This is a genomic window from Bacillus sp. SA1-12, assembly GCF_000981385.1.
Lineage (GTDB): Bacteria > Bacillota > Bacilli > Bacillales > Bacillaceae > Metabacillus.
The window spans coordinates 1-57,671 of sequence record NZ_LATZ01000012.1; the positions used below are offsets into that span (position 1 = coordinate 1).

Sequence of the window (57,671 nt, forward strand, 5' to 3'; positions counted from 1 at the left end):
GAGTTTGTGAATCGCAGACTGCACTCATTGCTAGGAGTAATTCCTGTAGGCCTCTTTTTAGTTCAGCATCTTGTTGTCAATCACTTTGCAACAAGAGGTGCAGAGGCATTTAACGAGGCAGCTCATTTTATGGAGATGCTTCCTTTTAGGTATCTTTTGGAAACTTTTATCATTTTCCTTCCGCTTTTATACCATGCTATTTACGGAGTTTACATTGCTTTCACAGCTAAGAACAACGTAAGCAACTATGGTTATCTGCGCAACTGGCTATTCATGCTTCAGCGTGTAACAGGCATTATTACATTTATTTTTGTTGCATGGCATGTTTGGGAAACGAGAATAGCTGCTGCATTCGGAGCGGAAGTAAATTATGATATGATGGCTTCCATTTTAAGCAGTCCATTTATGCTAGCATTCTACTTAATTGGAGTTATTTCAACCATATTCCACTTTGCTAACGGATTATGGTCATTTGCTGTTAGCTGGGGAATTACTGTTACTCCTCGCTCACAAGTTATTTCCACTTACGTTACGCTGGCGATCTTTTTAGCGCTATCAATCGTGGGAGTTCGAGCAATATTCGCATTCGTGTAATTTTTAGCAACAGCTATTAAAAGGAGTGGGCTTAATGAGCAAAAATAAAATAATCGTTGTCGGAGGCGGATTAGCCGGTTTAATGGCTACTATTAAGGCCGCTGAACACGGCGTTCAAGTAGATTTATTTTCATTAGTACCAGTGAAACGATCTCACTCTGTGTGTGCACAGGGCGGAATTAACGGTGCAGTAAATACGAAGGGTGAGGGAGATTCACCTTGGGAGCATTTTGATGATACGGTATACGGGGGAGATTTCTTGGCGAATCAGCCGCCAGTAAAAGCTATGACCGAAGCTGCTCCCGCTATTATTCACCTATTAGACCGAATGGGTGTTATGTTCAACCGTACTCCTGAGGGATTACTAGATTTTAGACGTTTTGGCGGAACGCAGCACCACCGTACAGCATTTGCCGGTGCTACAACCGGTCAACAGCTGCTTTATGCATTGGATGAACAGGTTCGGCGTTATGAGGTTGCCGGTCTTGTAACCAAGTATGAAGGCTGGGAGTTTTTAGGTGCGATCATTGATGATGAAGGTGTTTGCCGCGGAGTTACCGCTCAAAACCTTACTTCAATGAAAATTGAATCATTCCGTTCTGATGCCGTAATTATGGCAACAGGAGGCCCTGGGATCATCTTTGGTAAATCAACTAATTCAGTCATTAACACAGGCTCTGCTGCTTCAATTGTTTACCAGCAAGGTGTTTACTATGCTAACGGCGAATTTATTCAAATCCATCCAACTGCTATCCCGGGAGATGATAAGCTTCGTCTTATGAGTGAGTCTGCGCGTGGAGAAGGTGGACGTGTTTGGACGTATAAAGATGGTAAACCATGGTATTTCCTTGAAGAAAAATATCCTGCATATGGAAACCTTGTTCCTCGTGATATCGCTACACGTGAAATCTTTGATGTTTGTGTAGAACAGAAGCTTGGAATCAATGGCGAAAATATGGTGTACTTAGACTTATCCCATAAAGATCCTAAAGAACTTGATATTAAATTGGGCGGAATTATTGAAATTTATGAGAAATTCATGGGTGATGATCCACGTAAAGTTCCGATGAAGATTTTCCCTGCTGTTCACTATTCAATGGGCGGACTATGGGTTGATTATGATCAAATGACAAACGTTCCTGGCTTGTTTGCAGCTGGTGAATGTGATTACTCTATGCATGGAGCGAATCGTTTAGGAGCGAACTCTTTATTATCTGCCATTTATGGCGGTATGGTTGCCGGTCCAAATGCTGTCAAGTATATTAATGGCCTTGAAAAGAGTGCTGAGGATCTATCATCTACGGTATTTGAAGGTTTTGTAAAACAGGAAGAAGAAAAATGGAATACTATCATGAGCTTAGATGGCAGCGAAAATGCCTACGTTCTTCATAAAGAGTTAGGAGAATGGATGACTGATAACGTTACGGTTGTTAGACATAATGATAAGCTTCTAAAAACGGATGAGAAAATTCAAGAACTGATCGAACGTTTCGATCACATTAATATTAACGATACGGCTAAATGGAGCAATCAAGGGGCAACATTTACCCGCCAATTGAAAAATATGCTTCAATTATCACGCGTTGTAACCCTTGGTGCTTACAATCGTAATGAAAGTCGCGGAGCCCATTACAAACCGGAATTCCCGGATCGTAATGACGAAGAATGGTTAAAAACCACAATGGCCAGCTACAAAGGAGACCGTACAGCACCTGAGTTTAAATACGAAGATGTAGATGTATCACTCATAGAGCCGCGTAAACGTGACTATTCTAAAAGTAAAAAGGGGGATAAATAATGAGTGAGAATAAGGTTGTTCAATTTATTATTACTCGTCAAGAATCACCTGATGCTGCCCCTTATCAAGAAAAATTTGAAATTCCATATCGCCCGAATATGAACGTTATTTCGGCGCTAATGGAAATTCGCCGTAATCCTGTTAATGCTGAAGGGAAGAAGACAACACCTATTAACTGGGATATGAACTGCTTGGAAGAGGTATGTGGTGCATGCTCAATGGTCATCAACGGGAAGCCCCGTCAATCATGTACGGCTCTTGTTGATCAGCTTGAGCAGCCAATCCGTCTTGAGCCAATGCGTACATTCCCTGTTGTACGTGATTTGCAGGTGGATCGTAAGCGTATGTTTGATTCACTTAAAAAGGTTAAAGCATGGATCCCAATTGATGGTACGTACGATTTAGGTCCTGGACCGCGTATGCCTGAGAAAAAACGACAATGGGCTTATGAACTTTCAAAATGTATGACTTGCGGTGTGTGTTTAGAGGCATGTCCAAATGTAAACAGCAAATCTAATTTCATTGGACCAGCTCCATTATCACAAGTACGTTTATTTAATGCCCACCCGACAGGTGAAATGAATAGATCAGAGCGTCTTGAAGCTATTATGGGTGATGGCGGTTTAGCAAACTGCGGAAACTCACAAAACTGTGTACAGTCTTGTCCAAAGGGTATTCCTTTAACGACATCAATCGCAGCATTAAACCGTGATACTGCAATCCAATCATTCCGTAATTTCTTTGGCAGTGACCAAGGCTAACAGTTTTAGGAAGGGCTGACTTTTGAAGTCAGCCTTTTTCTTCGTTTTGAATAGTAAATTCCAAAAAATGTGGGTAAGTGCTCATGTCTCCGCTCTGATGCACAGGACGTGCCAGTACAATCATGGCGATTGACGTCGAGTTTTTAATTGCCAGCTCATAGAGATCATTCAGAATTGAAAGTAAAGAACGTCTTCTGTTCTAAATGGTCTTATTGCTCGAGGGTGACCATGGCGTTGTTTTTTGTTGCTGTCATTATTAAAAGTGGAAAGGGCTGAACATTTTGAAAAACATTTCATATATTGATAGTTTTGATGCTTCTTATCTAAACAGCTTTTCTTTTTATCACAAAATAAAAATTAGATTTTCAGAAACAGATATGTTTGGACATATGAACAATACTGCTCCTTTTACATATTTTGAAATAGGAAGGATTGAATTCTTTAAAAGAATAGGCTTAATGGAGCAGTGGATAGATGTAAATGGGGAGAAAATACCTGTCGTGGCGGATTTGCAATGCGATTTCTTAAATCAAGCCTTTTTTGATGATGAAATCAAATTATACGTAAAAGTAAACAATATTGGCACATCATCGATTGACTTGCACTATTTAGGGATCAATCAAACTGGCAAGAGCCTTTTTGTCGGCCGAGGAACGATTGTCCAAATCTCGAAGCAGACTGGAAAAGCTATTCCATGGACTGATGAGGATAAAAAACGAATAGGTCAGGCTAAATTGGCGAATCTGTAAAAAATAGACGGTTTTTAACATCTTTTCCTTCATCTTTCTGTCACAGTGACTTGCGGAAACACATAGTATATGTTGACTAAATATATACCCATCCGTTTGATCAGCTCTCACCTTAGCAAGGAGGGTTACAATACTTGAAAGAGAAAGAGTTTCAATCAAAGCCATTACTCACGAAAAGAGAGAGAGAAGTATTCGAATTGTTAGTTCAAGATAAGACAACAAAGGAGATTGCTAGCGAGCTCTTCATAAGCGAAAAAACGGTTCGAAACCATATCTCGAATGCGATGCAAAAGCTTGGTGTTAAGGGACGTTCTCAAGCGGTTGTTGAGCTCCTTCGAATGGGTGAACTAGAGCTCTAACCAATACCGGCTAACCTTTTCAGTAAGGAAGCCGGTTATTATTTATAAAGCAAATAGTGGTTTTAAAAAAAGGGAAGATTGACTGCCGCCGTCTAAGCAACTAACGAACACTACATAATGTAACTGTTCGTAAAGGTCCGATAAGTCGCACTTTATCCCATGTATTAGATGGTGGAGGCGAATGTATATCCTTAGAAGCTTAAGACAAATCAGGAATAGAAAATGTTTTACCTTCATTTCTTGATTGGCTAGACTTATGGAAATTGGAGCAGCAACCAGATTGGTTTTTAAGTCCCTGAGCAAGGCCCTTGGGCTTTTCTTCTGGATCATCATGATCATACCTCATGCAGCTTGCATTTTTTGTAGAAAACATGGAAAATATGAAATGAGGATGACTCAGATCGTATAAAAAACCTTGTGTAAGAGTCATCCTCACTATTTCATTAGTGAGGGTTTTGAATGTAATGACAAAACATGCAAGTGTGAATGAACAAACCGTAGCCGATCTAGAAAAAGCGCTGCGTCATATATCAGGCATCATTAAGCAAAAGGGCAGGGAAATATTAAGTGATTATGCCATTACACCCCCTCAATTTGTTGCTTTGCAATGGCTTTGGGAAAATGGGGACTTAACAATTGGTGAACTTTCTAATAAAATGTATCTTGCTTGCAGTACAACTACAGATCTAGTTGATCGTATGGAAAAAAATCAATTGGTTATTAGAGTAAAAGACCCAAAAGATCGTAGAGTTGTACGAATTCATTTATTAGAAGAAGGTGAACGAATCATTGAAGAGGTAATTCATAAACGTCAGAATTACTTAAAAGATATACTTGTTCATTTCAAAGACGATGAAGTGATCTTACTAGAAAAATCGTTAATTAAATTACAACAAGAAATGAGAGAAGAATGAGGCGATTATTTGAAAAGTCCTATTGGTGTTATTGACTCTGGAGTTGGCGGATTAACAGTCGCGAAAGAAATTATGAGACAATTACCTAAAGAAGAAATCATTTATTTAGGTGATACAGCACGTTGTCCATATGGCCCCAGACCAGCTGAAGAGGTACGTCGTTTCACATGGGAAATGACAAATTACTTATTAGAGAATCATCATATAAAAATGCTTATCATTGCGTGCAACACTGCAACTGCAATTGCCTTACAGGAAATTCAGGAAAATGTCAATATACCTGTTATAGGCGTTATTTTCCCAGGAGCTAGAACAGCTGTAAAAGTAACGAAAAACAATCATATCGGTGTTATTGGTACTTTGAATACCATTAAAAGTGCTGCCTATGAAACAGCGCTTAAAACGTTAAATAGTAGATTAACAGTTGAAAGCTTAGCATGTCCGAAATTTGTCCCGCTTGTTGAAAGCGGAGAGTATGAAGGAGAAGAAGCGGATATCATCATTGAAGAAACGCTAGCTCCGCTTAAAGGTTCTAAAATAGATTCGTTAATTCTCGGTTGTACACATTACCCAATTCTCCAGCCGCAAATTGAAAGATTTATGGGACGAGCAGTAAAAATAATATGCTCTGGAGATGAAACAGCTAGAGAAGTTAGTACAATCTTGTCCTTTAAAAAGGCATTAAACCAGTCTTCAGGTAAAAAACAGCATTTATTTTTAACAACCGGTCCCAGAGAGTTATTTGAAAAAATTGCAACAAAATGGTTTGAACACGAAATAGAGTGTGTCAATTCAATCACGTTGGATGGGCAACCGAAATTTTACTAATACGAAACAGTGAGGCTGTCTCTAATTGAGTAGCCTCTTTCCTTTTTATGTATATTTTATATCCCCTAAGGAAAGCAATAGCAAATCTTTTTGCTATGTAAACTTAAAATACCCCTTTCCATTGGTTAAGGGTTTTGACATACAGATAGCTCCAAACCATAGGATGTGAGCTTTGTCTAAAGTTTGTACAAAAAATCGGTCTAAAACAGATAATAGCTCGTATACATAGTAGTACAAACTGCCTTTGGAGGGATTAGAATGTCTATGTCTAAATACAACAAACAGATAGCAATTACGGTTATTGCATCATCTATGCTACTTTCTGGTTGTGGTTTATTCAATGCTGATCAAGCAGCAAAAGAAATTGATCCACCCCAGGATGTAACGTTAACAGATGACGTTGAACAGTTAAATTCAGATGGTAAAGCAGAAAATGTTTCAGATGAAGCAGCAGAGGAAAGTGTAACAAGTCAATTATACTTAATCGATAAAAACGGATTTGTTGTTCCCTATTCAATGAATCTACCAAAAACGAAAAGTGTCGCGAAACAAGCATTAGAATATTTAGTAGAAGGCGGACCTATATCAAATATGCTTCCAAATGGTTTCCGCGCCGTACTTCCACAAGATACTCAAGTTTTAGGAGTTGATATTAAAGACGGAGTTGCCATTGCAGATTTTTCTAAGGAATTCAATGAATATAAAAAAGAGGATGAAGCAAAAATTTTACAAGCCATTACTTGGACATTAACTCAATTTGATAAAGTGGAAAAGGTGAAGATTTGGGTAAACGGCCATGAGCAGAAGGAAATGCCGGTTAATGGAACACCAATTCAGGATGGTGTAAGCAGAGAAAGCGGCATTAATCTTGATTCGACAGATGTCGTTGATATTACAAATACCCATCCGTTAACTGTTTACTACACGGCTGAAGCTGATGGACAGCAATACTATGTCCCGGTCACAAAGCGGGTAAACAATACTGAAACAGATCCAATTGCTGCCGCAGTTAATGAGCTAATTGAAGGACCATCACCATCAACAGGATTAATTAGCGGTTTCCAAAATGATGTTGAATTATTAAGCGCACCTAAATATGAAGATGGAAAGGTAACTTTAGATTTTAATGAGTCCATTTTTGGAAGCTTTGATGAAGAACAAAAAATTATTTCTTCTGAGGTTCTCCAATCATTGGTATTAACGTTAACTGAGCAGGAAGGTATTGAAAGTGTTGCTGTAACAGTAAATGGAAAAGCAGAATTACTCAAAGAAAACGGAGAAAAGCTAACCGAACCTGTTACAAGACCAGCTAAAGTGAACACAGGTAGTTTTTAATAGCACGTTTTTGATATACTATAAAAAGGGTAAAAAGAGGTATGCTTATAAGAAAGCAGCCTCTTCTTTCTTGTGCATACATAGTGATACATTTTTTAGAATTTAATGGACTTTCATTGGAGGGAAATACAGAATGAGACATGATGGCCGCACTAAGGATCAATTGAGGAAAGTAGATATAGTAAAAGATTTTGTTATTCATCCAGAGGGATCCGTCTTAATCTCCTTCGGTAATACTAAGGTCATTTGCAATGCTAGTATTGAGGACAGAGTACCGCCGTTTATGCGCGGTGAAGGAAAGGGCTGGATTACAGCAGAGTATTCAATGCTGCCAAGAGCAACTGAACAGCGTACAATTCGAGAGTCTTCAAAAGGGAAAATCAGTGGTCGAACAATGGAAATACAACGTTTAATAGGGCGAGCATTGCGAGCTGTTGTTGATCTCAAAGAACTGGGTGAACGAACAATTTGGATTGATTGTGATGTCATTCAAGCAGATGGCGGAACAAGGACTGCCTCGATCACTGGTGCTTTTGTTGCGATGACGATTGCGCTTGGAAAATTAGTGGCAGATGGAAAAATAAAAGCACTGCCAATTACAGATTACCTGGCTGCTGTTTCAGTAGGGGTTGACAATGAGCATGGAGAAATCTTAGATTTAGATTATGTTGAAGATTCCCGTGCAGAAGTCGATATGAATGTCATCATGACATCAAAAGGTCAATTTGTTGAATTACAAGGTACAGGAGAAGAAGCAACATTTTCAAGACAGCAATTAAATAGATTGCTTGATCTGGCAGAACAAGGGATATTAGCTCTGATTGAACATCAGAAAGAAGCGCTTGGCGATCTCTCACTTATCGTAACGGAAAATATTAAAAAGCAGGTTGGTACAAAGTGAAGGAGATCATTATTGCAACAAAAAATCAAGGGAAAGTAAAGGAATTTGAAGCATTATTATCCCCATTGGGGTTCCATATTCAATCTCTATTAGATTACCCTGATTCTATTGATGTTGAAGAGACTGGAACTACTTTTGAGGAAAATGCCATATTAAAAGCAGAAGCGATTTCAAAGTCCTATCAGCGCATGACGATTGCTGATGATTCTGGCTTAGCCATTGATTATTTAGGAGGCAGACCGGGGATTTTTTCCGCACGATATGCTGGACCAGCAAAAGATGATCAAGACAATATCAACAAAGTACTTGAGGAATTATCAGGTGTTAAAAGCCTGGAGGACCGTTCTGCTAGATTTATTTGTGCGCTGGCATTATCAATACCTGGACAGCAAACGAAAACGGTAGTCGGGACTTGTGAAGGGTATATCTCAATGGAACGGCAAGGAGAAAATGGTTTTGGTTATGACCCAATCTTTATTGTGGAAGGGTTAAATAAAACAATGGCAAGCATATCGAAAGAGGAAAAAAATCGGATTAGTCATCGGGCAGAGGCTATAAAAAAGATCGTTGAAGTGATTAAACAATTTTAAAATGGGGCGCGTATGTATGAATGTTTTAATAATAAGTGATAGCCATGGCTTAACAACAGAAATCGAGGACATAAAAAATCGCCATAAAACAGAAGTGGACTTATTGCTGCATTGTGGAGATTCTGAACTCCCAGCAGACAGTAAAGAATTAAGCTCTTTTAAGGGTGTTAAAGGAAATTGTGATTTCGGGTCAGAATTGCCAAATGAAATTATAGAAGAAATCGATGGTTACACCTTGTATATGACGCATGGCCACCTCTATAATGTGAAAGCTACGTTAATGAATTTAAAATACCGTGCGTTAGAGAAAAAGGCGAAAATTGCTTGTTTTGGACATTCACACATCGCGGGTGCTGAGCTTATCGATGGCATTTTATTTATAAATCCAGGTAGCATCAGGCTTCCTGCGATGCGTAGACAAAAGACATATGCTATACTTAATATTGCAAATGATACAGCAAAAGTTACATTTTATGAAGTGAACGGTCAGGAAGTTGACGAACTTTCACAGCAAGTAACCTTAAATTAAATACTTGAGAGGGAGAGACCTCCCTCTTTATAAAAAAATAAATAAAAATATTGACTTTTAAATTAAATGTCAATATAATAAAAAATGTCGCTGGTGATATTTACGAGTAAAACCTGTATATTTATTTTATATCCCAGTAGCTCAGCTGGATAGAGCACGAACGAATATGCTTCCTTGAATTCACATCAGCGTACCGATTGAGCTGCATCTTGAATTATCTTTCTGAAATCGGGACGACTACAATTTAGTTATTAAAACTTCATAGTTAACTTATTATAAGTCCCAGTAGCTCAGCTGGATAGAGCAACGGCCTTCTAAGCCGTCGGTCGGGAGTTCGAATCTCTCCTGGGACGCCACTAAATGATACATACTATAACCTTTCATCTTGCATGAGAGGTTTTTTTGTATTTGTAAATGCAAATAAATTCATAATATTAATATCATTTTTTGAACTCTTCTGATTTTGCTTCTTTACGGACTGACTGGATACGTGAGACTCCTGCGGGAACAAAGGGACAAGGGAGACAAGCAGGCGCAAAGTTTGCCCCTGAAATCGCTAAAGAGATCGCGTGTAGTGGGCATTAACAGGCGAATGTAGCCTAAATAAAAAATAATGGGAGATAACCTAACAACTTTGTGTTTTTTCTTGTGTGTTCCTTGTAATATCATCTTTAACAAAAGATCAAATTGATTCCTATCAAGATCTCCTCCTTAACATAATTCCTGCCATTCATTCATTTAACCGATTTATGCATCTGCGGATTTTAAAAATTCTCCAAAAATTTTTTTGAAAAATCCATTCCAATCATATCAATAATGAAAGCGGATACAACTAATCCAATAAATCTAAATTATCAAATAATTCATAAAACACTGTTGACACTTGCTTTTCTAGAGCGTAATATAAGTTCAAATAAAGTTACACGAACATTTAAAAAAGTGTAGAAAATTCTTTAAATAAAATAAGAATTTCCTCTTTTCGTTCAAATGTTCTGATGCTAACTAATACATTTCTCTTTTAGTGGATTTACTCTTGCTAGAAGGGATTTAATTCAATACTAAAACAAATGGTGAGAACTGGGTGACTTTTCACCCTTGGATATTATAAGCACTTGAAGGATTATAACCTTCATGTCGGCTAATAAACTGCATATAGGAAAACGGTGAAGAGGATAAGTAGTCTTTGGTAGAGAATCTACAGAGAACCGGGGTAGCTGGAAGCCGGTGATGCTCCCAAATGATGAACTCGCCTCTGAGTGTTAATCTGAAACTATAGTAGGATTAACCGAGTCCCATTCTTCGGTACTCGTTATCAAAGTGAACAGTAATCTGTTCGTAAGGTGGTCATTTTTGGCCATGAAGAAGGGTGGTACCGCGAAAAGTTTATTAACCTTTTTGCCCCTTTGGCACACAAATTGTTGTGGAGTCTTATGAGGGGTGGGAAGGTTTTTTATATGCTGTTTTTAGTCAAGCAAGAACATAAAAAAACTAAAACATAGGGCTAAAAGTAGCCTGCTAAGGGAGGAAAGAAAATGAGTACAAATGTACAGTTGAACAGCTCAACTGCCAAATGTACAAACACAATGTCGGGATCTTTAATGCTAATTGAAGCATTAAAGCAGGAAAAAGTAGAAGTAATTTTCGGATATCCTGGCGGAGCAGTCTTACCAATTTATGATAGTCTCTATAATTCTGGCATGTTCCATGTATTAACCCGACATGAACAAGGCGGTATACATGCAGCTGAAGGTTACGCTCGTGTCTCTGGAAAACCGGGTGTGGTCATTGCAACATCAGGACCAGGTGCAACCAACTTAGTTACGGGTTTAACAGATGCGATGATTGACTCATTACCATTAGTAGTCTTTACAGGGCAGGTTGCTTCTAGTGTCATCGGATCAGACGCTTTCCAAGAAGCAGATATATTAGGAATTACAACTCCTATAACAAAGCATAACTATCAAGTTCGTGAGGTAAGCGAGCTTCCGAGAATTATTAAAGAAGCGTTCCATATTGCAACAACAGGTAGACCAGGTCCAGTTTTAATTGACATTCCTAAAGATATCGCAACAATTGAAGGGAATTTCAGCTATGACATGCCTGTCAACTTGCCAGGGTATCAACCAACTTGTGAACCCAATTATTTGCAGATTCGAAAATTAGTTGAAGCAGTAAGCCGTGCAAAAAAACCAGTGATCTTGGCTGGAGCAGGTGTTTTACATGCAAATGCTTCAAAAGAATTGACAGAATATGCTGAACAACAGCAAATCCCTGTTACTAACACGCTGCTAGGATTGGGCGGCTTCCCCGCTGATCATCCTCTTTTCCTAGGGATGGCTGGAATGCATGGCACATATACCGCGAACATGGCGCTTTATGATTGTGATTTACTAATAAGTGTTGGTGCAAGATTTGATGACCGGGTAACAGGCAACTTAGAGCATTTTGCTAAAAAAGCTACAGTAGCACATATTGATATTGACCCAGCAGAGATTGGAAAAAATGTTCCAACACAAATTCCAATCGTCGGTGATGCAAAGCTGGTATTAGAACAGCTAATTAAACAAGATGGCAAACAAGGTGATCAAAAGGAATGGAATGAACAGCTTGCTAAAAATAAGCAGGAATATCCTCTTGTTTATAATGAGGAAGACACTGAGTTAAAGCCGCAGAAGGTTCTGGAACTAATCCATGAATGGACTAATGGAGAAGCGATTGTAACAACGGATGTAGGTCAGCATCAAATGTGGGCAGCACAATATTATAATTTTAAAAATCCAAATAAATGGGTAACATCCGGCGGACTTGGTACAATGGGCTTCGGCTTGCCAGCTGCAATCGGTGCCCAATTAGCTGATAGAGATTCTACAGTTATTGCTGTTTTAGGTGATGGCGGCTTCCAAATGACGCTTCAAGAATTATCGGTTATCCATGAATTGAACTTACCAATTAAAGTAGTCATTTTAAACAATGTTGCTTTAGGAATGGTAAGACAATGGCAGCAGCTATTCTATGAAGAACGTTATTCAGAATCAAAATTTGTATCACAGCCTGATTTTGTTAAATTATCAGAAGCCTATGGTATTAAAGGAGTTCGCATTGAAAGAACTGAGGGCTGGGAAGAAAAATTGAAGGTAGCCATTACTTCTGACGGTCCGATCTTATTAGATATACGTGTATGCAAAGATGAAAACGTCTATCCAATGGTAGCTTCAGGAAAAGGGTTGCATGAAATGGTAGGTGTAAAGCTTTGAAAAGGATAATTTCATTAACAGTACTAAACCAAACTGGTGTTTTAAATAGAATTACAGGATTATTTTCTAAAAGACATTTTAATATCGAAAGCATTACAGTAGGTCATGCAGAAACTGAAGGGGTTTCGCGAATGACACTTGTTGTAAATGTGCAAGAAGAAAAAGAAGTAGAGCAAATCACAAAGCAATTAAATAAACAAATTGATGTAATTAAGGTTGTTGATATTACCACACAATCAATTGTAGCTAGAGAGCTTGCATTAATAAAAGTGATGTCAACTCCTGCTACAAGAATGGAGATTCAAGGACTCATTCAGCCTTTCCGTGCCACAGTGATCGATGTCAGCCGTGAAAGTGTTGTTGTGCAAGTAACCGGTGAGCCATCGAAAATCGAAGTTTTAATTGATTTATTAAAGCCATATGGCATAAAAGAAATTGCTAGAACAGGAACTACTGCATTCACTCGCGGCACACAAAGAGCTGCCAAGGAAGTTCCAATATCTATCGTCTAATAAAGGTAAAAATCTTACCTGATGCACAGGTTTTAAGATTTATATATAAGCAAAAGATCTACTATTAAACTTAATTAATTTTTGAAGGAGAGATTATACATGACAAAAGTATATTATAACGGAGACGTAAACGAAGCAGCATTACAAGGTAAAAAGGTAGCAATCATTGGATATGGTTCTCAAGGTCATGCACATGCACTTAACTTAAAAGAAAGCGGCGTTGACGTAGTTGTAGGTGTTCGCCAAGGCGGATCTTTTAACAAAGCTGTTGAAGATGGTCATCATGTTGTATCAGTAGCAGAAGCTGCACAGCTTGGAGATATAGTAATGGTTTTACTTCCAGATGAGCAGCAAGCAAAAGTATATGAAGAAGAAATCAAGCCAGGTTTAGAAGCAGGTAATTCATTAGTATTTGCACATGGTTTTAACGTACATTTCAGCCAAATCGTTCCTCCTGCAGATGTTGATGTATTCCTGGTTGCACCAAAAGGTCCAGGACACTTAGTAAGAAGAACATATGAAGAAGGTGCTGGTGTTCCTGCATTATTCGCTATCTATCAAGATGTTACTGGTACTGCAAAAGAAAATGCGTTAGCATATGCAAAAGGTGTTGGATCAGCTCGTGCGGGTGTATTAGAAACAACATTTAAAGAAGAAACTGAAACTGATTTATTCGGAGAGCAAGCAGTACTTTGCGGTGGTTTAACTTCATTAGTAAAAGCTGGATTCGAAACATTAGTAGAAGCGGGATATCAGCCTGAAGTTGCTTACTTCGAATGTTTACATGAATTAAAATTAATCGTTGACTTAATGTATGAAGATGGAATGGCTGGAATGAGATATTCAATCTCAGATACTGCACAATGGGGTGATTTCGTTTCAGGACCACGTGTTGTAGATGGCCGATCTAAAGAAGCTATGAAAGAAGTATTAAAAGATATTCAAACAGGTAAATTTGCAAAAGAGTGGATCTTAGAAAACCAAGCAAACCGCCCACAATTCAACGCTATCAATAACAACGAAACTGAACATCAAATCGAAGTTGTAGGTAAGAAGCTTCGCGCAATGATGCCTTTCGTTAAATCTAAACAAAACAAGAAAGAAGCGGTGAGTGTGAGTGCGAAAAATTAACCTATTTGATACAACGCTCCGTGATGGCGAGCAATCTCCAGGCGTCAACCTTAATGTGAGAGAAAAGCTGGAGATTGCTAAACAGCTAGAAAGACTCGGAATGGACGTTATTGAAGCAGGGTTTCCTGCTACATCAAAAGGTGATTTATTAGCAGTTCAAGAGATTGCAAAGACAATTAAAACCAGCTCTGTTACCGGACTTGCAAGGTCTGTAAAAAGCGATATCGATGCAGCGTGGGAAGCATTAAAATTTGCCGAGGAACCAAGATTGCATGTGTTCTTGGCAACTTCCCCGATTCATCGGGAATATAAGCTTAAAAAATCGAAAGAACAAGTTATTGAAACAGCTGTAGATGCTGTGAAATATGCTGCTAAGTTTTTCCCGATCATTCAATGGTCTGCAGAAGATGCTTGCCGTACAGAACTTCCATACTTAGCTGAAATTGTTGAAAAAGTGATTGAAGCAGGTGCAAATGTTATTAACATTCCTGATACTGTAGGATATATTACACCGAAAGAGTATGGAGAAATTTTTACGTATCTGCGTGAGAACGTAAAAGGAATTGATAAAATTATCTTATCCGCACATTGCCATGATGATTTAGGCATGGCAGTTGCGAATTCTCTGTCAGCAATTGAACATGGTGCCGGACAAATTGAAGGAACCATAAATGGAATTGGTGAAAGAGCAGGTAATGCTGCGCTAGAGGAAGTGGCAGTTGCCCTTCATATACGCAGCGATTATTACAAAGCAAAAACAGGCTTGACTTTAACTGAAATTAAGCGATCTAGTGAACTTATCAGTAATCTTACAGGAATGGTTGTTCCAGGAAATAAAGCTGTCGTTGGCCGCAATGCCTTTGCCCATGAATCAGGCATCCATCAGGACGGCGTATTGAAGGAAAAAACAACGTATGAAATCATTTCACCTGAGCTTGTAGGTGTCTCAACAAATTCAATGGTGCTTGGTAAGCATTCAGGACGACATGCATTTAAAAATAGATTACATGAATTAGGATATGACATTTCAGATGAAGAAGTTAATAAATTATTCATGGCATTTAAAGAGCTTACAGAGAAGAAAAAGGAAATCTCTGATGATGATTTAAAAGCCCTTCTTATAGAAGAAAAGGTTGCGAGCAAAGAAGCTGCATATGAGTTAAGTGCATTGCAGGTTCAATATGGAACCTCTCAAGTTCCAACAGCAACAATAACGTTAATCAATCCCGAAAATGAGATCATTCAGGAAGCTGCAACAGGAGCTGGAAGTGTTGAAGCCATCTACAATACATTAGAACGCTGTATCGGTACTTCAATTAATCTAGTTGACTACCGCATTCAGTCTAATAGTGGAGGTCGAGATGCACTTGCACAAGTGTATGTCAAAATTAAAATAGGCGAAGCAGAAGCAAGCGGAAGAGGCATGGCACAAGATGTATTAGAGGCATCAGCTAAAGCTTATATCAATGCAGTTAACCGGATGACATTACTTTCTAAATTACCTAAACAAACTCTAGAAGCAAGTCTGCTAATTTAAAATCACTCGAAGGGGGAAGGGAATATGAAAAAAACAATTGCATTATTACCGGGTGATGGAATAGGTAAAGAAGTAGTTGATGTCACAGTTGATATCTTAAAAGCTATTGCAGAACATTTTCATCATCAATTTCAATTTAATTATGGACTTATTGGTGGAGACGCAATTGATCAAAAAGGCAACCCACTGCCTGAGGAAACAATTCGTATTTGTAAGGAATCTGACGCTATTATTTTAGGTGCTGTCGGCGGTCCGAAATGGGATCAAAATCCTGTTGAATTAAGACCTGAGCGCGGACTATTAGCTTTACGTAAAGAACTGGACTTATATGCAAACCTGCGTCCGATTAAAACATTTGAAAGCTTGCTAGACTCTTCCCCTTTAAAGAAAGAGTATGTAAATGGAGTAGATTTTGTTATCGTTCGTGAGCTAACAGGCGGATTATATTTCGGGAAGCCAAGTGAGCGCATTGTTCATGAAGGTGAGGATGCGGTTGTCGATACATTGCTTTATAAACGTTATGAAATCGAACGAATCCTTGTTTCGGCATTTGAAATTGCTGCAAAACGCCGTAAACATGTTACTTCAGTTGATAAAGCAAATGTTTTAGAATCTAGCCGTGTATGGAGAGAAGTGGCAGAAGAGGTAGCAGCTAGATATCCTGAAGTTACACTTGAACATATGCTGGTGGATAATGCTGCTATGCAAATCATCCGTTCACCTAAACAATTTGATGTTATCGTTACGGAAAATATGTTTGGTGACATTTTAAGTGATGAAGCATCAATGATCACGGGTTCACTAGGAATGCTATCCTCAGCAAGTTTATCTTCAGGCGGCTTACATTTATATGAACCGGTACACGGATCAGCCCCTGACATTGCTGGGAAAAATATTGCAAATCCTGTAGCGACAATTCTTTCAGCGGCGATGATGCTTCGTCAATCCTTCGGTTTGGAAGAAGAAGCAAAAGCAATTGAAAAAGCTGTTGATAATGTATTAAATGCTGGGAACCGTACAGCTGATCTAGCTGAAGGTGGAAAGTTTCTAACTACTAAGCAAATTGGGGAAGAAATTAAGAATGCTCTTGCAGATGACCATGCTATTTTAAACATTATGGAAGCTTATTCTTAATAAAAACGGAACTGGCTGGTTTGGGGACAGTCGAAATAAATAGAGACCAATATATAGTAAGAAAGTTTTTTAGGACTTATTATTTATATTGAGTTTGAGGGGTCTGACATTTGCTTTTGTCAGCCCCTCATTTTCCATCTATAAAAGGAGGTTATGACTATGAAGCCAAGAACGATAATTGAAAAGATATATGACGAGCATATAGTTCAACAAGAACAGGGGAAACCGGACTTATTATATATCGATTTACATCTAATCCATGAAGTTACATCACCACAGGCTTTTGAAGGCTTACGTGAAAAAAATCGTAAAGTAAGAAGACCTGACAGAACGTTTGCGACAATGGATCACAATGTTCCAACGGTAAACCGATTTGTCATCAATGATGAGGTTGCAAAAAATCAAATTAGTGCTCTAGAACGAAACTGTAAGGAATTTGGTATTCGTTTGGCTGACCTTGAGAGTGAGGACCAAGGAATTGTCCATGTTATTGGTCCTGAATTAGGGTTGACTCTACCAGGAAAAACAATCGTTTGTGGAGATAGCCATACGTCAACACATGGAGCATTTGGAGCAATTGCCTTTGGAATTGGAACAAGTGAGGTAGAGCACGTTCTAGCAACGCAAACGATATGGAGACAACGCCCTAAAACGTTAAATATCCATATTCCAGGCAAGCTTCAAAAAGGAGTAACAGCGAAGGATGTTATTTTAGCTGTCATTGGTAAGTATGGCGTTCGTTTTGGTACTGGGTATATTATTGAATATACAGGCGAAGTTATTGAAAGCTTATCAATGGATGAGCGTATGACCATCTGTAATATGTCAATTGAAGCAGGAGCAAGAGCAGGGCTAATAGCACCTGATGAAACAACTTTCTCTTATATTAAAGGCAGAAAATATTCACCTAAAGGAGAAGAGTTCGAAAAAGCTGTAGAATATTGGAAAACATTGAAAACAGACGAAGGCGCTGGGTATGACAAAGTCATCACATTACAAGGTGAGGATATTGCACCAATGGTTACATGGGGAACAAACCCGGGAATGGCTGTTGGTGTTGATGAAAAAACACCTGATTTAAATAGCTTCAACAACGAGGAAGAAATCGACGAAGCTAAGCGTGCATTTGGCTATATGGGATTACAGCCAAATATGAATATTGAAGATATTACAATTGACCATGTCTTTATCGGATCCTGTACGAATTCACGTTTAACTGACTTGAGACAAGCTGCAGAAGTTATTAAAAGTTTACAAGGCCAAAGAGTTGCTCCTACTGTAAGAGCAATTGTTGTACCTGGATCTCAAACTGTTAAAAAAGTTGCTGAAGAGGAAGGCTTGGATGAAATTTTTAAAGAAGCTGGTTTTGAATGGAGAGAATCTGGCTGCAGCATGTGCTTAAGCATGAACGATGACGTTGTTCCTGAAGGTGAACGCTGTGCTTCAACCTCAAATCGTAACTTCGAAGGAAGACAAGGTAAGGGAGCAAGAACACATCTAGTCAGCCCGGCCATGGCAGCGGCAGCAGCTATTCATGGCAGATTTGTAGATATACGCCATATTCAGGAGAAAATTCACGCTTAATAGGAGGGGCAAAATGAAACCTTTTACAACACTTCAAGGAAAAGTAGCTGTTTTAAACAGAGCTAATGTTGATACTGACCAAATTATTCCAAAACAATTTCTTAAAAGAATCGAAAAAACAGGCTACGGCCGCTTTGCCTTTTTCGATTGGAGATATCTTCCTGATGGTTCTGAAAACCCTGATTTTGAACTAAACCAAGAAAAAAGCAAGGGAGCCACCATTTTATTAGCAGGTGAAAACTTTGGTTGTGGTTCTTCACGCGAGCATGCTCCATGGGCCCTTTCCGATTATGGATTTAAAGTCATTTTAGCACCATCGTATGCAGATATTTTTCATCAAAACTGTTTAAAAAATGGTTTACTTCCAATCACTCTAGATCAAGCTGTTTTGGATGTGATTCGCCAAAAGGCAAATGCTGAAGGCTACGAATTAGAAGTAAATCTAGAAGAGCAAAAGCTTACAGACAATGATAATCTATCGGAGTCTTTTGCCGTAGATCCTTATTGGAAGGATATGCTTCTACACGGGAAAGATGAAATCGACTTAACATTAAATTATGGTGAGAAAATCCAGAAATATGAAGTGGAAAGAAGAGCTACATTTTTATAATGCAGCTCTTTTTTTCTATATAAAAAGGAACTGCTTGTTTTCCAAGAGTTGGATTGATAAACTTGAAAGCAAAGAAAGGTTGCTGGAGTTGACCAACATTATGGAAAAGAAAAAGCACTCAAAAGTCATTCCCTTTCCTAATTTAAAGGATCGTTATATTGATAAGGGAATGGATTTATTAAAAGAGAAAAAATATCATGAAGCCCTGACCATGTTTTCTGAAGCAAAGAAATTAAATGAAGATAAAGCAGAGCTTCACTTAGGTATGGCTATATGCTTTATGGAGCTGGGTGAGCTAACAGAGGCAAAGGACATATGCAAAAAAATGCTCCTGGAAGATATCGGCCACTACTTCACAGTTTTGCAAATTTATTTAACGATTTTGATTCAGCTTCGAGAATACCAGGAAGTTCAATCGACAATTGAAGCGGTGTTAGAGGAAAATCAACTTCCCGCTGAAAGTGCAGAGCATTTTTATAAATTGTTAGAATTTAGCAGAAAGATGACGCAAAATGATGCAGAAATTATTGAAACGGATGATGATGATGAGCAGCCATTATATATTGAAGACATTTTAGAAAATACAAACAAGCAAATGGCTTATATCCAATCATTGCGGGATCGAAATATTAGCAAGCATTTTTCTTCGCTTAAGATGCTTTTAGAAAATCCGAATAGTCATCCCATGATTAAATCAATGGTTCTGCACTTAATGATCGAGAATGAAATAGAAAGGGAAGTAACAGTTTATAAATTCGGGGAAACAGTATCCGTTATACCTGCAAAGCTTGATGACCTATCTGAATTGCCTTTTACCAAAAAAGTGCTAACGATTTTAGATGATACACTTGGCAACGAAAATCCAACCTTGTTTGAGGCGGTAAAGGAGCTTTGGATCCGTCATTTATATGTTCTTTACCCTTTACTTCCCAAGCCCACAGATGCTAATTTATGGGCAGCAGCGCTGCATATGGTCGGGTATGAAATGCATGGAATAACATTGGATCCTAAAGAAATAAAGGATTTATATAATCTCTCATTGCCATTATTACATGAAGCATGTAAAAAAATTTATCAAATAGAAGAAATTTCTTATATGCAAATATGAGGCAACATGTTGAAAGGAATCTTTTCTATGTTATAATAAAATGGTTGCAAAATAGTGATCATCGTATGTAAGGTCATTTTAGTGTAGGCAAAATGGGCCTTCTTTTTATCCCGTTCTAACCTGTCTGGTAAGCTAATGACAGTAGGAACTGAGGTAAGTGAAACTAACAATTGCCTGGGATGAGGAGAATCTCACAATGGAAGTTTCAATTATGCGAAATCCTTTAGCAAGGTTAGTAATCGGTTATTTCTACCGTACATAAACAGGTATATCGATGTGGATGATTGTTTAAACTGGACAAGCAGCCACATCGATATACCTATCACTTATTCGCACAATCATTATAGATTTTTGGAGGGAACAACATATGTCAGTAAAATGGGAAAAATTAGAGGGGAACGATGGCGTTCTAACGGTTGAAGTTCCAGCTGAGGAATTCAATAAAGCACTTGATGAAGCATTTAAAAAGGTTGTTAAGCAGGTTTCTATTCCTGGTTTCCGTAAAGGGAAGATTCCACGCGGCATGTTCGAGCAGCGCTTTGGCGTAGAATCTCTATACCAAGATGCTTTAGATGTTATCTTACCTACAGCATATCCAAATGCAGTGGATGAAGCTGGAATCGAACCTGTTGATCGTCCTGAAATAGATGTTGAACAAATTGAAAAAGGTAAGAATTTAATCTTCACTGCAAAAGTTACTGTTAAGCCTGAAGTAAAATTGGGTGAATATAAGGGTCTAGAAGTTGAAAAATTAGACGATACTGTAACAGATGAAGATGTTGAAAATGAATTAAAACAACTTCAAGAGCGTCAAGCAGAGCTTGTTGTGAAAGAAGAAGGTGCAATTGAAAACGGAGATACTGCTGTTATCGACTTTGATGGATATGTTGATGGCGAAGCTTTTGAAGGCGGAGCAGCTGAAAACTATTCATTAGAAATTGGTTCAGGTTCTTTCATTCCAGGATTTGAAGAGCAGCTTATCGGTTTAGAAGCAGGCGCAGAAAAGGATGTTGAAGTAACATTCCCAGAAGAATATCACGCAGAAAACCTTGCTGGTAAACCAGCTGTTTTCAAAGTGAAAGTTCATGAGATCAAATCAAAACAGCTTCCAGCTTTAGATGATGAATTTGCTAAAGATGTTAACGATGAAGTTGAAACTCTTGATGAGCTAAAAGCTCAAACAAGAACTCGTCTTGAAGAAGCGAAAAAGACTGAGGCTGAAAATAAATTACGTGACACATTAGTTGAGAAAGCAGCGGAAGGCGTAGAAGTTGACATTCCAAATGCTTTAATTGAAAATGAAATTTCCCGCATGATGCAAGAGTTTGAGCAACGTCTTCAAATGCAAGGTATGAACCTTGACCTTTACTTCCAATTCTCAGGTCAAGACGAAGAAGCATTAAAAGCTCAAATGAGAGAAGATGCAGAGAAGCGCGTAAAATACAACTTAACACTTGAAGCAATTGCTAAAGCTGAAAACATTCAAGTTTCTGATGAAGATGTTGAAGCTGAATTAACAAAAATGGCTGAAATGTACAACATGCCTGTTGAAAGCATTAAACAAGCATTAGGCGGATCAGCTGAAGGTCTTAAAGAAGACTTAAAAGTTCGTAAAGCGATCGATTTTCTTGTGGAAAATAGCAAAGTTGTTGCATAATAATAATTAAAGAACAAGGCGCGATTGGATCGTGCCTTGTTTTATACAATCATGTTTTATTTATATTCCTTTGGGAATGATATAAGAAAGCTAATACATACATACACATAAATTAATAAGATGTTTTAATTGCTTTACGAAAGGTTAAATATTAGGTAAAAGATAAAACTTTTTATAATTGTAACCTTTTTTAAAGTTGAAGTAGTATCATTACCAGTTAACCTATGACTTATGGTAAAATGCAATACATACACCTGTTTTGACAATCAATTCTTTACATATGTGTAAGGAAGAAAGACCTACCTGCAATGACCTGAATTGGCTTGAAAATAGAAGACTTTATTGGGGTGGGGCAGAATTATTAAGAGTGAGATAAAGATACAAGGGGTGAAACAATGTTTAAATTTAACGACGAAAAAGGACAGTTAAAATGTTCATTTTGCGGTAAAACTCAAGATCAGGTTCGCAAGCTGGTAGCTGGACCTGGAGTCTATATATGTGATGAGTGTATTGAGCTTTGCACTGAGATTGTTGAAGAAGAATTAGGAACTGAAGAAGAAGTTGAATTTAAAGATGTTCCAAAACCAAGAGAAATTAATGAAATATTGGATGAGTATGTAATTGGTCAGGATCAAGCTAAAAAATCCTTAGCTGTTGCTGTATATAACCACTACAAGCGAATTAATTCCAACAGTAAGATCGATGATGTTGAGCTTTCTAAAAGTAATATTGCGATGATTGGTCCTACAGGAAGCGGCAAAACTTTGCTTGCACAAACTTTGGCACGCATTTTAAATGTACCGTTTGCAATTGCAGATGCAACATCATTAACAGAGGCAGGATACGTTGGTGAAGATGTTGAAAACATTTTATTAAAGCTTATCCAGGCTGCAGATTATGATGTTGAAAAAGCAGAAAAAGGGATTATCTATATCGATGAAATTGATAAGGTAGCCCGCAAATCTGAAAACCCATCAATCACTCGTGATGTATCTGGTGAAGGTGTTCAGCAGGCATTACTTAAAATTCTTGAAGGTACGGTGGCAAGTGTTCCTCCTCAGGGGGGAAGAAAACATCCACATCAAGAATTTATTCAAATTGATACAACAAATATTTTATTCATTTGCGGTGGTGCATTTGACGGAATTGAACAAATTATCAAGCGCCGCCTTGGTAAAAAAGTAATTGGTTTTGGTTCAGACAATAAAAATGCTGATCTCGATAAAAAAGCGTTGCTATCACAGGTACTTCCTGAGGATTTACTGAAATTTGGATTAATCCCAGAGTTTATTGGTCGTTTACCGGTAATTGCAAGCTTAGAACCACTTGATGAGGATGCATTAGTTGAAATTTTAACAAAACCGAAAAACGCTTTGGTTAAACAATATCAAAAAATGTTAGATCTTGATGGCGTTGAACTTGAGTTTGAAGAAGGAGCACTCATTGAAATTGCTAAAAAAGCAATTGAACGAAAAACTGGTGCTCGCGGCCTGCGTTCTATCATTGAAGGAATTATGCTCGACATGATGTTTGATCTTCCATCACGTGAGGATATTGCAAAAACAATCATTACAGCTGAAACAGTTACTGGCAATACACCGCCGAAACTTATCTTAAATGATGGAACAGTTATTCAAGATGATAAAAAGACATCTGCATAAATAAATGTCTAACAACCAAAAGGGAAGCTGAGCTCAAATCAGCTTCCCTTTTTATTTTTTGACATGTTTAATCCTGTATAACCTCGGGGATACTAGCTATAAATAAACCGCTTCAACAATAAAAATCAATCGAATATTTTTGCCTGGATACTGGCAAGCATAGGCTTGCCTTTTGTCAGCTTTAAGTGAGTAGAACCCGGTTGATTACATAACAATTTTGTTCATCTTTTCATAAGCTCACTTACAATTGAACGAAAGAATCTGAGTAAGGGATAGGACGATAAAAACAATGACCGAAAAGATTCTGAATAAAGCAGTTTCATAAAAAGAAATTCGGTTATTTTTTTACAACAAGTAGCGGTAATAAAGACACCATAGCAGGAGGGACTACAATGAGTTGGACAAGCATCGCTTTATTTATTCAGCTGTTTTTTGGGATTATTATTGGGATGTATTTCTGGAATTTATTAAAGAGTCAAAGAACACAGAAAATCTCAATAGATCGTGAATCTAAGAAGGAAATGGAACAATTAAGGAAAATGAGGGCGATTCGTTTAACAGAACCTTTAGCTGAAAAAGTAAGACCAAAGAGCTTCCAGGATATTGTCGGACAAGAAGATGGAATACGCTCATTACGGGCAGCGCTTTGTGGTTCAAATCCTCAGCATGTCATTATTTATGGACCGCCGGGAGTCGGAAAAACTGCTGCTGCAAGGCTTGTATTAGAGGAAGCAAAACGGAATGTGAGATCACCATTTAAAGATAATGCTGTTTTTGTTGAACTAGATGCAACAACGGCTAGGTTTGATGAAAGGGGGATTGCTGATCCTTTAATTGGTTCTGTCCATGATCCTATTTATCAAGGAGCAGGAGCCATGGGTCAAGCAGGTATCCCACAGCCGAAACAAGGAGCTGTTTCTCATGCACATGGAGGTGTTCTGTTTATCGATGAAATTGGTGAACTACATCCCATCCAAATGAATAAGCTCTTAAAAGTGTTGGAGGATCGCAAAGTATTTTTAGAAAGTGCTTATTATAATGAGGAAAATACGCAAATTCCAAACCATATTCATGACATCTTTAAAAATGGTTTGCCGGCTGATTTTCGCCTAATTGGGGCTACTACGAGAACACCAAACGAGATTCCTCCAGCTGTTCGCTCGAGATGCTTAGAGGTCTTCTTCAGAGAACTTGAACAGGATGAACTGGCAATTGTTGCGAGGAAAGCAGCAGATAAGGTAGATATGATGGTAAACGATGAAGGAATTGATATGTTAACCTCTTACGTCCGCAATGGCCGCGAGGTTGTCAATTTAATGCAAATTGCCACAGGTATGGCGATGTCAGAGGATCGGAATGAAATAACTGTTGAAGATCTTGAATGGGTAATTCATTCTAGCCAGTTAACGCCTAGACATGAGAAAAAGATTAATAAAAAGGCAATGGTAGGGTTAGTGAATGGGTTAGCAGTATATGGCCCAAATACAGGAGCTCTTTTAGAAATAGAAGTAACCGTTATTCCAGCAGAGAAAGATAAGGGGTCCATCAATATTACAGGAATTGTTGAAGAAGAAAGCATTGGGGATCGGTCAAAATCAATTAGAAGAAAAAGTATGGCAAAAGGTTCAATTGAAAATGTAATAACTGTCCTAAGGTCTATGGGAATTAATGCAGGAGATTATGATATCCATGTGAACTTCCCAGGCGGCACGCCAATTGACGGACCATCAGCAGGAATAGCGATGGCAACAGGAATCTTTTCTGCGATTCATAAAATTGCAATTGATAACACTGTCGCCATGACGGGTGAAATTAGTATACATGGGTTTGTCAAACCGATCGGCGGCGTCATTCCAAAGATTAAAGCCGCCAAAAAGGCTGGAGCAAAAACAGTGATCATTCCAAAAGAAAACATGCAATCAATTTTAAAAGAAATTGATGATATTAACATTGTACCCGTAACACACTTACAAGAAGTCTTTGACATAGCCCTTGTCAATCCGCCAACAGAAAAAGCCAGTCCCTTGCTGCAAAAGAATACACAAGTATATCCTCATCAGGAATCTGTATAGTAATTCAATTATTGGGGTCAGTCCTCCTTAAGAGTTTTTTGCTAAGAAATTAGCAGGTAGCTTTTTGGGGCGACTGACCCCTTGTTTCTGCTAGATAATAAGTGAACAGTTTGTTAAGGGAATGCTACCTTGTTACCTAAGAGACAATGCCATTTTAACGGCGCGTATGGAGCGGTGCTTAGAATGGGAGCTGGAATTCTATTCTAACGCTAAGTAATGAGTGAGAATAATGATAGATGGACTTACCCTAATTACCTTTAATTGGTCAAACTAAGTAAATGGTACACATTAGGGACAGTTCCCCATATTTTGCTCCCATTTCAGTCAACTCTCACTTTTTATCTGAATGTGAATGGGGTATACTACCTAAATGAGTGTAGTGGTTACAAATAGACACTTATAAAAGAATAGGATAGAATTGTACAAGAACTTATTATTATGTCATGGAGGTATAAGCGCATGGCGAAAGCAAATACTCAAATCGTCCCCCTCCTGCCGCTCCGAGGCTTGCTAGTATATCCAACGATGGTACTACACCTTGATGTAGGGAGAGATAAATCTGTTCAGGCGTTAGAAAAAGCCATGATGGATGATCATATCATCTTTTTAACGACACAAAAAGAAGTTGCCATAGATGAGCCGAAAAAAGAAGATATTTATGAAATTGGTACCTTAACTAAAATTAAGCAAATGTTAAAGTTACCTAATGGTACCATCCGGGTGCTTGTAGAAGGAATTGAACGTGGCGAAATCCAACGCTTTGTTGAAGAAGATGACTATTATTCTGTTGAAGTTGCTGTCTATAAGGATCCTGAGCAAAAAAGTGTTGAAGAAGAAGCGTTAATGAGAACCATGCTAGAGTATTTTGAGCAATACATAAAGCTTTCAAAGAAAATATCAGCTGAGACATTTGCAACGGTGACTGATATTAATGAGCCTGGAAGAATGGCTGATATTATCGCTTCACACTTGCCTTTAAAGCTTAAAGAAAAGCAAGAGGTTCTTGAAACACTTGATGTAAAAGAAAGACTAAATAAAGTTATTTCGATTCTCCATAATGAGAAAGAGGTCCTTCAGCTTGAGAAAAAAATCGGACAGCGTGTAAAGCGTTCGATGGAAAGAACTCAAAAGGAATATTACCTTCGTGAGCAAATGAAGGCAATTCAAAAAGAACTTGGTGAAAAAGAAGGCAAGGGTGGAGAGGTATCGTCTATCTCTGAACGGATTGAACAGGCTGGTATGCCTGAAAATATTAAAGCCGTTGCATTAAAGGAATTGGATCGCTATGAAAAGGTCCCTTCAAGCTCAGCCGAAAGCGCAGTAATACGAAATTATATTGAATGGCTTCTTTCTTTACCATGGATAACAGCGACAGAAGATCGATTAGATATAAAAATCGCTGAAGAAATTCTTAATGAGGATCATTATGGTCTCGAAAAGGTAAAAGAGCGTGTTTTAGAGTACTTGGCTGTGCAACAGCTAACCAACTCATTAAAAGGACCGATTTTATGTTTAGCAGGCCCTCCAGGAGTTGGGAAAACATCGTTGGCACGTTCAGTAGCAAAATCGCTAAACCGTCATTTTGTCCGTATCTCACTCGGTGGTGTAAGAGACGAATCTGAAATTCGCGGTCACCGCCGTACATATGTCGGGGCAATGCCTGGCCGAATTATTCAAGGAATGAAAAAAGCTGGCACGATTAACCCTGTCATTTTATTAGATGAAATTGATAAAATGTCCAGCGACTTTAGAGGTGATCCTTCGGCAGCTTTGCTTGAAGTATTAGATCCTGAGCAAAACCATAGCTTCAGTGATCACTATATTGAAGAGACATATGATTTATCAAAGGTAATGTTTATTGCAACTGCCAACAACCTGGCTACAATTCCCGGCCCATTGCGTGATCGTATGGAAATAATAAATATCGCCGGCTATACTGAGCTTGAAAAGGTGCATATCGGAAAAGATCACTTATTGCCAAAGCAATTAAAAGAGCATGGCCTTAAAAAATCTCATTTACAAATACGTGACGATGGAATCCAAAGCATTATTCGATATTATACGCGAGAAGCAGGTGTGCGCGGGTTAGAACGTCAATTGGCAACCGTTTGTCGGAAAGCTGCAAAGCTTATTGTGAAAGAAGAGCGTAAGAAAATCATTATTACAGATAAAAACCTAGAAGATTATCTTGGTAAACATCGCTTTAGATATGGTCAAGCTGAATTAGAAGATCAAATCGGTGTTGCAACAGGATTAGCTTATACCACTGTTGGAGGAGATACATTATCAATAGAGGTATCTGTTGCACCAGGAAAAGGAAAGCTGATTTTGACGGGAAAACTTGGAGACGTGATGAAAGAATCAGCACAAGCTGCCTTTTCATACATTCGTTCACGGGCAAAAGAACTTCACATAGACCAAGATTTTCATGAAAAGAATGACATTCATATTCACGTACCAGAAGGTGCTGTTCCAAAAGACGGTCCATCAGCTGGAATTACAATGGCTACTGCATTAATCTCAGCGTTAACTGGAAGACCTGTTCGCAAAGAGGTTGGTATGACAGGAGAAATTACCTTAAGGGGAAGAGTTTTGCCGATTGGCGGATTAAAGGAAAAATCTCTAAGTGCTCACCGTGCAGGCTTAACGAAAGTCATCGTACCTAAGGAAAATGAAAAAGACTTAGATGAAATTCCTGAAAGTGTCCGTAAGGAGCTTACCTTTGTGCTTGTGTCACATCTTGATGAAGTTTTAAAACATGCATTAGCAGAGGAGAAGCAATGAAAGTAACTAGTTCTGAAATCGTTATAAGTGCAGTAAAGCCTGAACAATATCCTGCAGGAGATCTCCCAGAGATTGCTCTTGCAGGGCGATCAAATGTAGGGAAATCATCATTTATTAATAAAATGCTTGCCAGAAAAAACCTTGCACGCACGTCTTCAAAGCCTGGGAAGACGCAAACATTAAACTTTTATCTCATTAATGAAATTTTGCACTTTGTTGATGTACCAGGTTATGGGTATGCAAAGGTTAGCAAAAAAGAGCGTGAGGCTTGGGGAAGAATGATTGAAACATATATCACAACCCGTAAGCAACTTAGGGCAGTTGTATTATTAATCGATGTGCGTCATCCGCCAACAAACGATGATGTGCTAATGTATAATTTTCTAAAGCATTATGAAATTCCTGCTATGATCGTCGCAACAAAAGCGGACAAAATTCCTAAAAGCAAATGGCAGAAACATGTAAAGGTTATAAAGGAAACCTTGAACATGGAAAAATCAGATTCATTTGTGTTGTTTTCATCTGAAACCGGTCAAGGAAAAGAGGAAGCTTGGAAATTAATTCAAGATTATATCGCATAAAAGGGACTGTCTAAAAGCCAGCTCTCCAACAAACACCACAAGTGTGCTTGTTGAGGGCTGATTCTTTTGCTAAAGACAGTCCCTTTGTTATTTTTTCCTTTTAACAAATACTAAGAGTGCGCCTATTAAAATCATTAAAAATGACCAATATGTTTCAATAAGCTTTACACCATTTTCAACGATAGAAAATGATTGGATAATGGTTTGAAAGAAATGAAGGAATAATCCTATTGCTAAAAGCAGCAACCCGGTTGCATAGCCAGATTTCGTTCGCATGGCTGTAAGAAGCATTCCAATAGACAAAATAAACAGAAATGCAGCAGGGTGGTCAGGCCAAGTCGGCAACTTAGGTTGATAAATAAAGTGAATTCCCAAACCAAATAAGAGGATGCCTGGAAGTATAGCCGTATTGTCCTTTTCAAAATGCCCGCTTATTAAAAAAGCTGCACCTAAAAGAATGAGCAACCCTTGCCAACTTTGTTGATTTTCGAATAAATGAATATTTAATTTTTGGAGAGAATAAAAAATGCCTATCCCTAGTAAGATTATTCCAGGTAATAAAGATAGTTTTTTCATAGTAACACCTCATAACTTAAAAATATCTGGATTATTCCAAATTAACGGTCAGTAAAAAATGTCCAAGTCAGGGGAAATCCACTATATGGTGCTTTATGTGTGATAACTCTTCACACAACCACAGTGAGGATGGCCGACTTCGCCACGTCCTGTGGCAAGGTCGGAACTTGAACATCCTCTACTGGTGAAAGCCCTTCTGTTGGAAATTCTCTTTGCAAGAAGGAAAAAGGTTCTTTCAAACCGATAACTTGATTAACAGCTTAATATTTGATATTGTACAGAGTGGAGAGTATGAGGAACTTGTCAAATCGTGTTAAAATCTTTGTCAGATTTCATGACTGATAAGTTTACATGTCAAAAGAAAAACTGTACAATTTATAAATCTTATTTATCATACCATAGAGTTTCAAAACTGTTCACATTTTATGAAACGAGATAGAAATTAGGAATGATATACTATACTTAAAGGGAACTTTGCATGTGGGGGTGTAAAGGATAAATGCATATACTAGTTGTCGGCTTAAACTATAAAACAGCCCCTGTTGAAATTCGCGAGAAGCTTTCATTCCAACCGAACGAGCTTGAAGATGCGATGAAACAGTTAAAAGACCAAAAAAGCATACTTGAAAATGTCATTGTGTCTACATGTAATCGTACCGAGATTTATGCGGTTGTCGACCAGCTTCACACTGGACGCTATTATATTAAGGCGTTCCTTGCGGAATGGTTCGGCTTAGATAAAGAAGAGATCACACCGTATTTAAAGATCTACGAACATGATGGTGCATTAGAGCATTTATATAGAGTTGCGTGCGGATTAGATTCAATGATACTTGGGGAAACGCAAATCTTAGGTCAAGTACGATCAAGCTTTTTGTTAGCTCAAGAACAGCAAACAATTGGCACAATCTTTAATCAGTTATTTAAACAAGTGATAACGCTGGCAAAACGGTCCCATTCAGAGACAGATATCGGGGCCAATGCAGTATCAGTAAGTTATGCGGCTGTTGAATTAGCCAAGAAAATTTTTGGCGACTTAAAAACAAAACATGTGCTTATTTTAGGTGCAGGGAAAATGGGTGAACTTGCCGTGCAAAACCTGCATGGAAGCGGTGTAGGGAAAATTACGGTAATGAATAGAACGTTTGAAAAAGCACAAGAGCTTGCCAACCGTTTTAATGGAAAGGCGAAAGGGATCGACGAATTACAATATGGCTTAGTTGAAGCGGATATCCTAATCAGTTCTACTGGAGCTAAGGATTTTGTCATTACAAAAGGAATGATGGCAAATGTTGAAAAACTAAGAAAAGGCCGCCCGTTATTCATGGTGGATATTGCAGTGCCTCGTGATTTGGATCCCAAGCTTGAAGAATTAGACGGTGTTTTCCTATATGATATTGATGATTTACAGGGAATCGTTGAAGCAAATCTGCAGGAACGCAAGTTAGCTGCAGAGAAAATAGAATTGATGATTGAAGCCGAAATTGTTGAATTTAAACAATGGATCAATACATTAGGGGTTGTTCCAGTCATTTCAGCTCTTCGTCAAAAGGCATTAACCATTCAAGCTGAGACGATGCAAAGTATTGAGCGTAAAATGCCTAATCTAACAGAACGGGAAAGAAAGCTGCTTAGCAAGCATACGAAAAGCATCATCAATCAATTGTTAAGAGATCCTATTGTAAAAGTGAAAGAGCTTTCAGCTGAACCAAATGCTGAAGAATCGTTAGATCTATTTATGAAAATCTTTAACATTGAAGAAGATGTTGAAGAACTAGTGCAAAAAGAGAGAGCGGAAAAACGATCATTGCTTTCAAATGAGCAGCTTTCAGAATATCGTGCTTCACTTCAATCGTAAGTGAGAGGACCTTTCATATGGAGATGAGTTTAACTAGAATTAATGAAATAACTATTATCCTTTATGCGTTTTGTGTACTTTTATATTTTATAGATTTTCTTAACCATAACCGGAAGGCGAACCAAGTTGCCTTCTGGTTACTTTCTATTGTTTGGCTTTTGCAAACAATTTTTTTATTTGCCCGAATGATTGAAACTGGAAGATTCCCAGTTTTGAATGTATTTGAAGGACTTTATTTTTACACATGGGTATTGGTTACTCTATCTGTTGTTATTAACAAATTTTTACGAGCAGAGTTTATCATTTTTTTTACAAATGTAATAGGATTTATCATGATGGCCCTACATACTTTCGCACCGGCGCAATATGAGTCGGCAGCGGTTTCAAGTAAGCTTGTCTCAGAATTGTTATTGATTCATATTACAATGGCAATACTTTCATATGGGGCTTTTTCTCTTTCCTTTGTTTTTTCAATTCTATACTTGATTCAATTTAATTTACTGAAAAAGAAAAAATGGGGACAACGTCTTCTTCGTCTAGAAGATTTAACGAAGCTTGATCATATGTCATATGTATTAAATGTTATTGGTGTACCAATCTTGTTATTAAGTTTGATTTTAGGCGTCATTTGGGCCTATATAAAGATTGAAAAATTTCATTGGTATGATGCGAAGGTGCTCGGGTCTTTCATGGTTTTATTAACGTATAGCATTTATTTATATAATCGCATTGTCAAAGAATTACAAGGAAAGTCAGTCGCACTATTAAATGTTGCTTCATTCCTTGTCTTATTAATCAATTTTTTTCTATTCGGCAGCTTATCAAGATTTCATTTTTGGGACTCTTAATGACACCATTAGATTGAACTAGGAGGATTATATGCGAAAAATTATTGTTGGTTCAAGGCGAAGCAAACTTGCGTTAACCCAAACCAATTGGGTGATTAATCAGCTAAAATCATTTGGACTTCCCTTTGAGTTCGAGGTTAAGGAAATTGTGACTAAGGGAGATAAGATACTGGATGTTACCTTATCAAAAGTTGGCGGAAAGGGGTTGTTTGTCAAAGAAATTGAGCAGGCAATGCTCTCTGGCGAAATTGATATGGCTGTACATAGTATGAAAGATATGCCTGGTGTTCTGCCGGAGGGACTGACCATCGGCTGTGTCCCAAAACGGGAAGACCATCGGGATGTGCTAATTTCAAAAGAGCATAAAATGCTGGCAGATCTGCCAAAGGGGTCAATAATCGGAACAAGCAGCTTAAGAAGAAGTGCACAATTATTAATCGAACGGCCGGACTTAGAAATAAAATGGATAAGAGGAAATATTGATACGCGCCTTGAAAAGCTAAAAACAGAAGAGTATGATGCAATTATTTTAGCGGCAGCAGGGTTATCTAGAATGGGGTGGAGCAAGGAAGTTGTCACAGAATTTTTGGAGCCGGACATTTGTTTGCCTGCAGTAGGGCAAGGAGCCTTAGCTATTGAGTGCCGGGAAGATGACCAAGAGTTACTAGACCTGCTTGCCAAATTCACCGATAAAGCAACTCAATTAGCGGTTACTGCTGAAAGAACATTTCTTACGAAAATGGAAGGCGGCTGCCAGGTGCCGATCGCTGGTTTTGCATCAGTGAATGAAAAACATGAAATCACGTTTACTGGATTGATTGCTTCTCCAGACGGAAAGGAAATTTATAAAAAGCAAGTAATCGGTGCAGATCCTGTAAATGTAGGCGAGAATGTTTCAGCTGAATTAACAAAACAAGGGGCAAAAGCGTTAATAGACAGGGTAAAAGAGGAGCTCGATCAGTAATGGCAGATCACCTTCCATTGCAGGGGAAACGAGTTTTAATTACACGTGCAAAAGCTCAAGTCCAAGAGTTTCTTACCAAAATCGAAGCAGCAGGCGGTATCGCAATACCTGCCCCGCTGCTGGAGATCAGAGCAAATGAAGAGTTGGAACAAATGATCAAAACGACCATTTTACATTTGAAAAACTACGATTGTATTGTGTTTACAAGTGCAAATGGCGTTTCTTTTTTTAAAAGGTATTTAGATAAATGGAATATTCCATATTCCAAGTTAAATCATTTAATTGCCGCTTCAGTTGGCAGTAAAACGAGCAAACAAATGGAAAAGCTGGGCTTACGAGTTTCCATTATTCCAGAAGAGTTTGTTGCAGAAAAATTAGCGGAAAGCTTATCGAAAAGTTTGCCAGATCATGCAAAGGTTTTGGTTATCCGCGGGAATCTTGCCCGTCCGACACTCGTAACGGAATTAAAGCAAAAGGGTTTTTCTGTGACAGATCTCGTCGTTTATGAAACAATACATAAGAAAGATGAAGCAGAAAAACTGAAAAAATATCTTCAACATGATGAACTGGATTTTATTACGTTTACCAGCTCCTCGACAGTTGATAGCTTTATGAGGGTTTTAAATCAACAAGAGCTTCAAGAGAATTTAAAGAAAGTTGTATTTGTTTGCATAGGTCCAATTACAAATGATACGTTAAATGATTATGGCTACAATGGGATCATGCCTGATTCCTATACAATTGATGAAATGGTAAAGCTCATGATAGAGCATGAAATTAGTAAGGAGGGTTTATAAATGAACATTCAATTTGCAAGACATCGCCGCCTGCGCTCAAGTGCGAATATGCGGGAGATGTTACGAGAAAACCATGTACGGGTAGAGGATTTTATTTATCCAATTTTTGTTGTTGAAGGAGAAAATAAGAAAAATGAAGTCTCTTCAATGCCTGGTGTTTTTCATTTATCATTAGATTTATTAAATCAAGAAATAGAAGAGGTTGTTTCTCTAGGCATTAAGTCAGTCATCTTATTTGGAGTACCTGAACAAGAACAGAAGGATGAGGTAGGTACGCAGGCATTTCATGACCACGGAATTGTTCAACGAGCTACACGACAGGTGAAAGAATCTTTTCCAGAGATGCTTGTTGTAGCAGATACTTGTCTTTGTGAATATACAGACCATGGACACTGCGGAATTGTGGAAAATGGACAGATTCTAAATGATTCAACACTTGATTTATTAGCGCGTACTGCTGTAAGTCAGGCTAAGGCTGGAGCTGATATCATTGCACCTTCGAATATGATGGACGGTTTTGTTGCAGCAATTCGCCATGGCTTGGATGAGGCTGGGTTTGAGCACATTCCGATAATGTCGTACGCAGTAAAATATGCGAGTGCATTTTATGGACCATTCCGTGATGCCGCTCAAAGTACGCCGCAATTCGGAGACCGAAAAACTTATCAAATGGACCCAGCAAATCGAGAAGAAGCTTTTAGAGAAGCCCAGTCAGATCTTGAAGAAGGGGCAGACTTTTTAATTGTAAAGCCGGCTCTTGCATATTTAGATATTATCCGTGATGTAAAAAATAATTTTAACGTACCAATTGTTGCTTATAATGTAAGCGGGGAGTATTCAATGATTAAGGCAGCTGCACAGAACGGCTGGATCGATGAAAAAGCAATTGTCAAGGAAATGCTTGTTGGGATGAAACGTGCCGGTGTGGATCTAATCATTACTTACTTTGCAAAAGATGTTGCTCGCTGGTTAAAGGAAGATCATTCATAAAAAAGCCGATTACTTTAATCATCAGTGGGAAAGGGGAATACAAATGAAAAGCTATGCAAAGAGTGAAAAGGCATTCCAAGAGGCATTAACGTTAATGCCTGGAGGAGTTAACAGCCCTGTTCGTGCATTTAAATCTGTGGGGATGAACCCAATTTTCATGGAACATGGGAAAGGCTCGAAAATTTTCGATATCGATGGAAATGAATATATTGATTATGTATTATCATGGGGCCCTCTTATTCATGGTCATTCACATGACACCGTGGTTGAAGCTATTAAAAAGGTCGTTGAATCTGGGACAAGCTTTGGGGCGCCAACTTTAATTGAAAATGAATTAGCCAAACTTGTCATTGAACGAGTCCCTTCAATAGAAATCGTGCGAATGGTGAGCTCCGGTACAGAAGCAACAATGAGTGCTTTACGCTTAGCCCGCGGGTATACGGGCCGTAATAAAATTCTTAAATTTGAGGGATGTTACCACGGCCATGGAGATTCATTATTAATTAAAGCTGGATCAGGTGTGGCAACATTAGGATTACCGGACAGCCCTGGGGTTCCTGAAGGTGTTGCCAAAAACACGATTACTGTTCCTTATAATGACCTTGACAGCGTCCGTTATGCATTCGAACAATTTGGAGAAGATATTGCTGGTGTGATCGTTGAGCCTGTTGCCGGAAACATGGGGGTTGTTCCGCCTCAGCCAGGATTTTTAGAAGGTCTTCGAGAAGTGACAGAAAAAGCGGGTGCTTTGCTCATTTTTGATGAAGTCATGACTGGATTCCGTGTTGATTACGGCTGTGCTCAGGACTATTTTGGTGTTACACCTGATTTAACATGCTTAGGAAAAGTAATAGGCGGTGGCCTTCCAGTAGGAGCATATGGCGGTAAGGCGGAAATCATGCAGCAAATCGCACCGAGCGGTCCTATTTACCAAGCAGGCACATTGTCAGGAAATCCATTGGCCATGACGGCAGGGTACGAAACCTTAAAGCTGTTAACAAGAGATTCGTATAAAGAATTTAAACGAAAAGCAGATCGACTTGAAACTGGATTATCCGAGGCTGCCAAGGAATATGAAATTCCTCATACGATCAATCGCGCCGGATCAATGATTGGTTTCTTCTTTACGAACGAGCCTGTTATTAACTATGAAAAAGCAAAAACGTCTAATCTTGAGTATTTTGCCAAGTATTATCGAAGCATGGCAAATGAGGGAGTATTCCTCCCGCCTTCCCAATTTGAAGGCTTATTCTTATCAACTGCACATAGTGATGAGGATATTGATTATACAATCGAAGCAGCAAAGAAAGCATTTGCTGCACTGAAATAATATGAAAGAGGGTCTAACACATTGTGTTAGGCCTTTTTTAATATTCTGGAAACAAAAATATTTTTGTTATAAGGGATAGGCACTTCGACATCCACCTTGCCATGGTCCTTCTTGTAGGTAAAGGACACCTTCAATTCCTGAGACCTTATTTGCCCTGGGCTGACCAAGGCGCTTGCAAATTTGTCCAATGTAAAGAAATAGAACGCGTATGCTTGATCTTTGGATAAGACCGCAAAGAAACTTATCATATTTTTCTCCCTTTCCACATACATCTGTAATGTCATAGTAATTTGTTAGGCTATTTGAAAGGAGGAAATATCTTTGCCACAGGATAAAGAACAATTACGCTTTTCTGTAGAAGAATCAGTCTGGTTTCAAAAAGGACAGGAAGTATCCGAACTATTAACTATTTCATTAGAACCTGATATTACAATCCATGAGCATGATCAGTACATTTCCATTAGAGGTGCACTTCAACTTACGGGTGAATACAAAATAGATAACGAAGCAAAGGTGCAAGACCAATTTGAATATGCAAATGTACGGTATGTAAATGAAGTATCTACTCGTGAAGATGGTATAAGCATATTAAATCACCGTTTTCCGGTGGATATCACGATTCCAAGCAATAGAATTGAAGATTTAAATGATGTATATGTAGCCATTGAATCATTTGATTATGAGCTTCCAGAGTTAAAATGTCTAAGATTAGTGGCTGACTTATCAATTGGTGGTATAACAAACGAGCAGCCTCAACAACAGGTTGCCGACGAAGTGGAAAGCGAAGAAGAAGAGGCATTAGAACCGCTTTTTAGAGGGGAACAACAGGAAGAAACTTTTGAATATGACAGCCAACCTTCACCGCCGTCATTTGAGCAAAGACCATCTAATCCTTTCTCATCATTATATCAGGAACCTGAAACTGCTGAGGAAGACGTGGACAAATTGTCATTGAATCATTTTGAGCCGGTAAGTCAATCAGAAAAAGAGACAGTGACAGAAGAAGTAAGTATCGTTGCTTCAATACCAAGACAAGAACAGAACGAAGAATTGTATGTTGAAAGCAACAAAGAAGAAGAGATTCACGAGGAAGACCTTTATGATCCATTCGTTGTTGAGGTAAGGAAACAGGAAGAAATAGAAGAAGATACAGATGGGCCGCCTGAAGTTCAATATTCCTTGTTCTCTAAAGCAGAAACTTTAGAAAACAGCGAGATTGAAGAGGATGTTGAAGAAGAAAGAGAAGAAGAAAGTAATCCGAAGGATGCACATTATCTAACAAGTCTTTTTGCCCGCGACGATGAAGAGGATTTTTCACGGGTTAAAATGTGTATAGTTCAGCAAGGAGATACAATAGAGCTGATCTGTGAAAGGTATGATATTACAGTCCAACAGCTTATGAGGGTTAATGATTTCCATGCTGATCAAGATGTTTATGAGGGACAAATTCTATACATTCCTGCCTATTCAACAAGTAAATAAACATAAGTATATAAATTTATCATTTCAGTTTTAACGGGCAGTAAATCCCTTCCTTCAACATTCAAGATATATAGGGGGTAACTGCCTGTAAAGATCTGATAAGTCTCGTAAGGTTATTTTTTGATCCCTTATTACTCCGAAGGCAGTTGGCCCCGTTAATTCTTAGCAGATTGTGCCAATTATACATTCAAGGGATCATGTTAAATACTTGAAGAAACAGCATGAGGCAGGGTTTACCTCAGCTGTTTTTTTCAATTTCTCATTAGAGGATTTGAGGTGTCAAACATTGGCTATACAAGTTCACGAACTAAGGCCCCTATTAATGGATTATGATATTCGTGCTGAATATATAGAAGATATAAGCAATAAAGCCGTCAAGGTTTATACAGACTCTGGAACGTATGTACTAAAGAAGCTCCCAAAACAATTCAACCCTGCCTTTGTCGATTCATTTCGTATTCTAAGTCAACAAGGTTATAAAGGCTATGTTCCTATAGTGAAGAATCAGCAACTGCAGTACATTACCCAAAAGAACAAGGAATATTATTATTTGATGCCTTGGCTGGCAAATGAATCAGAGGATGAACTAGATGCACGGCATCAATACTTATTTAAGGAACTCGCTAAGATGCACAGTCGTACGGAAAGGGAAGTAAAATTAAATGGTCAAGAAGCAGCTAAACATTATGAAGCATTATTGAAAAGCTGGGAAAAGTCAAAACTTGCATATGAAAAATTTGTTGACCAATGTGAGCGAAGATTATATCTATCCCCTTTTGAATTACAAGCTGTCACTTATTTTATTGAGGTAAGCCGTGCGATCGATTTCTCAAAAAAGAAGCTGAAAGAATGGTCTGAAGTGATGGAGGGGAAAGAAAAAGGGAGAATTGTATTAATTCATGGAAAAATATCTTCTCATCATTTTTTATATGATGATCAAGGAACCGGCTATCTTACAAACTTTGAAAGGGCTAAATATGCTGCACCAATAGATGACTTCCTTATATTCTTGAACCGAACGGCATCCTCGTATCCGACTCAATGTAATGATTGTGTAAACTGGTTTTATACGTATCAAAAAATCTACCCGTATAAAGAAGAGGAAATGCTGTTATTTTTAAGTTATCTTGCCTTTCCGGATCGGATATGCCGAATCATTCAAAGTTATGTCAATAATGACGAAATCGAATCTGAGCTGGCAAGGAATCAACAATTGGTAAATGCATACTGGCATTTTAAAAATATAGAATACATCGTCATGAACATATCTGAAATGGAAGAGAAGAAGAAAATGCAAGCAGAGTCAGCTGAGTAAAAATAAATGAGGCGACAAAATGTCAGCCTCATTTTTTTATTTTATTTGTGGAAAAGTAGGAGCTTATTGCATATTGTGTTTATACAAGAATGCCATTATATCCAATCATAACGAAAAGCAATAGCTAAAAAAATTAAAAGGGCTAGTAATAATACATCAAAGGATGTTGGAAAGAATACTGTTCGAATACCTTGAAAAATCGTTAATGGAATAATAATTTGGATGCCGACATCTCTTATTTGTCTTACCCAAGGCGGAAGTGTGTAAGGGTTATACCGCCGCTTCATATCACAACTCCTCCTTTATCTGCTTTAAATGTAATTTTAAGCCTCATTCATGTCTAACATTTAAAATGAGTAAAAATCAAGCTTTTGCTTGCAGGATATTTGACGTACTATCATCTTATGCACGTCACCCGTGATAGGTGCCCGTATATAAATACGGAAAATTGGCGAAGATATTGACGGAAAAAAGAATTTTTTAGTAATATAGAATAGATCAATTTCATAACAGTTTAAACGTTGAATGGGAAGAGTACAATTGCCATCTCCTTACAGAGAGAGAAATCATATGCTGAAAGATTTCTTATGTTGATGCATTGGAAGGTCGCCCAGGAGTTGCTTCTTTGAATACAGTAGGAGAAGCCGGTGCAAACCGTTATCATTTTAAGTGCATAGACTATTTCTATAGTTTGTGAAAAAAGGTGGTACCGCGAAATTATTCTCCTTTCGTCCTTTTATTGGATGAAAGGAGTTTTTATTTTGTACATAAGTTTTACATGGCTTATGAAATTCGCAGGTAGATAAAGGAGGAAACTATTTATATGGAAAAGATTGAACAACAACGTGAATTACCAACTAAGTATGATCCAAATACAATAGAAAAAAACCGTTATTCCTTTTGGTTAGAAGGAAAATATTTCGAAGCGACAGGTGATGAAACAAAGCAGCCTTATACGATTGTTATCCCGCCGCCAAACGTTACAGGAAAACTGCATTTAGGCCATGCGTGGGATACAACGCTGCAAGATATTCTTACACGAATGAAAAGAATGCAGGGCTATGATGTGCTGTGGCTACCTGGAATGGATCATGCAGGAATTGCAACCCAGGCAAAGGTTGAAGCAAAGCTCAAGGAAGATGGCAAATCCCGTTATGATTTAGGTCGTGAAAAATTTGTTGAAGAAACATGGAAATGGAAAGAAGAGTATGCAGGGCATATTCGTGAACAATGGGCTAAGATTGGCTTAGGCTTAGATTATACTCGTGAACGGTTTACACTTGATAAAGGGCTATCAAAAGCGGTTAGAGAGGTTTTTGTTACGCTTTATAACAAAGGACTGATTTACCGCGGAGAATATATTATTAACTGGGACCCGCAAACAAAAACAGCTTTATCTGATATTGAGGTTATTTATAAGGATGTTCAAGGTGCTTTCTATCATATGCGATATCCATTAGCAGATGGCAGCGGATCAATTGAAGTGGCTACTACCCGTCCTGAAACCATGCTGGGAGATACTGCTGTAGCTGTACATCCTGAAGATGAGCGCTATAAGCATTTAATTGGTAAAAAAGTTGTCTTGCCAATTGTTGGCCGAGAAATTCCAATTGTCGGTGATGATTATGTGGATATGGAATTTGGTTCTGGAGCAGTGAAGATTACACCCGCACACGATCCTAATGACTTTGAACTTGGTAATCGTCATAACTTGGAACGTATTCTTGTTATGAATGAAGACGGGACAATGAATAAAAATGCTGGAAGCTACAATGGACTAGATCGATTTGAGTGCAGAAAGCAAATCGTAAAAGATCTGCAAGAGCAAGGTGTTCTGTTTAAAATTGAAGAACATTTGCATTCTGTTGGACACAGTGAAAGAAGCGGTGCAGTTGTTGAACCTTATTTATCAACACAATGGTTTGTTAAAATGCAGCCTTTAGCAGATGAAGCCATTAAGCTTCAAGAAAAAGAAGAAAAAGTAAATTTTGTTCCAGATCGTTTTGAAAAGACGTACTTACGTTGGATGGAAAATATCCGTGATTGGTGTATTTCAAGGCAGCTTTGGTGGGGACATCGTATCCCAGCTTGGTATCATAAAGAAACTGGAGAAGTGTATGTAAATCATGAACCACCGGCCGATAGTGAAAATTGGGAGCAGGATAAGGATGTTCTAGATACTTGGTTCAGTTCAGCCCTTTGGCCGTTTTCAACAATGGGATGGCCTGATACGGATTCAGCTGATTTTAAGCGATACTATCCTACAGATGCTCTTGTTACAGGGTATGATATTATTTTCTTCTGGGTATCGAGAATGATTTTCCAAGGATTGGAATTCACTGGTAAGCGTCCATTTAAAGATGTATTAATCCATGGACTTGTACGTGATGAGCAAGGGCGCAAAATGAGTAAATCGCTAGGCAATGGTGTCGATCCAATGGAAGTTATTGATCAATATGGTGCTGATTCACTGCGATTCTTCCTATCAACAGGAAGCTCGCCAGGACAGGATTTACGTTTCAGCTATGAAAAAGTCGAATCCACTTGGAACTTTGCAAATAAGATCTGGAATGCTTCTCGTTTTGCTTTAATGAATATGGATGGTTTAACATACGAGGAAATAGATCTAACAGGAGAAAAATCTGTAGCAGATAAATGGATTTTAACCAGATTAAACGAAACCATTGAAAATGTTACAAAACTTGCCGATAAGTATGAGTTCGGAGAGGTTGGAAGATTGCTTTATAACTTTATTTGGGATGATTTCTGTGATTGGTATATTGAAATGGCGAAGCTCCCATTATACGGAGAAGACGAAGCGACGAAAAAGACAACTCGCTCCATTCTTGGCTATGTCCTTGATCATACAATGAGATTGTTACATCCATTTATGCCATTTATTACAGAAGAAATTTGGCAATCACTCCCACATGAAGGCGAATCTATAACTGTAGCATCTTGGCCGACCGTAAACAGCGAGCTGACTGATACACAAGCGTCGAATGAAATGAAGCTTTTAGTGGAAGTGATTCGAGCAGTCCGAAATATTCGCGCTGAAGTGAACACACCAATGAGTAAGCAAATTCAGATGCAAATTAAAGCAAAAGATGAAGAAGTTATGGCTCAGCTTGAAAACAATCGGGCATACATTGAGCGCTTCTGTAACACAAGCTCCTTAACAATTGCGACAGATGTAACTACTGAAGAAAAATCGATGACTTCCGTAGTTACTGGTGCAGAAATTATTTTACCGCTTGAAGGATTAATCAATATTGAAGAGGAGATTAAAAGGTTAGAAAAAGAACGTGAAAAGCTTGATAAAGAAGTAGAACGCGTTCAGAAAAAATTAGGAAATGAAGGCTTTTTAAAGAAAGCTCCGGAAAAAGTCATTGAGGAAGAGAAAGCTAAGGAAAAAGATTATCTTGAAAAACGGGAAATTGTGTTAGCAAGAATCAATGAATTAAAAGGATAAGCAGGAAAGAAACTCGGGTGGTGCAGTCAGCTCACCCGAGTTTTTCAGATCATTTTTCTAAAAGGAGGTATATTTATGTTTAAACATTATACCGAAGCCCTTAACTGGATTCATGGGCGCTTAAAATTTGGGATAAAGCCGGGCTTAAAAAGAATGGAATGGCTTTTAACGGAATTAGGGCATCCAGAGAAGAATATTCCGATCATTCATGTAGCAGGTACTAACGGCAAGGGATCGACCATTTCATATATGCTTCACATGCTTATAGAAGGCGGGTATAGGGTAGGAAGCTTTACATCCCCATACATAGAGACATTTAATGAGAGGATTAGCGTAAATGGCCAGCCGATATCTGATCAAGAAATGCTTGAGATCGCTAATGAAGTAAAGCCTTATGTAGAAAAAATTGAGAAAACAGAGTTGGGTGGACCAACTGAATTTGAAATCATTACCACGATGATGTTTCTTTACTTTGGAAAATACAATAAGCCGGACTTTTTATTATTGGAAACAGGTCTTGGCGGACGACTTGATTCTACAAATATTGCGGAGCCGATTTTATCCATTATTACAACCATTGGATATGATCATATGAATATATTAGGCGAAACGATTGCTGAAATTGCTGCAGAGAAGGCAGGGATTATTAAGCATCGTGTTCCGATTATGACGGCTGTCGAGAACCTGGAGGCTAAAAAAGTTATTAGCGAAGTCGCAAATAGTATGCTGTCAGAAATGTATTCTTTAGGGACAGATCTCAACATTTTACAAAAACAGCTTCATCAGCAAGGAGAAAGGTTTACGCTTCAAACATCTTATTCAACTTATAAAGATCTCGTTATTTCAATGAAGGGAGAGCATCAAATAAAAAATGCAGCATTAGCTGTTTCAGCTATTGATTATCTGATTAAAATGGATAAGGTGAAATTAAGTGATGACCAACTCCGTAAAGGTCTTAAAGGAGCCTATTGGAAAGGCAGATTTGAGCTTGTAAATAACAATCCAGAAGTCATTATCGATGGGGCCCACAATAAAGAGGGAATTGATAGTTTGCTTGACACGTTAACACGGCATTATCCTGATAAGAACATCCACATTTTGTTTAGTGCATTAAAGGATAAGGATTATTCACAAATGATTGCGCGGCTATCAAGCATTGCTGCTTCCATGCATTTTACCACCTTTGATTTTCCGAGGGCAGCAACTGCATTTGAGCTTTATTCAGCTTGTCAGCTTAAAGAAAAAACCTATTCTGAATCCTGGGAAAAAATAATGGATCATCTCCTTGATGAATACATCAACCAAAAAGAAGATTTAGTCGTTGTTACAGGGTCATTATATTTTATTTCACACATACGTGAATATTGTCGAAAAAGAAACAAGGAGAATGAGGAAAAAGTAAGAGATTAAAATGACAAAAATTTGAATATTTGCTAAAATAAGTCCTATCAACCACTATATGGTGAGGGGGCTCTGCTTTGGGCAGGAAGATGCAAGCTGCATTATGGATCTGTTGGATTGTTTCAACACCCTTATTTTTAATGATTGCCTATCATATTTCACCGCCAATTTATCAAGGGTTTCAGTGGGATATAATTGCTTTTCTTTTATTAATGTGTCTTGTTTCTGTATGGCCGATCATCATAAATGAAACACCTATTTTTTATGTACAGGGTGTTTCACTTGTTGTCTTTTTATTATTTGGTTTATTTATAGAACTTCTTTTAACTCAAATTGCTGTTATTGTTCTCTTATTAAAAGTTCGTGTAGGTTCAAAAGACCTTTACAGATATCCGTTGAATGCGCTGTTGTTTTACTTTATCTCGATAGGAAGTGCTGCAATTTATTATGAAGCAGGAGGTACACATGGCCGTTTAACGGTTAATGAAGATCATCTTTTGGCTATTTTTTTGTATGGACTCTCCATTTTTATTATTAATCAACTCTTATTAAGTATCATCCAGGTTGTTATTTTTAAAATGAGGTTTGCTTTTTTTACAAGAAGCTTTCTTTGGGAATGCTTTACTTCATTACTAGTTTTTCCGATGGGGATAGGCCTTTACTTTCTATATCTTCAGGTAGGTATGAAAGCCATATTTTTTGTTGGAACACCTTTTCTATGTTTATCTATTTTTCTCTCACTATATTATAGAAGTCAAAGAATCAATCGTTATTTACAGCAAGTAAGTGAAATTGGGCATCAGTTAACTGAGAAATTATATAAAAAAGAGGTCATGGATATTTTCATGGAGAAAGTTGTGAATATGATTCCTGTAGAAGCGGCTTATTTAATTGATGTCATTGAAAAGGACAAGCTTAAAATTGTAAGAAAATATGAAAATGGGATCATGCATACTGGTAGTGAAGAAGCAAAGTTTCCTGACCGTGGAATATCTGGTCATGTATATATTATGAGGGAGAGTTTTATTTTCCATAAAAGAAAGCAGTGGAAGCATATTCAGCAATCTCAATTACCTGAAACAATGGAAAGCATTATTGCTGTGCCGGTTATGAGAAACCAAGCATTAGTTGGGATCGTTATTCTTGCTTCAAATAAAAAACACGCCTTTGATCGGGCACAGCTTATGATTATCGATTTATTGTCTGTCTATTTAGGAGTAGCCGTAGAAAATGCTAAAAACTATGAAGAAACAAGAAGACAAAGTGAACATTGTTCATTGACCGGCTTATATAATTATCGTTATTTAGAGCAAAAGTTAGAGCGTGATTTCAAAAGGCTGCACCAAAATGAACTAACAGCTTTATCTTTAATCCTATTAGATATTGATCATTTTAAAAACGTAAATGATACATATGGACATTACTCTGGTAATGAAGTGCTTATTCAACTATCACACCGTCTGCTAAATTTTGTTAGAAAAAGAGGAATTGGTACTGTTGCTAGATTTGGTGGTGAGGAGTTTGTCATCCTCTTACCGAATATGGATAAACAAAGCAGTGTTGCGTATGCTGAAGAAATTCGTCAATTAATAGCAGATCATCCTTTCGAAATTGATTACTCATTACAGAATAATATAAGCAGATCGATTGCTGTCTTTTTAACAGCAAGTATTGGCATAGCCACAGCACCAATTGATGCAGAGGATACTTTCTCTCTCATCAGGCATGCTGATCGTGCCATGTATATTGGAGCGAAAAAGGCTGGGAGGAATAAGGTGGCAGTTTATGTTAGTTAATATTCTGAAAGTAACTTGAGGGGAATAGATATTATTTCCCATGCAATAAAAAGTAACCAGTCTATGAAGTATCAGGGCATGGATTAGTCCTGATATTTCACTAGATTCCTCGTTTGCATTGTAAAAACCCCAATCATTTATCCTCGAATTCATAGGAAAATGCAAATTCTCTCTCAGGAACGATTACATTATGAAAAAGGAGCCTCTCTATGATCGTTAGCACCATTTTTTTCGTTTATTTATTTGTATTGGGAGCTATACTTGGTTCGTTCTACAATGTAGTTGGTATACGTATTCCAAAAAATCAATCGATTGTGTTTTCAAGGTCTGTGTGTCCTGTTTGTCATAAAAAGCTGAAAGCAATTGAGATGATCCCGCTTCTATCATATATTGTGCAAAAAGGGAAATGTAAATCATGCAGAACCGCTATCTCTCCATTGTACCCTTTCATTGAATTTTCTACGGCGTTTCTCTTTATGATTTCTCCTTTGCTTGTGGGGTGGTCAAATGAATTGATTATCTCGTTGTCGCTTATTTCATTTATTATGATTGTTGTTATTGCAGACATAAAGTATATGATAATACCTGATGCTGTTAATCTATTTTTTCTGCTGCTTTTTGCGATAGAAAGGATATTGATCCCCCTTAATCCATGGTGGGATCCTATTGCAGGCTTAGTAGCAGGAGGTCTTTTGCCTCTTATGATCATATTAATAAGTAAGGGAGGTCTTGGCGGAGGTGATATGAAACTGCTTGCGGTATTAGGGTTAATCTTAGGGTGGAAGCTTGTCTTACTCTGTTTTTTTCTTGCAACTCTAGTTGGGACAGTTGCAGGCTTAATAGGGATGTCTACTGGTCATATAAAGAAAAACCGTCCATTTCCGTTTGGTCCTTTTATAGGTATAGGTGCATTAATTGCCTATTTTTTCGGAAAAGAATTAATTGATTTATATATTCATTTTCTTCATACTGCTTTTAATTAAAATCCATAGGTCTTTACTCTGTTTTTTAGTGTAGGATGAAAAGCTTATTCACATGTCATATGAAAAATTTGACGAAAACTTTAAAGGATAAGACGACAAATGTCTTGTTCTTTTTTTTATGCTTTCTGATAGCATGATAAGCAAAATGACCGCACGTGTTTTGTAAAGAAGGGTGGTAGGCATATGGACAAGCATACATCAGACACGATCAAGATAAAAATTAATGGCAAGGAACGCCAGCTCTCACAAGAAGAAAAAACAGCCGGAGATCTTGCGGTTTCGAGTTGGGATGAAAAGCTGAAGGCAGAAAATGAGGTTGCTACAGCGAAACAGCCAATAGAAAAGGAAGACGACTTTCCTTGGCTTCTACCTGAAGAGGATGACTCAGTATTTATGGACGATCCAAAAGTTGTTACACCTTCAAAGAAAAAGATACCATTTTCAAACCAAACGATCACACCTTATCAATATGCCAATAAAAAAAATCGCAATAGAATCAATGGGACCTTTCCATTTAAAAAAATAGTGACAATTATTTTGTTAGCAATTGGTTTAGGATTCATGTTTGGTTTAATCGGTCTAAATTTTCTATCCAATGAAGACATGCCAACAATGGGATCTTCTGATGATGTAACAACTGAAGGAGGCTCAACTGCCGGGGAACCGTCAAATCAGGAAAATAGTGATGATAAAGATACAGCTGGAAATGAAGCGGCAGCTTCGACAGCTACCTTAAATTTATATGCTGTTCAAGGTGGTATTTTTTCTGCAAAAGCGGGAGCAGAAACGGTTGCCTCACAGATTAAGGAGAAGGGATTTGCTGCAACTGTTATCGAAACAAATGGTTCCTATACAGTATTTGCAGGCTTTGGAAAAGAGAGAACTGAAACTGGTTCACTTAGTGAGACCTATCAAAAACAAAACTGGGCTGATATTGAATTTTGGGGTGGAAAAGAGTTATCGCTTACTATTTCAACTGGCAATTCAGCTGAGCAATGGGCCAGTGTAATTCAGGAATTATCTTCATTAGCTGCTGCTGCAGCAATCGGAAACACACCTGGCCAAGAAGCTGTCACTAAAATTGAAACGTCCATAAATGGCATCAAAGCAAATGGTGAGGAAGAAAAGTCATTAATCGAAAATCTGAAAAAAGCAGGAGAGAGCATAAAAAATAATAATGGCTGGGAAGCGCAGCAGTCTGTATTAGACGTGACTAGTAAAATAACGGCAAATTAAGAGTGGCAATAGGCTTACATTGAGAAGGAGTAAGCCTATTGCCATTTTTTTGTATGAGCAAAGATAAACGTCCAGTTTCAACGCAATGGTTGTACATCTTGACTTTAATAAAATCAGATTTTCAAAAATTGTCGTTTTTTCCTCTTTTTGGTACGATAGTCGTGTATCTTCTAATCTGAAACGTAGAAAGGATGTATGACATGGCGTCAAATCTTATATTAGCATCAGCATCTCCCCGAAGAAAAGAGCTTCTTGAACTTCTCCAAATTCCATTTGAGATAATCGTAAGCGAAGTGGAGGAAGTGTTAGACGAAAGTCTTCACCCGGCTGATATGGTCCAGTCATTAGCCATGCAAAAGGCAGCGAGTGTTGCTAAAAATAATCAGCATGCTTTTGTTATCGGATCTGATACGCTTGTCGTTTATGGAGAACGGATGCTGGGAAAGCCATCAAGTAAAAACGAAGCAATTGAATTGCTTCAATTACTTTCAGGAAAAACACATGAGGTTTATACAGGAGTAGCTATTATTTACGGAGAACATATTCAATCTTTCTATGAAAAAACGAGTGTAACCTTTTTCCAGCTTTCTCAAAAAGAAATTGAGGAATATGTTTCAACAGGTGAGCCGATGGACAAAGCTGGAGCCTATGGGATTCAAGGCTTTGGTGCCTTGCTAGTGGAAAAAATTCATGGAGATTATTATGCCGTTGTCGGTTTGCCAATAGCTCGCACAAACCGAGAGTTGTTAAATATGGGGTTTAAGCGCTAAACGAAAATGGCCCCTGCCTAGAGAGCAGCCATTCTTTATGAAACAGGATGTATTCACCGAATAAAACTGCAACTGAGGACCATGATATGTAGAGAGATTTTTTTATGAGCAGAAAGGGAACGAAGGAGGCAATATGGAACGTTCAACATTCAAAATCCGTGATTTCCCTGAAGATGAAAGGCCTAGAGAACGCTTGTTAAATGAAGGTCCTGATAAGCTGTCAAATTAAGAATTATTTGCAATCTTGCTTCGTACCGGAACAAAAAAGGAATCTGTCCTTGAATTGTCGCAAAAGCTGCTTAAGCATTTTGAAGGACTGAGAATGTTAAAGTATGCAACAGTGGAAGAAATCACAACAATATCCGGCATAGGAAAGGCAAAGGCAGTTCAAATACTAGCTGCTCTGGAACTTGGAAGAAGAATCAACCGTCTTACGTATGATGAACGTTATGTTATTCGCTCACCACAAGATGGTGCTAATTATGTAATGGAAGAAATGCGTTTCTTAAGTCAGGAACATTTTGTCTGCCTCTATTTAAACACAAAAAATCAGGTATTGCATAAACAAACAGTATTTATCGGCAGCCTGAATGCGTCTATTGTCCACCCCCGTGAGGTTTACAAAGAAGCATTCAAACGTTCTGCTCATCAATCATCTGTATCCATAATCATCCTTCAGGCGACCCTTCTCCGAGCAAAGAAGACATTGAAGTGACAAAGCGTCTCACAGAATGTGGGAAGGTATTAGGAATAGAACTTTTGGACCATCTTATTATAGGTGAACAAAAATATGTCAGTTTAAAAGAAAAAGGCTATGTGTAATACTTTTTTTTTTGCGTAATTACGATATAATAAGGTTTATGGGTTTTTTTCTATTTAGGAAAAAACTCATTTCGATGCAGGAAAGATGAAGAAGCAGTTTCGGAATATAAAACCTCATTTGATGTAAAACATGCCAGAAGGCAGTCAGCCTCAAAATGAAGAAAGTTGTTTTAGTCAAATTTCCTAATAAAAAAAGTAAATATTTCGTTTCAGAAAGGAAGATACACCCTATGTTTGGAATCGGTACAAGAGACCTTGGTATAGATTTAGGGACAGCAAACACACTTGTATTTGTGAAAGGAAAAGGGGTTGTAGTAAGAGAACCTTCTGTTGTTGCCTTACAAACCGATACAAAGCAAATTGTTGCAGTGGGTAATGATGCTAAAAATATGATTGGTCGTACACCAGGAAATGTTGTAGCATTGCGCCCGATGAAAGATGGAGTTATAGCTGATTATGAAACAACAGCTACTATGATGAAATACTATATTAAGCAAGCAACAAAGACGAAAGGTGTCTTTGCAAGAAAGCCTTATGTAATGGTTTGTGTTCCATCAGGTATAACGGCTGTAGAAGAACGGGCAGTTATTGATGCAACCAGACAGGCAGGAGCAAGAGATGCTTATACCATAGAGGAGCCGTTTGCTGCAGCAATTGGAGCGAATTTACCAGTTTGGGAACCGACAGGAAGCATGGTAGTAGATATTGGCGGCGGGACAACGGAGGTTGCGATTATCTCTCTGGGAGGTATTGTGACAAGCCAATCAATTCGTGTTGCTGGAGACGAAATGGATGAGGCTATTATTACATATATACGTAAAACGTATAATTTAATGATTGGTGACCGTACAGCTGAAGCGATTAAAATGGAGATTGGATCAGCTGGCTCTCCTGACGGTGTTGAGAATATGGATATCAGAGGAAGAGACCTTTTAACCGGTTTGCCAAAAACAATTGAAATTACGGCAGCAGAAATTGCCGATGCTCTTAAAGATACTGTTTATACTATTGTTGATACGGTAAAAAACACATTGGAAAAAACTCCGCCAGAGCTTGCTGCGGATATTATGGATCGCGGAATCGTTTTAACAGGCGGCGGTGCATTGCTGCGGAATTTAGATAAAGTCATTGGTGAAGAAACAAATATGCCGGTGTTAATCGCAGAAGATCCGTTAGATTGTGTTGCGATTGGAACAGGTAAAGCTTTAGAGCATATTCATTTATTTAAAAATAAAGCTAGAGACAGCAGATAATACAAATAATTGAAAAGCCTTTGCTTATTGACATCACTCTTTTCGTCACATATAAGCAGAGGCTATGTTTTGAAACGGAAATTCGAGTTAAGAGGGTGTTCATCATGCCACAGTTTTTCCTGAATAAACGCCTTATCTTGTTACTAGTTAGTATTATTGTTTTAGTGGCATTGATTGGTTTTTCCTTAAAGGAAGATCGAAAGTTAAGTTGGCCGGAGCAATTTTTACAGGATACAGTAGGTGTTTTTCAGTCTATATTTCACAAACCTGCAATATATGTTTCTGATTTCTTTGAAAACGTGACGGATTTAAAAAATACCTATGAAGAAAATGAACTGTTAAAGAGCAGATTGGATGAATATATGCAGCTTGAGGCAGATCTTCAAGAGTATAAAGAGGAAAATGAAAGATTGTTAGCTGAGTTAGGCAAAGTTGCTAACTTAAGAAAGTATAATCCGATTTTTTCCACTGTTATTGGGCGAAATCCTGACAGATGGTATGACTATGTTTCAATTGATAAAGGCGCACAAGATGGAATTCAGCCTGATATGGCTGTTGTAACTGCTGAAGGTTTGGTTGGAAAAGTGAAAACAATTTCACAATTTACATCAACTGTCCAGTTATTAAGTGCAACAGATCTTAAAAACAAAATTTCAGCTGAAGTTCAAGCATTACCGGAAAACGAAGATGACAAAAACAATCCAAACAATACCCAAAAAGTTATGGGGTTAATAGAAGGATATGACGAGGAAAAAGGTGCGCTTTTACTTAAACGGATTGAATCAGATGTCAAGCTTGTAGAGGGACAAAAAGTAATTACCTCAGGAAAAGGTGAAGTTTTCCCAGAAGGTATCCTAATTGGAGAAATAATTGGAGTTGAACCGGATACGTATGGATTAGAACAAATGGCCTATGTAAAACCGTCAGCAAACTTCTACGATATTGACCGGGTATGGGTAGCAGAGCGTGTTGCACAATCAGAGGATCCTGTTGAAGCGGTAAATGAGGAGGAGGAGGAATCTTGAGGCGTTTCATCCTTCCTTTTCTGGTCCTGTTTATTTTTATAAGCGAGAGTATCTTCTCCCATCTTATCCATATACCATTTGCACTGGAGGATCAGGTTTACATTCCTAGATTTGTGTTAATTACATGTCTATTTCTCACCGTATACTTAAATAGAACACATGGAATGATTTTTGGATTAGTATTCGGCTTATTGTATGACATTGTCTATATAGAAATTATAGGAATTTATTTATTTGCATATGCCATTTTAGCTTATCTGGTTTCTAAAGCGATGAAGATTTTACATGGAAATGCTTTAATTGTATTGTTTTTGACGATTTTATCCATCGCTATACTTGAATTTTATGTATATGGAATTAATTATTTAATTGGCTCAACAAAAATGACCTTGTACAATTTTACAACATTAAGATTATTGCCTACTCTTGCATTAAACTCTATTGTTGCCATTCTTTTAATCTACCCTATGAAAAAATTCCTGACTAAAATAAAATTAGAAGAATCGGATGATTAGAAAAAAGGATTTTAGGCATTTCTGTCGAATAGATAAATCGTTGAGGTGAACGTGATGAAGGTCCAAAAACAACAATATGTTACCATTAAAGGCACAAAAGATGGCTTAACGTTACATCTCGATGATTCATGTTCTTTTGACCAATTGCTCCATGAACTCGAGGAAATGCTATCTTTAAAACAATATATTCACGGGTCTGGTCCAGTTATTGGTGTAAATGTCAAGGTTGGTAATCGATTCGTTAATAAGCAGCAACGTGAAAAGCTTGAATCAATGATTCAGCAAAAACGCAATTTAAAGGTCGAAGCAATTGAAAGCAATGTTATGACAAAGGATGAGGCGCTTAGGATTAAGAGAGAAACCGAAGTTGTCTCTGTTGCTAAAATTGTTCGGTCTGGTCAGATTTTAAAGGTTAAAGGCGATCTGCTGTTAATAGGTGATGTCAATCCAGGCGGAACAGTGATTGCTGCAGGAAATATCTTTGTACTCGGAGCTTTAAGAGGAATTGCACATGCAGGAGCGGAGGGGAACGGACAGGCTGTAATTGCTGCCTCATTAATGAAACCAGCTCAGCTTCGAATTAGTGACATCATTAATCGTGCACCAGATCATATACCGAATGATGGAAATGAAATGGAATGTGCTTATATAAATGAAGATAACGAAATGATTATAGAGCGACTGCAGCTACTTACTCATTTACGACCTAATTTGACAAGGTTTGAAGGGGGAATCTAACAATGGGTGAAGCAATTGTCATTACCTCAGGTAAAGGTGGTGTTGGTAAAACAACAACATCAGCAAATTTAGGGACAGCTTTAGCTATATTAGGCAAACGTGTTTGTCTAGTAGATACAGACATCGGTCTTCGAAACCTGGATGTTGTAATGGGATTAGAAAATCGAATTATTTATGATCTAGTGGACGTTGTTGAAGGTCGCTGTAAAATGCATCAGGCACTTGTTAAAGATAAACGGTTTGAAGATCTACTATATTTATTGCCGGCTGCGCAAACGAGTGATAAAACAGCCGTAAAACCAGAGCAAATGAAAAAGCTAATAGATGAATTAAAACAAGATTATGATTATATCGTCATTGATTGCCCGGCTGGTATTGAACAAGGATACAAAAATGCAGTTGCTGGTGCGGACAAAGCGATTGTTGTCACAACACCTGAAATATCTGCTGTTCGTGATGCAGACCGAATTATCGGCCTTCTTGAAAAGGAAGATATTGAACCACCGAAATTAATCATTAACCGTATTCGTAATCACCTTGTTAAAAACGGGGACATGCTGGACGTAGATGAGATTGTGACACATCTTTCCATTGATCTGATTGGAATAGTTGCCGATGATGATAATGTTATTAAGGCATCCAATAATGGTGAGCCGATTGCAATGGATCCGAATAACCGTGCAGCAATTGCCTATCGAAATATAGCAAGGAGAATTCTTGGTGAATCGGTTCCTTTACAATCATTAGAGGAGCAACATAAAGGCGTACTAACCAGATTGAAAAAATTCTTTGGTGTACGAGTTTAATAATAGAAGTACATGATTACTATACATAATGACTAGTGTTTGAACTCAATTTTACGTAAATTGAGTTTAAACACTAGTTTTTTTATTTTTATAATGTTAAAGCTTATGGTTTTGGAACTATGTTGATTAGTACGGATATGTGAGACTCTAGCGAAGAATCGTGTTATAGAGAGACCGTACAGTCGAGTCATGTTCATGAGCGTACAGCTAGCCAGTACATAGCAAACACCTTCTGCTGCAATCAACTGGGCAATTTTGAAAGTATCTATTACTTTTTATGGCTTACATAAACATGGGACTAATCAGCCTAATATAGATAGTGGTTAGGACATAAATTTTAATCATATCCTTTCAGGACAAGGCATAAACTTGTACAAACTGACTAAAAGGATTGATGGGGATGAGTCATCGAGCGGATGAAGTGAGAAAAAGAATTGCGAAAAGAAAGCGTGAAAGAGGTTTAGTTAATGAACAAGATACGTCAAAGCGAACTTCCTTGTTTTTAAGTGATGAGGAGAGATATGGCGTATATACGCCGCCAACATATGAAGGTGGTCCGGGCAATGGGAATGGCGGTCACCCGCTTTTCCGTGCAGAAGTATTCATATTTAAATTATTATTTTCAGCTGTCATCGTATTAGTTGCTGCAATCGCTTTTAAAAATGGAGCACCTATCTTCCAAAAAGCACAATCTGCGATCAATTACTCACTTGAAGAAGAGTTTCAATTTGCTGCTGTTTCCTCATGGTATAGGGAACAATTTGGAGAACCATTAGCCCTTTTTAATCCAACATCAGGTGACAATGAAAAGGAAAATCAAACTGAGACCGCTGGGTTATCTGTACCAGCAACTGGGAAAGTGCTAGAAACCTTTGAAGATAACGGACAAGGGATTATGGTAGAGACAAATCGTCCCTCTGTAGAAGCAATTAATGAAGGTATTATTGTTGAAGCAGGCGAAAAATCGGATAATGGTCTGACAATCGTCATCCAGCATGCTGATGGTACAGAATCATGGTATGGAAATTTAGAAAAAATTGATGTAGCTCTTTATGATTTTGTCGAAAAAGGAAAAGAGCTAGGAAAAACAAAACTAAATGAAAATCAAAAAGGCACCTTTTATTTTGCTATAAAAAAGGGTGATGAATTTATTGACCCGAACAAGGTGATCCAATTTGAATAACTATTTAACTCTCTTACTAAAAATCCATATTCATCCATTGTTATGGGTAATGATTGGAATAAGTGTCATTACAGCAAACTTTAAAACGGTATTAATTCTAATGCTGATTGTGTTTGTACATGAAATGGGCCATGCAGTTAGTGCTCATTTTTTTTCTTGGAGAATTAAATCAATCATGCTTCTCCCCTTCGGAGGAGTTGCTGTGGTTGATGAGCATGGAAACCGTTCGCTGAAACAAGAGTTAATTGTCGTATTATCAGGACCAATTCAGCATATTTGGCTTCAAGGGGCAGCCTTTTTGCTTATGACAACGAATATAGTTAGCGCAGGGGATTATCAATTATTTACGTTTTATAATCTATCGATATTATTCTTTAATTTGCTGCCTGTATGGCCATTAGATGGCGGCAAGCTATTATTTATTCTTTTCTCAAATTATTGGCCATATAAAAGAGCGCATTTGTATATGATTGTCGTGTCGGTCTTCTTCTTGTTAAATTACCTAGCAGTTGTTTTAATATATTCACCTCATCATTTAAATGCGTGGATTATTACATCCTTTCTCATTTACAGTTTATACCAAGAATATAAGAATCGAATGTATGGCTGTTTACGCTTTTTAATGGAGCGATATTATGGCAAACAAGATACGATTTACCGATTAAAACCGCTTGTCGTAGATGAGTCAGAGTTAATTTTTCATGTGTTGCTTCAATTTCAACGAGGATGCAAGCACTTAATCATTGTTGAACGAGATGGTTCAAAGGTTTCGGAAATGGATGAAAATGAATTGCTTCATGCCTATTTCGCAAATAAGCTTACCGATTCAAAGGTAGGAGATTTAGTCTACGCATATTGATTACAGCGTGTACCTTCATTCTTAAACAGTTTCTATGATATAGTAGTAGAGGCATCTATCTGGGAAGTAAAAGCTTAGCAAAAGCTTTTGTCCCTTTCTTAAAAGAAAGAGGGTATAAGCAGTGCGGAAAGTGTTGATTAACGAAAAAACAAACGAAATTCGTTGTGCTGTAGTTGAAAATAATCAATTAACAGAAATTCATCAAACGAATTCTATTCATGATGAAGTGGTAGGGAATATATATGTTGGAAGAGTGACAAAGGTCCTTCCAGGAATGCAAGCTGCTTTTGTTGATATCGGCTTAAAACAAAACGGATATTTACATCGGAACGATTTGATCTCGTTTCAGCATAATGGTAACCATGGCTCAAAAACATCAATCTCCCATTATGTAAGAGAGGGTGAACAGCTGCTCGTACAGGTTGTTAAAGAAGGTACAGATCAAAAAGGCCCGAAATTAACAACAAATCTTGAATTTGGCGGAACGTTTTTAGTATACATGCCTTTTGGTGATTATCTTGCTGTTTCAAAAAAACTTAAAGATGAGGCAGAAAGAAACAGATTATTAAAAATCGCTGATGAGCTCCGAGAGGAAAAAGAGGGGCTTCTTTTTCGTACAGCGAGTTTTCATAAAACCAAGGAAAGACTTATGGAAGAATATCTGAAACTCAAGGAGAAGTTCACTTCTTTGCCTTGGGAAAATGTAAAAGCACCTAAATGTGTATTTAAGACAAGAAGCTTTGTGGAGCGTTTAGTAAATGAATTATCCCTTCATCCAGAAGACATGATTATATGTGATCATATAGAGACTGTGCACCTTTTAAAAAAGCAATATCCAAATGTCACTGTTACGTACCATGATCGGAAAGAAGGAATATTCTCAACAAATAAGATTGAACAAGAGATTGACAAACTCTTAAAACAAACAGTTTGGCTAAATAACGGTGCATTTATCGTGATCGAACAAACGGAGGCAATGACAATTATTGATGTAAATACAGGGAAATTCTCTGGGAAGTCTTCCATGCGGGACACGGTTATTAAAACAAATCAAGCAGCTGCAATTGAAATTGCCAAACAAATAAGATTGCGAAATCTTAGCGGAATTATCTTAATCGATTTCATCGATATGAGATTTAAAGAAGACCAAGAATTAATTGTCAATACGGTCACTCGCGAGATGGGGCGGGATCGTGTTCAACACAAAATAATCGGCTTTACTGAACTGAATATCATGCAAATAACAAGAAAAAAAGTACGAGGATCAATTGAGGAAAGTCTAACAACCCGATGTAAAGTTTGTCATGGAACAGGACGAATCCCATCTGCTGAGAGTGTTGCCTATAAACTTGAGCGAGAGCTGTGGGAATATCAATTTATAGACGATGAAGCCATTTGGGTTGAAGCGACAGTCGATGTAATCGAATTGTTTCAAGGTGAAAACGAGAATCATAAAAGGCAGCTTGAGGAAGCGTTACACTTTAAAATAATTTGTTCAACTTTATCAAGCCCTGTACCCAATTATCGAATAAAACATATTGGCAGTGTGATCTCAATCACAGAAAGGCTAAAAGCTTGAAATAATTGTTGCATATTTCATAGGTATTTGATATTATGTTTAATGTTATGACTTGTAGCGCACCCGTGCTACAACCGCTCAGAATAAGGT

At 37.9% G+C, this 57,671-nt stretch carries 48 protein-coding genes, 1 tRNA gene, 1 pseudogene and 3 other annotated features (1 of these 53 running past the window's edge); of the genes and pseudogenes, 48 read left to right on the forward strand and 2 right to left on the reverse strand.

What is annotated here, in order from left to right:
• The first annotated feature begins 6 nt into the window (after positions 1 to 6).
• The 25 genes from WQ54_RS09720 to yihA all read left to right on the forward strand — a co-directional run bounded on the left by WQ54_RS09720 (position 7) and on the right by yihA (position 28,983).
• Positions 7 to 594: a succinate dehydrogenase cytochrome b558 subunit gene (locus tag WQ54_RS09720; protein WP_046515870.1), complete on the forward strand. Its 588-nt coding sequence runs from the start codon at positions 7 to 9 to the stop codon at positions 592 to 594.
• Positions 595 to 628: 34 nt separating this feature from the next.
• On the forward strand, positions 629 to 2,392 hold the full coding sequence (sdhA, locus tag WQ54_RS09725; RefSeq protein WP_046515624.1) for a succinate dehydrogenase flavoprotein subunit: 1,764 nt from the start codon (positions 629 to 631) through the stop codon (positions 2,390 to 2,392).
• On the forward strand, positions 2,392 to 3,153 hold the full coding sequence (gene sdhB, locus WQ54_RS09730; protein WP_046515627.1) for a succinate dehydrogenase iron-sulfur subunit: 762 nt from the start codon (positions 2,392 to 2,394) through the stop codon (positions 3,151 to 3,153). Before sdhA ends, sdhB begins: the two co-directional genes overlap by 1 nt.
• Before the next feature lie 281 nt (positions 3,154 to 3,434).
• Entirely contained in the window at positions 3,435 to 3,902 is a 468-nt protein-coding gene (locus WQ54_RS09735) for a thioesterase family protein (RefSeq protein ID WP_046515630.1), read from the forward strand.
• 134 nt (positions 3,903 to 4,036) lie between these two features.
• Positions 4,037 to 4,261: a spore germination transcription factor GerE gene (gerE, locus tag WQ54_RS09740; protein WP_003184172.1), complete on the forward strand. Its 225-nt coding sequence runs from the start codon at positions 4,037 to 4,039 to the stop codon at positions 4,259 to 4,261.
• 464 nt (positions 4,262 to 4,725) lie between these two features.
• A complete protein-coding gene (locus WQ54_RS09750; protein WP_046515666.1) occupies positions 4,726 to 5,175 on the forward strand; it encodes a MarR family winged helix-turn-helix transcriptional regulator in 450 nt (149 codons plus the stop codon).
• Between the two features lie 9 nt (positions 5,176 to 5,184).
• Positions 5,185 to 6,003, forward strand: coding sequence for a glutamate racemase (gene racE, locus WQ54_RS09755; RefSeq protein WP_046515669.1), 819 nt, complete (start codon positions 5,185 to 5,187; stop codon positions 6,001 to 6,003).
• A gap of 264 nt (positions 6,004 to 6,267) precedes the next feature.
• Positions 6,268 to 7,338 (forward strand): GerMN domain-containing protein, encoded by a 1,071-nt coding sequence (locus WQ54_RS09760; protein ID WP_046515873.1) that lies wholly within the window; start codon positions 6,268 to 6,270, stop codon positions 7,336 to 7,338.
• 133 nt (positions 7,339 to 7,471) lie between these two features.
• Entirely contained in the window at positions 7,472 to 8,239 is a 768-nt protein-coding gene (gene rph / locus WQ54_RS09765) for a ribonuclease PH (protein ID WP_046515671.1), read from the forward strand.
• Positions 8,236 to 8,829, forward strand: a complete 594-nt coding sequence (locus tag WQ54_RS09770; RefSeq protein WP_046515674.1) for an XTP/dITP diphosphatase — start codon at positions 8,236 to 8,238, stop codon at positions 8,827 to 8,829. The genes rph and WQ54_RS09770 overlap by 4 nt, the downstream gene beginning before the upstream one ends.
• Positions 8,830 to 8,845: 16 nt before the next feature.
• Complete coding sequence (locus tag WQ54_RS09775; protein ID WP_046515677.1) at positions 8,846 to 9,358, forward strand: metallophosphoesterase; 513 nt, start codon at positions 8,846 to 8,848, stop codon at positions 9,356 to 9,358.
• A gap of 279 nt (positions 9,359 to 9,637) precedes the next feature.
• Positions 9,638 to 9,714: transfer RNA gene (locus WQ54_RS09780), tRNA-Arg, on the forward strand.
• 798 nt (positions 9,715 to 10,512) lie between these two features.
• Positions 10,513 to 10,764 (forward strand) — a binding site (T-box leader).
• A gap of 126 nt (positions 10,765 to 10,890) precedes the next feature.
• Positions 10,891 to 12,612, forward strand: a complete 1,722-nt coding sequence (ilvB, locus tag WQ54_RS09785) for an acetolactate synthase large subunit (RefSeq protein WP_046515680.1) — start codon at positions 10,891 to 10,893, stop codon at positions 12,610 to 12,612.
• A complete protein-coding gene (ilvN, locus tag WQ54_RS09790; protein WP_046515683.1) occupies positions 12,609 to 13,124 on the forward strand; it encodes an acetolactate synthase small subunit in 516 nt (171 codons plus the stop codon). The genes ilvB and ilvN overlap by 4 nt, the downstream gene beginning before the upstream one ends.
• Positions 13,125 to 13,223: 99 nt before the next feature.
• On the forward strand, positions 13,224 to 14,255 hold the full coding sequence (gene ilvC, locus WQ54_RS09795; protein WP_046515685.1) for a ketol-acid reductoisomerase: 1,032 nt from the start codon (positions 13,224 to 13,226) through the stop codon (positions 14,253 to 14,255).
• A complete protein-coding gene (locus tag WQ54_RS09800) occupies positions 14,242 to 15,792 on the forward strand; it encodes a 2-isopropylmalate synthase (RefSeq protein ID WP_046515687.1) in 1,551 nt (516 codons plus the stop codon). The genes ilvC and WQ54_RS09800 overlap by 14 nt, the downstream gene beginning before the upstream one ends.
• A 24-nt stretch (positions 15,793 to 15,816) precedes the next feature.
• The gene (leuB, locus tag WQ54_RS09805; RefSeq protein WP_046515690.1) at positions 15,817 to 16,926 is read left to right on the forward strand and encodes a 3-isopropylmalate dehydrogenase; all 1,110 of its coding nucleotides are present in this window, start codon (positions 15,817 to 15,819) and stop codon (positions 16,924 to 16,926) included.
• Between the two features lie 159 nt (positions 16,927 to 17,085).
• Positions 17,086 to 18,510, forward strand: a complete 1,425-nt coding sequence (gene leuC / locus WQ54_RS09810; RefSeq protein ID WP_046515693.1) for a 3-isopropylmalate dehydratase large subunit — start codon at positions 17,086 to 17,088, stop codon at positions 18,508 to 18,510.
• A gap of 13 nt (positions 18,511 to 18,523) precedes the next feature.
• Entirely contained in the window at positions 18,524 to 19,120 is a 597-nt protein-coding gene (gene leuD, locus WQ54_RS09815) for a 3-isopropylmalate dehydratase small subunit (RefSeq protein ID WP_046515695.1), read from the forward strand.
• A 97-nt stretch (positions 19,121 to 19,217) separates the two neighbouring features.
• The gene (locus tag WQ54_RS09820) at positions 19,218 to 20,228 is read left to right on the forward strand and encodes a lipopolysaccharide assembly protein LapB (protein WP_156177857.1); all 1,011 of its coding nucleotides are present in this window, start codon (positions 19,218 to 19,220) and stop codon (positions 20,226 to 20,228) included.
• A 367-nt stretch (positions 20,229 to 20,595) separates the two neighbouring features.
• Positions 20,596 to 21,885, forward strand: a complete 1,290-nt coding sequence (gene tig, locus WQ54_RS09825; protein ID WP_046515698.1) for a trigger factor — start codon at positions 20,596 to 20,598, stop codon at positions 21,883 to 21,885.
• Between the two features lie 395 nt (positions 21,886 to 22,280).
• On the forward strand, positions 22,281 to 23,546 hold the full coding sequence (gene clpX, locus WQ54_RS09830) for an ATP-dependent protease ATP-binding subunit ClpX (RefSeq protein WP_046515701.1): 1,266 nt from the start codon (positions 22,281 to 22,283) through the stop codon (positions 23,544 to 23,546).
• A 392-nt stretch (positions 23,547 to 23,938) separates the two neighbouring features.
• Positions 23,939 to 25,618 (forward strand): ATP-dependent protease LonB, encoded by a 1,680-nt coding sequence (gene lonB / locus WQ54_RS09835; RefSeq protein WP_046515703.1) that lies wholly within the window; start codon positions 23,939 to 23,941, stop codon positions 25,616 to 25,618.
• 459 nt (positions 25,619 to 26,077) lie between these two features.
• Positions 26,078 to 28,402, forward strand: a complete 2,325-nt coding sequence (gene lon / locus WQ54_RS09840; RefSeq protein WP_046515706.1) for an endopeptidase La — start codon at positions 26,078 to 26,080, stop codon at positions 28,400 to 28,402.
• A complete protein-coding gene (gene yihA / locus WQ54_RS09845) occupies positions 28,399 to 28,983 on the forward strand; it encodes a ribosome biogenesis GTP-binding protein YihA/YsxC (protein WP_046515709.1) in 585 nt (194 codons plus the stop codon). Before lon ends, yihA begins: the two co-directional genes overlap by 4 nt.
• Positions 28,984 to 29,070: 87 nt before the next feature.
• On the opposite strand, the gene WQ54_RS09850 is transcribed toward yihA, so the two are convergent.
• Entirely contained in the window at positions 29,071 to 29,559 is a 489-nt protein-coding gene (locus tag WQ54_RS09850) for a DUF5668 domain-containing protein (RefSeq protein WP_046515712.1), read from the reverse strand.
• Positions 29,560 to 30,058: 499 nt separating this feature from the next.
• Between WQ54_RS09850 and hemA the strand changes: the two genes are divergently transcribed.
• The 8 genes from hemA (at position 30,059) to ysxE (ending at position 39,143) form a co-directional block, all read left to right on the forward strand.
• A complete protein-coding gene (gene hemA, locus WQ54_RS09855) occupies positions 30,059 to 31,417 on the forward strand; it encodes a glutamyl-tRNA reductase (RefSeq protein WP_046515715.1) in 1,359 nt (452 codons plus the stop codon).
• Between the two features lie 17 nt (positions 31,418 to 31,434).
• Positions 31,435 to 32,265 (forward strand): inner membrane protein YpjD, encoded by an 831-nt coding sequence (locus tag WQ54_RS09860; protein ID WP_046515717.1) that lies wholly within the window; start codon positions 31,435 to 31,437, stop codon positions 32,263 to 32,265.
• 31 nt (positions 32,266 to 32,296) lie between these two features.
• A complete protein-coding gene (hemC, locus tag WQ54_RS09865; RefSeq protein ID WP_046515720.1) occupies positions 32,297 to 33,229 on the forward strand; it encodes a hydroxymethylbilane synthase in 933 nt (310 codons plus the stop codon).
• Entirely contained in the window at positions 33,229 to 34,026 is a 798-nt protein-coding gene (locus tag WQ54_RS09870; protein WP_046515723.1) for a uroporphyrinogen-III synthase, read from the forward strand. The genes hemC and WQ54_RS09870 overlap by 1 nt, the downstream gene beginning before the upstream one ends.
• Positions 34,027 to 35,016 (forward strand): porphobilinogen synthase, encoded by a 990-nt coding sequence (gene hemB, locus WQ54_RS09875; RefSeq protein WP_046515725.1) that lies wholly within the window; start codon positions 34,027 to 34,029, stop codon positions 35,014 to 35,016.
• Positions 35,017 to 35,059: 43 nt separating this feature from the next.
• The gene (gene hemL, locus WQ54_RS09880; protein WP_046515728.1) at positions 35,060 to 36,346 is read left to right on the forward strand and encodes a glutamate-1-semialdehyde 2,1-aminomutase; all 1,287 of its coding nucleotides are present in this window, start codon (positions 35,060 to 35,062) and stop codon (positions 36,344 to 36,346) included.
• Between the two features lie 321 nt (positions 36,347 to 36,667).
• Positions 36,668 to 37,828 carry a stage VI sporulation protein D gene (gene spoVID, locus WQ54_RS09890; RefSeq protein ID WP_046515734.1) on the forward strand — a complete coding sequence of 387 codons (1,161 nt, stop codon included), beginning with the start codon at positions 36,668 to 36,670 and terminating at the stop codon, positions 37,826 to 37,828.
• Positions 37,829 to 38,114: 286 nt separating this feature from the next.
• A complete protein-coding gene (ysxE, locus tag WQ54_RS09895; RefSeq protein WP_084821941.1) occupies positions 38,115 to 39,143 on the forward strand; it encodes a spore coat protein YsxE in 1,029 nt (342 codons plus the stop codon).
• A gap of 95 nt (positions 39,144 to 39,238) precedes the next feature.
• Here ysxE and WQ54_RS09900 read toward each other — a convergent pair whose 3' ends face one another.
• The gene (locus WQ54_RS09900; RefSeq protein ID WP_046515736.1) at positions 39,239 to 39,430 is read right to left on the reverse strand and encodes a hypothetical protein; all 192 of its coding nucleotides are present in this window, start codon (positions 39,428 to 39,430) and stop codon (positions 39,239 to 39,241) included.
• Positions 39,431 to 39,655: 225 nt separating this feature from the next.
• Positions 39,656 to 39,882 (forward strand) — a binding site (T-box leader).
• 84 nt (positions 39,883 to 39,966) lie between these two features.
• Here WQ54_RS09900 and WQ54_RS09905 point away from each other — a divergent pair.
• The 15 genes and pseudogenes from WQ54_RS09905 to WQ54_RS09975 all read left to right on the forward strand — a co-directional run bounded on the left by WQ54_RS09905 (position 39,967) and on the right by WQ54_RS09975 (position 57,581).
• Entirely contained in the window at positions 39,967 to 42,615 is a 2,649-nt protein-coding gene (locus tag WQ54_RS09905) for a valine--tRNA ligase (RefSeq protein WP_046515738.1), read from the forward strand.
• Positions 42,616 to 42,690: 75 nt separating this feature from the next.
• On the forward strand, positions 42,691 to 44,025 hold the full coding sequence (locus tag WQ54_RS09910) for a folylpolyglutamate synthase/dihydrofolate synthase family protein (protein WP_046515739.1): 1,335 nt from the start codon (positions 42,691 to 42,693) through the stop codon (positions 44,023 to 44,025).
• Between the two features lie 68 nt (positions 44,026 to 44,093).
• On the forward strand, positions 44,094 to 45,812 hold the full coding sequence (locus tag WQ54_RS09915; RefSeq protein WP_052737738.1) for a sensor domain-containing diguanylate cyclase: 1,719 nt from the start codon (positions 44,094 to 44,096) through the stop codon (positions 45,810 to 45,812).
• A gap of 209 nt (positions 45,813 to 46,021) precedes the next feature.
• Positions 46,022 to 46,795: an A24 family peptidase gene (locus WQ54_RS09920; protein WP_046515741.1), complete on the forward strand. Its 774-nt coding sequence runs from the start codon at positions 46,022 to 46,024 to the stop codon at positions 46,793 to 46,795.
• Positions 46,796 to 46,978: 183 nt separating this feature from the next.
• Positions 46,979 to 48,031, forward strand: coding sequence for an SPOR domain-containing protein (locus tag WQ54_RS09925; RefSeq protein WP_046515743.1), 1,053 nt, complete (start codon positions 46,979 to 46,981; stop codon positions 48,029 to 48,031).
• A gap of 200 nt (positions 48,032 to 48,231) precedes the next feature.
• Positions 48,232 to 48,801, forward strand: a complete 570-nt coding sequence (locus WQ54_RS09930) for a nucleoside triphosphate pyrophosphatase (RefSeq protein ID WP_046515745.1) — start codon at positions 48,232 to 48,234, stop codon at positions 48,799 to 48,801.
• Between the two features lie 133 nt (positions 48,802 to 48,934).
• A pseudogene (radC, locus tag WQ54_RS09935) lies at positions 48,935 to 49,623 on the forward strand (DNA repair protein RadC).
• A gap of 230 nt (positions 49,624 to 49,853) precedes the next feature.
• Positions 49,854 to 50,876: a rod shape-determining protein gene (locus WQ54_RS09940; RefSeq protein WP_046515747.1), complete on the forward strand. Its 1,023-nt coding sequence runs from the start codon at positions 49,854 to 49,856 to the stop codon at positions 50,874 to 50,876.
• A 104-nt stretch (positions 50,877 to 50,980) separates the two neighbouring features.
• Positions 50,981 to 51,901 carry a rod shape-determining protein MreC gene (gene mreC / locus WQ54_RS09945; RefSeq protein ID WP_046515749.1) on the forward strand — a complete coding sequence of 307 codons (921 nt, stop codon included), beginning with the start codon at positions 50,981 to 50,983 and terminating at the stop codon, positions 51,899 to 51,901.
• Positions 51,898 to 52,416, forward strand: coding sequence for a rod shape-determining protein MreD (mreD, locus tag WQ54_RS09950; RefSeq protein ID WP_046515753.1), 519 nt, complete (start codon positions 51,898 to 51,900; stop codon positions 52,414 to 52,416). The genes mreC and mreD overlap by 4 nt, the downstream gene beginning before the upstream one ends.
• Positions 52,417 to 52,470: 54 nt before the next feature.
• Positions 52,471 to 53,154, forward strand: coding sequence for a septum site-determining protein MinC (gene minC / locus WQ54_RS09955; protein ID WP_046515756.1), 684 nt, complete (start codon positions 52,471 to 52,473; stop codon positions 53,152 to 53,154).
• Positions 53,155 to 53,156: 2 nt separating this feature from the next.
• Positions 53,157 to 53,960, forward strand: coding sequence for a septum site-determining protein MinD (minD, locus tag WQ54_RS09960; RefSeq protein WP_046515760.1), 804 nt, complete (start codon positions 53,157 to 53,159; stop codon positions 53,958 to 53,960).
• Between the two features lie 400 nt (positions 53,961 to 54,360).
• Complete coding sequence (locus WQ54_RS09965; protein ID WP_046515763.1) at positions 54,361 to 55,143, forward strand: M23 family metallopeptidase; 783 nt, start codon at positions 54,361 to 54,363, stop codon at positions 55,141 to 55,143.
• Positions 55,136 to 56,002 (forward strand): M50 family metallopeptidase, encoded by an 867-nt coding sequence (locus WQ54_RS09970; RefSeq protein ID WP_046515767.1) that lies wholly within the window; start codon positions 55,136 to 55,138, stop codon positions 56,000 to 56,002. Before WQ54_RS09965 ends, WQ54_RS09970 begins: the two co-directional genes overlap by 8 nt.
• 121 nt (positions 56,003 to 56,123) lie before the next feature.
• Complete coding sequence (locus WQ54_RS09975; RefSeq protein ID WP_046515773.1) at positions 56,124 to 57,581, forward strand: Rne/Rng family ribonuclease; 1,458 nt, start codon at positions 56,124 to 56,126, stop codon at positions 57,579 to 57,581.
• Between the two features lie 62 nt (positions 57,582 to 57,643).
• Positions 57,644 to 57,671 (forward strand) — a sequence feature (ribosomal protein L21 leader region) (it continues 51 nt past the right edge of the window).

Coding starts and splice junctions, on each gene's coding strand:
- WQ54_RS09860 (WP_046515717.1), top strand. CDS start 31,435: ATGGAGATGAGTTTAACTAGAATTAATGAAATAACTATTATCCTTTAT.
- leuC (WP_046515693.1), top strand. CDS start 17,086: ATGAAGCCAAGAACGATAATTGAAAAGATATATGACGAGCATATAGTT.
- sdhB (WP_046515627.1), top strand. CDS start 2,392: ATGAGTGAGAATAAGGTTGTTCAATTTATTATTACTCGTCAAGAATCA.
- WQ54_RS09940 (WP_046515747.1), top strand. CDS start 49,854: ATGTTTGGAATCGGTACAAGAGACCTTGGTATAGATTTAGGGACAGCA.
- rph (WP_046515671.1), top strand. CDS start 7,472: ATGAGACATGATGGCCGCACTAAGGATCAATTGAGGAAAGTAGATATA.
- WQ54_RS09750 (WP_046515666.1), top strand. CDS start 4,726: ATGACAAAACATGCAAGTGTGAATGAACAAACCGTAGCCGATCTAGAA.
- ilvB (WP_046515680.1), top strand. CDS start 10,891: ATGAGTACAAATGTACAGTTGAACAGCTCAACTGCCAAATGTACAAAC.
- WQ54_RS09930 (WP_046515745.1), top strand. CDS start 48,232: ATGGCGTCAAATCTTATATTAGCATCAGCATCTCCCCGAAGAAAAGAG.
- mreC (WP_046515749.1), top strand. CDS start 50,981: ATGCCACAGTTTTTCCTGAATAAACGCCTTATCTTGTTACTAGTTAGT.
- hemL (WP_046515728.1), top strand. CDS start 35,060: ATGAAAAGCTATGCAAAGAGTGAAAAGGCATTCCAAGAGGCATTAACG.
- tig (WP_046515698.1), top strand. CDS start 20,596: ATGTCAGTAAAATGGGAAAAATTAGAGGGGAACGATGGCGTTCTAACG.
- ilvC (WP_046515685.1), top strand. CDS start 13,224: ATGACAAAAGTATATTATAACGGAGACGTAAACGAAGCAGCATTACAA.
- WQ54_RS09900 (WP_046515736.1), bottom strand. CDS start 39,430: ATGAAGCGGCGGTATAACCCTTACACACTTCCGCCTTGGGTAAGACAA.
- hemC (WP_046515720.1), top strand. CDS start 32,297: ATGCGAAAAATTATTGTTGGTTCAAGGCGAAGCAAACTTGCGTTAACC.
- WQ54_RS09870 (WP_046515723.1), top strand. CDS start 33,229: ATGGCAGATCACCTTCCATTGCAGGGGAAACGAGTTTTAATTACACGT.
- minD (WP_046515760.1), top strand. CDS start 53,157: ATGGGTGAAGCAATTGTCATTACCTCAGGTAAAGGTGGTGTTGGTAAA.
- WQ54_RS09760 (WP_046515873.1), top strand. CDS start 6,268: ATGTCTAAATACAACAAACAGATAGCAATTACGGTTATTGCATCATCT.
- lon (WP_046515706.1), top strand. CDS start 26,078: ATGGCGAAAGCAAATACTCAAATCGTCCCCCTCCTGCCGCTCCGAGGC.
- WQ54_RS09905 (WP_046515738.1), top strand. CDS start 39,967: ATGGAAAAGATTGAACAACAACGTGAATTACCAACTAAGTATGATCCA.
- hemA (WP_046515715.1), top strand. CDS start 30,059: ATGCATATACTAGTTGTCGGCTTAAACTATAAAACAGCCCCTGTTGAA.
- WQ54_RS09925 (WP_046515743.1), top strand. CDS start 46,979: ATGGACAAGCATACATCAGACACGATCAAGATAAAAATTAATGGCAAG.
- yihA (WP_046515709.1), top strand. CDS start 28,399: ATGAAAGTAACTAGTTCTGAAATCGTTATAAGTGCAGTAAAGCCTGAA.
- WQ54_RS09775 (WP_046515677.1), top strand. CDS start 8,846: ATGAATGTTTTAATAATAAGTGATAGCCATGGCTTAACAACAGAAATC.
- WQ54_RS09850 (WP_046515712.1), bottom strand. CDS start 29,559: ATGAAAAAACTATCTTTATTACCTGGAATAATCTTACTAGGGATAGGC.
- WQ54_RS09910 (WP_046515739.1), top strand. CDS start 42,691: ATGTTTAAACATTATACCGAAGCCCTTAACTGGATTCATGGGCGCTTA.
- hemB (WP_046515725.1), top strand. CDS start 34,027: ATGAACATTCAATTTGCAAGACATCGCCGCCTGCGCTCAAGTGCGAAT.
- sdhA (WP_046515624.1), top strand. CDS start 629: ATGAGCAAAAATAAAATAATCGTTGTCGGAGGCGGATTAGCCGGTTTA.
- WQ54_RS09965 (WP_046515763.1), top strand. CDS start 54,361: ATGAGTCATCGAGCGGATGAAGTGAGAAAAAGAATTGCGAAAAGAAAG.
- lonB (WP_046515703.1), top strand. CDS start 23,939: ATGAGTTGGACAAGCATCGCTTTATTTATTCAGCTGTTTTTTGGGATT.
- clpX (WP_046515701.1), top strand. CDS start 22,281: ATGTTTAAATTTAACGACGAAAAAGGACAGTTAAAATGTTCATTTTGC.
- leuB (WP_046515690.1), top strand. CDS start 15,817: ATGAAAAAAACAATTGCATTATTACCGGGTGATGGAATAGGTAAAGAA.
- WQ54_RS09920 (WP_046515741.1), top strand. CDS start 46,022: ATGATCGTTAGCACCATTTTTTTCGTTTATTTATTTGTATTGGGAGCT.
- leuD (WP_046515695.1), top strand. CDS start 18,524: ATGAAACCTTTTACAACACTTCAAGGAAAAGTAGCTGTTTTAAACAGA.
- minC (WP_046515756.1), top strand. CDS start 52,471: ATGAAGGTCCAAAAACAACAATATGTTACCATTAAAGGCACAAAAGAT.